Below are 55,939 nucleotides of genomic sequence, written 5' to 3'. Positions count from 1 at the left end.
AGGCTTCCGATCTGAGGCATGCGATGGCGCGCGTAAGACATCATCCCCGACCAGGCGAGTTCCACCTTCAGGTCGGTGAGTTGCGGAAAGGTCGAGGTCATCTCGGCACGCAGCTCGCGCGTCAGGGCTTTGGTGTCTGCTGCCCGCGTGGTGATGCGGCCACCCCACAAAATGCGCTTTCCTTCGTCGACAAGCCGGTAATAATCCCCGGCGCGCCGGTTGTCGCCGACCGCATGGCGGGTGCGGATCGCCTGCTCGATGAGCGCCGGATTGCTCTCGCTGAGCATCACATAGGTGGCAATTGGCAGATAGGCGCGCTGCATTCGGCTCGACAGCGAACCGGTGTAACCGCCGGTGGCGATGACGAGATCGCGGACACGGACTTCGCCGTGAGCCGTTTTTATCAGCGTCGATGCGCCTTTGCGCTCGTAGCTGACAGCGCAAGACTGTTCGAATATCTCTCCGCCCGCCTTCTCAACGGCGCCGGCCAGACCGTGCACATAGTTGAGTGGGTGGAAATGGAAGGCCTGATCGTCGCGCAGAGCCTGGAAGTAGCGCTGACTGCGCAGCACTTCACGCACCTGCGAAGTGTCCATGAAGGCCAGGGGATAGTCGAAGCGCTCGCTCATGATGTCGGCATCGCGGCGCAGGCTTTCGCCCGTGTCATAACGAACCACGCTCATGATGCCGTGCTGTGGGTCGGCGTGGCTTATACCGAGAAGAGCGATGTGCCGGCGCACGAGCTGCATGCCTTCGATGGAAAGACGGTGTAGGTCATCGGCATGCGCCTGACCAACCATACCGGCAATGGCGGAACGACCGTGGGCGTAGCCGGGACTCACGAAGCCACCATTGCGCCCGGAAGCCCCCCAGCCCAATCGGTTTTCTTCGAGGAGAATGACGCTTTTACCGGCTTCTGCCAGATGAAATGCAGTGCTGAGACCGGCCAACCCACCGCCGATGATGCAGCAATCGGCTTCGTGCAATCCTTCAAGGCGTGGTTTTTCGCCCGATGCGGTGAGCGTGCGTGAATAGAATGTGTCGATATAATCCATGCGAACCCATCGATTGCCCCGCGGCAGGCCGCGGGGCTGACAATGATGATTACTTGTCGCTGAAGTCTTTACCGTACCATTTCTCGGTCAAGGCGCTCAGCGTACCATCGGATTTCATCTCTTCAAGCACGCCAGACACTTTGGTGACCCATTCATCATCCCCCTTGTCGGCAATCACGACCAGAGGTTCGCGGAACGCATATTCGTTTTCGATAATGCGGACCTTGTAGCCGTTCTTGATGGCGTTTTCCGCGGTCTGGACCGGTGCGATCACCGCATCAAGGCGCACGCCCGCGCCGAGGCGCAGGTCATCGAAAGGCAGCATGGAGGAGGCGTAGGTGCGGATCTCACCCGGCTCCACCTTGTATTCGATTGGAGGCATGCCCGGGGCATCGATCTCAAGACGGCGATTGATGAAATCTTCCGATGTGGTTGCCGTTTCGACCCCGATCTTGCGGCCGTTCAGCTGTTCGACGGTCTGAATGTCGGAATCGGCATGCACCACATAAACATAGGGGCTATAGTAATAGATGCTGACGAAGTCGATCACCTTGGAGCGCGCTTTCGTCGGGGTCACCGATGCGACACCGATGTCGTAGCGTCCCTTCCAGTGACCGCCGGTCATGATTGCCCAGTCAGGGGTTTCATAGGAAATTTCCACCCCGAGGCGCTTGGCGATTTCGCCGGACACGTCGATGTCGAAGCCGGTGAGATTGCCGGAATCGTCAAGAAAGCTCTGCGGCGGCCAGCTCGCATTGGTGGCCACCACCATGCTTTTCTTTTCCATGACCCGGTCGAGCGTTTCGCCGGCCACTGCGGTGCCTGTCAGCCCGAACAGTGCGATTGCCGTCCAGGCACCCATCTTCAGTTTCTGTAAGGTCTTCATAACTTCCCCTCCCGGTTGTTGCCTATTCCTGTGGGCCCTCGCTGACCACGAGTAGAACCCGACTTGCTGAATTGAGCCCAAGATCCTGGCGGATCACGGGGCTGGCGAGCGCCCGCGTCAGACCGGCCAGTCCGGCGCCGCCTGAAGGTGTGGTGGCAATCGCGCCTGTCTGTGCCAGCAGGGCCGGCGCAGCCATCAATTGTTCTTCCGAAACGGTAATTGTTCGGGCTTTGCTTGCCTGAAGTATCCTGAGAGCAGGCGCACTCGCGCGGCCGCAGGAAAGCATGGATGCACAGGTGCGCAACTCGCCCGATATCGTCTCGGGATAACCAAGCTCCATCGCAACCTGAACGCAGGCTGCATTTGCCGGTTCGACGACCACGACGATGCCGGGGTCCTCCATGAAGGAATAAAGGCCACGTGCCATGGCGGCCGCCAGTCCACCGACGCCTGCCTGAATGAACAGATGCGTTGGTTTCTGAAAATTCTGTTGGGCATATTGCTCGCGGGCTTCGCCTGCGATCACGCCGTAGCCGGCCATCACATGGCCTGTCATCACGTCGTTTTCGTTGTCGCTCGTATCGGCGACGAGAACCGCTCCGTCGGATTTCGCTGCGTGAGCGGCCGCATTGACGGCATCATCGAAGGTCCCAGGCACGATGACGACCTGCGCACCGGTTTGCTCGATCCGGTTCACGCGGGCCCGGGCTACTTCCGAATGCAGAAAGACCTTTGCCGGTATGCCGGTGTGACGGGCTGCAGAAGCCACGGCCAGCCCATGATTGCCATCGCTGGCGCAGACCAGAAGTCGCACCGTCTCTCCCCCGGTCGCAATCGCCTCCAGCCCGGCGAAGGTGCCGCCCAGCGACTTGAAGCTGCCGAGAGGGCGCCTGCTTTCATCTTTCAGGTGAATTTCCGCAACACCGAGATGGGCGGCCAGTTTCGGAGCCGAAGACAGGGGCGAGACCTGATAGGCGCTGTCCAAACGCTTAAGGCGAGCCATGATGAGATGATGATCTGGCGCGATGTTCATGAAGTCCTCCAACTCCCAACAGCTTACAGGCGCGATCCTATGCAATTCGCCGTTTTTCGCTGTAGGATGGTGTTTTCAGGCAGAGTTAAGGCAGTTCATGACAGAATCCGTCATCATTGATCAATTTGATCGAAAGCTTCTGGCTCTTGTTCAAAAGAACAATCTGCAACCGGCACGCGAGCTGGCCGAGGCTGTCGGTCTTTCCGAAAGCGCTGTTCTTCGGCGCCTGCGGCGCATGCGGAGTGAAGGGGTGATCGTAGCCGATGTCGCCGTGGTAGACCCTGCGATTGCGGGGGAAGCGGTCACCATTCACGCGCTTGTATCGCTCGAACGCGAGCGGTCTTTCGATCTCAATGCTTTCGTCCGTAAGATCAGGCAGCGGCCAGAGGTGAAGAAGATCTGGTATGTTACCGGGGAGGTGGATTTCGTGCTGCTTCTGCGCCTTCCGGGAATGGATCAGTATGCGGACTTCGTGCAGGAGGTCTTTCACGCAGATGAGAATGTGAAGTCGTTCAGGACCATTGTCGCCATCCGCGAAATCGAGACCGGCGGAGGCGTTTAGGCAGGGGTTCGAGCAAACATCTGTTTCACGCAGATGTCTGTTTTCAGAATGCTGTCATTCGCATCGGGTAGACACATGTTGGAAACCGGAAGCGACATGTCACACATCATCTTTCTGCACGGTGCTTCGAGCAGCGGTAAGTCGACGCTTGCACGGGCGCTTCAGGCCCAGATCGAACTGCCATTCTGGCATATTTCGATTGACCATTTGCGCGATGCCGGTGTCTTGCCATCGGAGCGTTTCCGGCGCGGCGATTTCGACTGGCCGGCACTCAGGCCAGCCTTCTTTGAGGGATTTCACAGGTCGCTGGCTGCCTATGCCGGCGCGGGAAACAACCTGATCCTCGAGCACATCCTTGACGATGAGAAATGGCTGCCCGGGTTGCAGTCTTTGTTCTCGCCGTTCGATGTGTACTTCATAGGTGTTCACTGCCCCTTGCCTGTGCTGATCGAACGTGAGGCAGGGCGGGGAGACCGGCCTCAAGGCAGCGCACGGCGTGATTTTGAAACCATCCATGCAGGAAAGACTTACGATCTGGAAGTTCAGTCGCTGGACGGTGTTTCCCTCAACACCGAACGCATTCTGAACGGCTGGAGAACGGGACGGCGGGACTCGGACTTCTCAAGAAGTGCTGGCGCCGCCTGAGAGCGCTCAGTCCTCGAACAGATGCTCCATCTCGAAGGGATCGGGAGCGGGTTTTTCAGGCACGGTGCCTTCCGCCATCCGCTTTTTATAGTGGGTGAACGAACATTCGATGGAACAGAGAATGCCGCGATCCATCCAGTAGGCCGGACCGTTCTCGATCAGGCCTTCATGACAGGCAAAGCCCGGCGTTCCGAACATCTTTCCACATTCGATGCAGCGGTTCTTTTCCGGTCTTGCAAGCATTGAAAACCCTTCCTTTGAACGGTTTCTATCCTTCGGGTGGCCGGGTCGCAAGGTTTTCAATATTGACGTTTACGTAAAAAGAAACTAGCAATCTTGCGCCAAGGTATGATGGCGGGGGTGTGGTCGAGCGGCTAGATTTTGGTCCCGGGCGCACGCTGGACAGTTTGGCGCGCGCCGCATTTCCAGGAGCAGGCGGGACATCAGGAGGATTGCAGCATGTATCGAGCCCCGGTCGACGAAATCGCCTTCACCCTGAAACATGTCACCGGGTTTGCCGCTGATCTGGATGCCGGCCGGTTTGGCGACCTTTCCGAAGATCTGGTCGATGCGATTGTAGGCGAGGCCGGGCGCTTTGCGGCAGAAGAAATCGCGCCGCTTGCGAAAGTGGGCGACGAAAAGGGTGCGGTTCTGAAAGACGGTACAGTCACCACGCCGCCGGGCTGGGCCGATCTCTACCGGCGCTGGTGCAAGGGCGGATGGAACGGCCTTTCAGCCCCTGAGGCATTCGGCGGGCAGGGGCTGCCAACGCTGCTCTCTGTTGCGGCCATCGAGATGTGGAATTCTGGCTCCATGGCTTTTGCAATCGGTCCGACACTGACGGTTGGCGCCATCGAGGCGCTGGAAAAGCACGCGACGCCGGAACTGCAGAAGACCTATCTCGAAAAGCTCGTCTCGGGCGAATGGATGGGCACGATGAACCTGACGGAGCCGCAGGCCGGGTCCGATCTCAATGCGCTCAAGGCGCGCGCGGAACCGGTGGGCGACGGCACCTATCGCATCTTCGGACAAAAGATCTTCATCACCTATGGCGAGCACGATTTCACCGACAACATCGTGCATCTGGTGCTGGCAAGGCTGCCGGATGCGCCGGCGGGAACGAAGGGCATTTCGCTGTTTCTCGTGCCAAAGTTTTTCGTCAATGACGACGGATCGTTGGGTGCGCGCAACGATGTCTTCTGCGCTTCCATGGAGCACAAGCTCGGCATTCACGCCTCTCCCACCTGCACCATGATCTATGGCGATGGCAAATTCGGCGAGACGCCGGGCGCTGTCGGCTGGCTGATCGGCGAGGAAAACCGGGGGCTCGCCTGCATGTTCACCATGATGAACAATGCCCGGCTGGCGGTCGGCATGCAGGGCGTTGGGATTGCCGAGGCGGCAACGCAGAAGGCACTTGCCTATGCGCAGGAACGCCGGCAGGGCCGCGCCGCCGGTGCGCCCAAGGATGGCGGAATGAGCCCGATTGTCGAGCATCCCGACATCAAGCGCACGCTTTTGACCATGAAGGCTCAGACCCAGATGGCGCGCGCGATCACCTATGCCTGCGCCTATGCGATCGACCGGGCTCGGCTTGGCGAGGGCAGCGAGGCGAAAGCCTGGCAGGCGCGCGCGGATATTCTGACCCCCATGGCGAAGGCCTTTTCCACCGATGTCGGCGTGGAGGTCGCCTCGCTTGGCCTGCAGGTTCACGGCGGCATGGGCTATGTGGAAGAGACGGGGGCTGCTGCACTCTACCGGGATGCACGGATCGCGCCGATCTATGAGGGCACCAACGGCATTCAGGCGATCGATCTGGTCATGCGCAAGCTGCCGCTTCAGGGGGGTGAGGCGGTGGCGGGTCTGATCGGCGAGTTACGCGCTGACCAGAAGGCGGTTGCCGAAGCATCCGGTCTGGGTGCGACCGGTGAGAAGCTTGCAAACGCGCTCGATGATCTCGAGGCGACGACCGCATTCATGACCAACACTTTGGCCGAGGGGCGTGTGAACGAGGCGCTGGCGGGTGCTACGCCCTATCTGCGGCTCTTTTCGCTTGTCATCGGTGTCGCGTTCAATGCGCGTGCTGTCGCCGGCAACGAAAACCCCGGCCATGCAGCGCTGGTGCGTTTCATGGCGGAGAATCTGCTTGGTGAGACGGGTGCACTAAGACAGAGGGTGACGGAGGGGGCGGCGAGCCTCGATGCGGCGGCCGACGCCCTTCTTTCGGCCTGAGGAGACAGTCATGAGCGAGCATGTTCTCATTGAGCGGCGCGGTGCCGTACAGGTGATCCGGCTGAACCGCCCGGAAAAGAAGAATGCCATCACGCGCGCCATGTATGCGGCGATGGCCGGGGCGCTGCAGGCCGGAGATGCGGATGAAGCGGTGCGCTGCCATGTGCTTCTGGGCCAGCCAGGCGCGTTTTCGGCGGGCAATGATCTTGCCGATTTCATGGCCGTGGCCGCCGGCGGCGAAGGCGGCGAGGAGGTCTATGATTTTCTTCGGGCGCTGGCCGGGGCAGAAAAGCCGCTCGTCTCGGGCGTGGACGGCATAGCGGTGGGGATCGGCACGACGATCCACATGCATTGCGACCTGACTTTCGCCACCTCGAAAACGGTGTTTTCAACGCCGTTTGTGGATCTGGGCCTGGTGCCGGAGGCCGGGTCGAGCCTGCTTGGACCGGCGATCATGGGCCATCAGCGCGCCTTTGCCATGCTGGCGCTGGCCGAGGGGCTGCCGGCGGAGGACGCGCGCGCGGCGGGGTTGATCCACCGCGTGGTGGGTGAGGGCGAGCTGGAGAGTGCGGTCTTCAAGGCGGCGGAAGCGCTCGCCGCAAAACCGCCCGAGGCTTTGCGCATTGCCCGCAATCTGTTGCGCGGGCCGCGCGACAATGTTGTCGCGCGCATTCGCGAAGAGGGCGAGCATTTTCGCGCCCGTCTGAAATCGGATGAAGCGCGAGCCGCCTTCATGGCTTTCATGAGCCGCAAATAGGGTGGGCCTGGCCTGGCCTGGTTCGAAGTTACGGATAGAGCCGTTCGGTCTGCCAGTCGCCCTTTTCGTCGCGGGTGAAAACCACGCGGTCGTGCAGGCGGAAGGGGCGGTCGTGCCAGAATTCGATGGATTGCGGAACGATGCGGAAGCCCGACCAATGCGAAGGGCGTGGAATGGTGCCGACGGCGAATTTCGCCGTGTATTCAGCGACGGCCTTTTCCAGCGCGAAGCGGCTTTCAAGCGGGCGCGACTGCTTTGAGGCCCAGGCACCGATGCGGCTGCCGCGCGGGCGCGAGGCGTAATATTCGTCGGCCTCTTCATCGCTTACAACTTCGACCGGGCCACGAATGCGCACCTGTCGGCGCAGGCTCTTCCAGTGAAAACACATGGCGGCTTTCTTCGCGCTCAGGACTTCCTGCCCCTTGGCGCTTTCGAAGTTTGTGTAAAACACAAAGCCGCGCTCATCGAAGCCCTTCAGAAGAACCATGCGCACATTGGGCATTCCATCGGGATCGACGGTGGCGAGAGCCAGCGCATTGGGATCGTTGGGCTCGGACCTGGTGGCGTCTTCCAGCCATTCGGCAAAGAGCCGGAAGGGCTCGTCGCGCTCCGTGAAGTCACCGGATTTTAACGTCTCGTCAATCATACTGGCTGCCTGTTCGCTTAATCTACGGGGAGAATGCCGATTGTCGGGGGCAACGCAAGCGCCAGTTCGGGGTGTGGCCTTGGGTCTGCGTCTTTTTCGGCGCCTCTCCGTCCCGGTTGTCCTTATCACTCTGGCCGGCTGTAGCGTATCAGCACTCGATCTTGAACAGCCGGATATCGATCCTTCCATCGTAACCGGTTCGATTAACCCTGCCGCGGAGACGTCTCAGTCCCCAATGCTGCCCGCCGGAACGGAAGCGATGCTTCATGCAATGGTGGCGGAGATGGGAGAGGGGCTGGATGGAGCGTTGCCGCTCTCATGGACGGATGAGGACAATGGTGTTCGCGGTGTTATCTCTCATATTTATGATGACGGAACGTGCCGGAGTTTTGTGACCACACGCGAAAGTTTTGATGGAATCAGCCTCTATCGCGGCACGGCTTGCCCAAGCCCCGAATTCGGATGGCAGATTCAGGCTTTCGAGGCGGTTTGACGGGCCAAACTTGAGCAGGGTCTGGAATTTCTTCCTAGCCGATCGCATATAGAAGGCGACATCCCCAATTCACGAGCGTTTTGCCCTATAATGGGTGACGACCAAAGACAGAGTTGCACATGCGCAATCCATATGACGTTTTGGGCGTGGCCAGGAACGCCTCGTCCAAGGATATAAAATCGGCTTACCGGAAGCTGGCGAAGCAGTATCACCCGGATCAGAAACCGGACGACCCGAAGGCCAAGGAGCGCTTCGCGGAGATCGGTCAGGCCTATGAAGTTCTGGGTGACGAGAAGCAGCGTCGCGCATTCGACCGTGGCGAGATCGATGCCGAAGGCAAACCCCGCTTTGCGGGTTTCGAAGGTGCCGGAGCCGGTGGCGATCCGTTTGCGGGTTTTCGCCGTTCCGCGCGGGGTGGGCCGGGTGCGCAGCATTTTGAGTTCAGAAGCGGCGGTGCCGATGGCGCAGGCTTCGGCGGCGCGGATATTTTCAGCCAGATTTTTGGTGATGCGTTCTCACAGGCCGGCAGCGGACGCGGGCGCCGTGGGGGAGCTGGCGGTCGCCCCAGTGGCATGGGCGATCTGAACGCGACGCTCGATGTGGACATCGAGGATGTGGCGAAGGCGGAGAAGGTGACGGCGATCTTCCCTGGCGGTCGGCGCATTGCGGTGAAACTTCCGCGTTATGTGGAGGATGGTCAGACCATCCGTCTCAAGGGACAGGGTGAGGAAACGCCGTTCGGCGAACGGGGCGATGCACTGGTCAAACTGCGGTTCCGGCCCCATCCGCGCTATCGGGTTGAAGGGCGTGATCTCCATGTGGATCTGCCGGTAAGCCTGCGCGATGCGGTTCTGGGAGCCAAGGTTCCGGTTGAAACACCGACCGGCAAACTGGCCCTGACGATCCCGGCCTGGACCAGTTCGGGCAAGACAATGCGTCTGAAGGGACGCGGCCTGCCGCGCAAGACCGAGGGCAATGGCGATCTTTATGCCCACATCCAGATCGTGCTGCCGGAAGGTGGGGACCCTGCTCTGGAGGCTTTGTTCCGCCAATCCGCTTGATGCCTTGGCCGCGCTGTGCGATAGGGCTGCCGGCTTATCGCATTGCGCCGTCGGAGAATCGCGGACAAGTGCGGGTGATGAACACAGGATGATGAAGCGCCGCGCCTTCAGGTGAAAGCAAGACGCTTCGGCAATTGAATTCGGAGAACCATTCCATGACAAATGGCAATGGCCTGATGGCCGGAAAGCGCGGGCTCATTCTGGGGGTCGCCAACAATCGCTCGATCGCGTGGGGCATCGCGAAAGCATGTGCCAATGCCGGTGCTGAACTGGCGCTGACCTATCAGGGAGATGCGCTGAAGAAGCGGGTTGAGCCGCTTGCCGCAGAACTGGGCGCGATTGTCGCCGGTCATTGCGACGTGACGGATATGGACAGCGTCGATGCAGTGTTCGCAAAGCTTGAGAAGGATTGGGGCAGGCTCGATTTTCTCGTCCACGCAGTCGCCTTCTCCGACAAGGACGAACTGACTGGCCGCTATGTCGACACGAGCCGCGAAAACTTCCTGCGCAGCATGGATATCTCGGTTTACTCACTGACGGCGCTTGCCAAGCGCGCCGAGCCGCTGATGAGCGACGGTGGGTCGATCCTCACACTGACCTATTACGGCGCCGAGAAGGTGATGCCGCACTACAATGTCATGGGTGTCGCCAAGGCCGCGCTTGAGGCAAGCGTGCGCTACCTGGCAGTCGACATGGGAGGCAACAACATCCGCGTCAACGCCATTTCGGCAGGTCCCATCAAGACGCTGGCCGCCTCGGGCATTGGCGATTTCCGCTATATCCTGCGCTGGAATGAGTACAACTCGCCGTTGAAACGTGTTGTTACCACCGACGAAGTGGGCGATTCGGCACTTTACATGCTCTCGCATCTCTCGCGTGGCGTGACCGGCGAAATACTGCATGTGGATTCAGGCTATCATGTTGTCGGCATGAAGGCGGTCGACGCTCCGGATATCTCCGTGGTGACGGAGTAGGTACGAAGGCGCGTCGTGCTTCCATTATTGTATGTCATTCGCCATGGTCAGACCGCGTGGAACGCCGAAGAGCGTCTCCAGGGGCAGGCCGATACAGATATCAATGCGGTGGGCCAGGTTCAGGCTGACCGCAACGGCATCCGTCTTGCCGATCTGCTCAATCACGATGCGGGTGGCTTTGATTTTGTTGCCAGTCCATTGCGGCGCACGCGCGAAACCATGGAGCGTGTGCGTGCCGGGCTTGGTTTGCCGCGCGAGGGCTATCGCACGGATGCGCGCCTGATGGAGCTGAACTTCGGCGACTGGCAGGGTTTTACCTATGCCGAGCTTGAAGCGGCCAACCCGGGATGCACGGCCGGTCGTTCAGAAGACAAATGGGGTTTCGTGCCGCCTGGCGACGCGGCCGAAAGCTATGAGAAACTTGCAGAGCGCATCAAACCCTGGCTTGATGAAGTTCGGGAACCGACGATCTGTGTGACCCATGGCGGGGTCATTCGCTCGCTTCTTTATCTGACCGGAAACGCATCAAGCGATGAGGCGGCAGCCCTTGCCATCCCTCAGGACAAAATTCTTAGGTTCCAGAGCGGTTCGGCAGACTGGTTCTGAGCTTAATCGGGCAGAAGCATGTCGGTGATCTGTCTCACCCCGTTTTCCACCTCACGATAGGCAAGGATGACAGTCATCCCGGTTTCGATGGCTGAAACGTCCATCTCGCCGGGGAGTCTGTATGTCTCTCCGTTCTCAAGCGTAATGGTCAGCTTCTCGGGGTCGACATTCGTGATTCTTCCCTCGGTATCCAGGGCAAAGGCCGCGGATACAAGCATCAGTAAGCCCCCAACAGCAGCGAAAATGCGCATTCAGTACCTCTTGGGTTTCAATGTGGGCATCAATTGTCCATGACGCAGACACTGAATTTTTCTAACCATATAAATGTGTCAAAACTGGTGCGATTGGCAATCCGGTTTGACGGTGTCCGCAAACGCCAATAGAAGCGGTGCGAGCGGCTGGCGGCTTGAGCCCGATGGCCGCCATGTCTGGATCTCTGGAAGCCCACATTCATGTCTCACAACACTTTCGGCCACCTGTTTCGTGTCACCACCTGGGGCGAAAGCCACGGACCGGCTATCGGCTGTGTGGTTGATGGGTGCCCGCCCGGTATTCGTTTCACTCAGGCCGACATCCAGGCCGAACTGGACAGAAGGCGGCCCGGCCAGTCGCGCTTCGTTACCCAGCGGCGCGAGCCGGACGCGGTGAAGATTCTTTCGGGCGTGCTGCCGGAGGAAGATGGCGCAACGCTGATCACCACCGGAACTCCGGTCTCCATGCTGATTGAGAATGTCGACCAACGCTCAAAGGATTATGGCGAGATCGCGAAGCGTTTCCGGCCTGGCCACGCAGACTACACCTACGAGACCAAATATGGCCTGCGCGACTATCGCGGGGGCGGGCGATCATCCGCGCGCGAAACGGCAACCCGGGTCGCTGCCGGCGCGCTGGCGCGCAAGGTGGTGCCGGGGATGACGGTGCGTGCTGCTCTGGTCGCCATGGGCGAGAAGGAAATCGACAGGGCGAACTGGAACTGGGATTTCATCGGCGATGCGGAGAACCCGTTCTTCACGCCGGATCCTGGTTCTATTGCAATCTTCACAGAATATCTCGATGGCATCCGCAAGGCGGGCTCTTCGGTGGGGGCGGTCATCGAGGTCGTGGCCGAGGGTGTTCCGGCGGGGCTCGGTGCGCCGGTCTATGCCAAGCTCGACCAGGATATCTGCGCCAATCTGATGTCGATCAACGCCGTGAAGGGCGTGGAGATCGGCAATGGTTTTGAGGCGGCCCGCATTACCGGCGAGGAGAACGCTGACGAGATGCGCATGGGAAATGACGGCACGCCGCGTTTCCTGAGCAACAATGCAGGCGGCATCCTGGGGGGCATCTCCACCGGTGAGCCCATCGTGGCGCGCTTTGCCGTCAAGCCGACCTCGTCGATCCTGACGCCGCGCCAGAGCATCGACAGGGATGGCAATGAAGTCGATGTTATGACCAAGGGCAGGCATGATCCGTGTGTGGGCATTCGCGCCGTGCCGATTGCCGAAGCGATGGTTGCCTGCGCCATTGCCGATCATTATCTGCGCCATCGTGGCCAGACCGGCCGCATCTGACGGAGTTTGCTGATGCCCTATGATCAGAAGAAGGTGGTCGAAGCCCTTCGTGCCTTTGAAAAGGGCGAGATGGTTGTCGTCATGGACGACGATGGTCGTGAGAACGAGGGCGACATCATCGTTGCGGCAGCGCATTGCACACCCGAGAAGATGGCCTTCATCGTGCGCCATACATCCGGCATTGTCTGCGCGCCGATGCCCCACGGCGAAGCAAAGCGGCTGAACCTTGCACCGATGGTTGCCGAGAATGACGCCCCGCATTCAACCGCTTTCACGGTGAGTGTCGATTTCAAGCATGGCACCACGACGGGGATTTCTGCTGAAGATCGAACGCTGACCGTGCGCAATCTGGCAAACCCCAATGTGGGCCCTGCCGATTTCGTGCGCCCCGGACACATCTTCCCGCTGGTCGCACGTGAGGGTGGTGTGTTGATGCGCTCGGGCCATACGGAGGCTGCTGTCGATCTGTGCAAGCTCGCCGGACTGCCGCCCATCGGGGTCATCTGCGAGCTGGTGAATGATGACGGCACGGTGATGCGCGGACCGCAGGTTTCGGCATTTGCCGAGCAGCACGGGCTCCTGCAGGTTTCGGTTGCGGATCTCATCGCCTATCGCCAGCGACAGGAAACGCTGGTGGAGCGCGTGGCGAGCTTCGACATCGACACACCGAGCGGCCCGGCAAAGGCGCATGCCTACACGCTTCCCTGGGAAGCGATGCAGCACGTCGCAATTGTTTTTGGCGACATCCGGGACGGGGTGGATATTCCCGTCAGGCTCCACACCGAGGATGTGGTGACGGATGTTTTTGGCAGGGAAGAGCGGCTGCACGAAGCCATGGAACGCATGGCGCGGCTCGGCCGCGGCGTTCTTGTCTATCTGCGTGAGGGCTCGGTGGGTGTCGCCCATGAAAACCGTCGCCGTCCAGCGGGAAGCGACCGTGAGGACCATGACGAAGCGTTGCGGCGTGAGAGTGAATGGCGCGAAATCGGTCTTGGCGCACAAATTCTCAGGGATCTCGGCATCTCTTCCATCAAACTGATGGCCTCGCGTGAGCGTCACTATGTGGGGCTTGAGGGCTTCGGCATCGAAATCGCCTCGACCGATATCGTTTGAACCCTGTGAGACAGGCCCGACTTGTCCGAGCCTGTCTCAGTATAAATTCAGGGTAAAGTCTGGATAAAGTCTGGCGGCACTATTCCGCCGGCTGGAATGTCGCACCGGCTGCCGCGCGGCGTTCGCCCGCAAGGCTTTTTTGACCGACCAGCACCGTCAACAGGGCGGAAAAGCCCGCTGCGACCGAAACCCAGAAACCGTTCTGCGGCCCGAATGCATCGATCACCCAGCCGGCGACGAACGAACCCAGCGCCATGCCGATCCCGATGCCGGTCATAACCCAGGTGATACCCTCTGTCAGCATGGCCGGGGACACACGGCGCTCGATCACGCCGAATGCGGTGATGAATGTTGGCGAGACGGCAAGGCCGCTGACAAAGACGGCCAGCGCGAGCAAGGCAACGGTGTTGGCGAAGAGAAGCGGAACCGTGGTGAACGCGATCACGGCCACTGCGATGGCGAGCTGACGTTGCAGGGGCATTTTGAGGTTGAGTGCGCCGATGACGATACCAATCAGGAATGAGCCCACGGCGTAGACACCGATGACAAGACTGGCGGCACCCGGCTGGCCAAGAGCTTTGGTGATGGCCACGGAACTGACTTCGGCGGTGGCGAAGATGGCACCGACGAAGATCAGGGCAAGTGTGACGATCTGCACCGAACGCAGGCGGATCGCGGAGTGCGACGGCCCATCTTCGGCAGGACGTATGCCGGGTTCGGTCGAGCGCTGCAACACGAAAGCTGCAGTTCCGAAAGCCAGAAAGAGCGTACTGGCCAACATGCCGGCTTCCGGAAAGAGCGAGACGCTCAATCCCACCGAAAGCGAAGCGCCGGCGATATAGACCAGCTCGTCGGCGACAGATTCGAAAGCGAAGGCCGTGTTGAGTTCGGGCCTGTCGTGAAAGATCTCGGTCCATCTCGATCGCACCATTGCCGGGATGCTGGGCATGGTGGCTGCGGCGAGGGCGGCAACAAACAGGGTCCACAACGGCCAGTCACGGTTTGCTGCCGTAATGAGCAGGAAAAAAGCGATCACGGAGATGGCAGTGAAAGGCGTCAGTATGGCACTTTGGCCACGCCGGTCCACGAGGCGCGAAATTTGCGGGGCAACGAATGCGTTGGTTAGGGCAAAAGTGGCCGAGACAGCGCCGGCGAGCCAATACTCACCGTGGGTCTGTGATAGCATGGCGACAATGCCGATGGGGGCCATGGCAATAGGCAATCGGGCGAAGAAACCGGCTGCGGCGAAGCCTTTGGAGCCCGGTGCCTTGAAAATCTGGCGATAGGGGTTGGCCATTGGAATGATCCTTGATGCAGAAGCAGGGGTGTTTTACATACGCAGCGTATGTGGATCAGATAATGACATACGTCTCGTATGTCAATTGATATACGTCGCGTATGTGAATGGAGAGTTGAATGGTGCATAAGCCGCGCAGTGAAATGATTGCCGAAACCAGAGCAAAACTGGTGGCCGCAGCGCGGGATGCCTTCGGCAGGGTTGGCTATGCGAATGCTTCAATGGATGACTTTACCGCAGGCGCAGGCCTGACGCGCGGCGCGCTCTATCACCATTTCGGCGGCAAGGAGGGACTGTTCGAAGCGGTCATCATGCAGATCGACGGGGAGATGACCGAAAGGCTCAAAGGCGTTTCACGGAGCGCCAGCGATCCCTGGCAGGGCTTCGTGAACGAATGCGTTGCTTACATCGAGATGGCTCTCGAGCCGGAGATCCAGCGCATCATGCTGCTCGACGGCCCCTCGGTCCTTGGCGATCCGTTCAACTGGCCCAATCAGCCATCCTGTATACGCTCACTGACGGCCAGCCTTCAAAGACTGGTGGCGGAAGGGCGTGCGGATGTCGCCGACCCCGAAGCGATGGCTCGTCTTGTAAGCGGGGCCAGTCTGCACGCCTCGTTATGGATTGCCAATTCGGATGACCCCGAGGCGACGTCGAAACGAGCTGTATCTGCATTCAAGCGGCTGCTTGATGGCCTTCGCAACGCGGCGCCTACTCCAGGTTGACAATCCTGCGTCATCGGTCATGATTTCGCCAATTGGCGGGGGCGGTTTGGGGCTGTTTCATGTGGGATTTCGATATTGGCAGGACGCTGGCGATCATGGGCCGGACATGGCCCTTCATCGTACTGCGCATGCTGGTCTATTTCGGAATCACCGTCGCCTATATCTTTGCCACCGGAACAGGGGCGGGCGTCGGTTATGGTGTAGGCCATGTTTCTACCGACCCCGGTGGCCCCGGCACATTTGCGCTTTGGGGCGGAATTGTCGGTTTCGGACTGGTTTCCGCAATCGTCTACTGGATTCGCGAGTACATCCTCTACATCGTCAAGGCGGGCCACATCGCGGTGATGGTGCATCTGATCGACGGGCGCGATGTGCCTGACGGCAAAAGCCAGATCGCCTATGCACGGCAGGAGGTGACGGCACGTTTTGCCGAGGCGAATGTTCTTTTCGTTCTCGACCAGCTCGTAAAAGGCGTGATTCGCGTTCTGACCGGACTTCTGGGCGGCATAGCCGGCTTTCTTCCTATTCCGGGCCTCGATACGCTGGTGCGTTTCGTCAACACGGTGATCCGCATTGCGCTTACTTATGTGGACGAGATCATTCTCGGCTATAACATCCGCATCGGTTCAAGCACGCCGTTCGAGACTGCTCGGCAGGGCGTGGTGCTCTATGCCCAGAATGGCAAGATCATGCTCAAGAATGCCATCTGGCTGGCGCTCTTTATGTGGCTTCTGACCTTTGTCGTGTTCCTTGTCATGCTGGCCCCGGCCGGGGCGATCCTCTATGCCATGCCGGGGCAACTGGCGGGCTGGGCCTTTGTGCTGGCCATAGTGTTTGCCTGGGCCGTGAAAGCTGCGCTCATCGAACCTTTTGCCATTGCCGCGCTCATGTCGGTCTATTTCAGGGCCATCGAAGGACAGACCCCCAACCGCGAATGGGACGAGCGGTTGAGCAGCGCATCCAGGCAGTTCCGCGAACTGAAGGAACGGGCATTGGAGACGGTGGGTGTTCGCTCCGGTGCAGCCCCTGCAAAACCCGGCGGGTGAAAGCCTGTTGACATGCGGGCAAAGCCCGGAAACCCGTCATGGCCAAGCCATGGTTTGGCCACTACACTTGCCGGATGAAAACCCGCTTTTACACACACCCGATCTGTCGTGAGCACCTCACGCCGCCCGGCCATCCCGAGCGGCCGGATCGCCTGCGGGCGATTGTCGACCGGCTGGACGACGAGCCATTCGCCTATCTCGAGCGGCTGGAAGCGCCGCTGGCCGATGAGGAGACGGTGTTGCAGGCACATCCGGCCGAGCATCTCGAAAGGGTAAAAGCCAGCATTCCGGAAGAGGGACTGGCCGTGATTGACGATGACACGACCGTGAGCCCGAAGAGCCTTGAGGCCGCCCTGACGGCCATTGGCGGCGCTCTGGCCGGTGTGAATGATGTGTTTTCCGGTGAGGTCGGCAATGTCTTTGTGGCGGGGCGTCCGCCTGGACATCATGCCGAGAAAAACCGTGCCATGGGGTTTTGTCTATTCAACAATGCCGCCATCGCGGCTCGCCACGCGCAGAAGAAACACGGTGCAGAACGCGTCGCCATCGTTGACTGGGACGTGCATCACGGCAATGGCACGCAGGACATTTTCTGGGATGATCCGAGCGTACTCTATTGCTCCACGCATCAGATGCCGCTTTATCCGGGCACGGGCGCAGCCCATGAGACGGGTGCCGGCAACATCGTCAACGCGCCCCTGCCTGCCGGATCGGGTTCTGCGGCGTTTCGCGACGCGTTCGACAAAAAGGTATTACCTGCGATCGACCGGTTTTCGCCGGACCTGATCATCATTTCTGCCGGTTTCGACGCACACCGGCGCGATCCGTTGGCGGAACTGAATCTGGAAGCCGGGGATTTTGACTGGGCGACCGGCATGCTGATGGAACGGGCCGACCGTTTGTCACAGGGGCGCCTTGTCAGCCTGCTTGAAGGTGGGTACGACCTGCAGGGACTTTCCGTGTCGGTCGCTGCGCATGTCGGCCGTTTGTTGAAGGGGTGAGAGATGGCCGAAGAAGCCAACAACGACATCAAGAGCATGAGCTTCGAGCAGGCACTTGAGGCGCTGGAGAAGATCGTTGAGGATCTCGAGCGCGGCGATGTGCCCCTCGATCAGTCGATCAAAATCTACGAGCGGGGCGAGGCGCTGAAAAAGCACTGTGACCAGCTCCTGAAGGCCGCAGAAGACAAGGTGGAAAAGATCCGCCTGTCACGTGAGGGACAAGCCGTCGGCAGCGAGCCGCTCGACGAGACTTGAGACCAAAACAATCCCGAGACAGGCAACCTCTGTACATTTGTTTGTACGGAGGTTGTTTTGTATTCTCTGACCGAAAATCAGGTTCCGGTGAAACTGTACTGTTTCATCGCATTGCGTTTACTTTGCGTGGCCGAAGCCCTATGTCGAAGTGAAGCAAACAGCCGAGGTGATGCGCGTGAAATCGCCGCCCGACACTCCCCTTCTTGATACGGTCGGCACACCCGCCGATCTGAAGTGTCTTTCGCAGGATGATCTCCCCCAGCTTGCAGACGAATTGCGCGCGGAACTGATCGATGCGGTTTCGAAGACCGGTGGGCATCTTGGTGCCGGGCTCGGCGTGGTCGAACTGACCGTGGCGCTGCACTACGTGTTTGACACGCCCGGCGACCGGCTGATCTGGGATGTGGGCCACCAGGCCTATCCGCACAAGATATTGACCGGGCGGCGCGAGCGCATCCGCACGCTGCGCCAGGAGGGCGGGCTCTATGGTTTCACCAAGCGCTCGGAGAGCGAATACGATCCCTTTGGCACAGCCCACTCGTCCACCTCCATTTCGGCTGGCCTCGGCATGGCTGTTGCGCACAGGCTGAAAGACGAGAAACGTAATGTCATCGCGGTGATCGGCGATGGTGCCATGTCTGCAGGCATGGCCTACGAGGCGTTGAACAATGCGGGGGCGCTGGGTGAGCGGTTGATCGTCATTCTGAACGATAATGACATGTCGATTGCCCCGCCGCAGGGCGCGATGAGCGCCTATCTGGCCCGCCTCGCCTCGGGGCGCACCTATCAGGGCGTGCGCGATCTCGGCAAGAAGCTGACATCCTATCTGGGAGAAGGGGTCGACCGCGCCATCACGCGCGCGGTGGAACATGCGCGCGGCTATGTTACCGGTGGGACGCTGTTCGAGGAGCTGGGCTTCTTTCACATCGGCCCGATCGACGGGCACAATCTGAAACATCTCGTACCGGTTTTGAAAAACGTGCGCGACAACGGCACCGGACCGGTGCTCATCCATGTGGTGACGAAAAAGGGCAAGGGCTATCCGCCAGCCGAGGCGGCGGCGGACAAGTATCACGGTGTCAACAAGTTTGACGTCATCACCGGCGCGCAGGCCAAGGCACCTGCCAATGCGCCGAGTTACACCAAGGTTTTCGCCCAGTCGCTCATCCAGGAAGCGCGCGAGGACGAGCGGGTCGTCGCCGTGACGGCTGCCATGCCCTCGGGCACCGGGCTCGACCTGTTCGAGAAGGAATTTCCGGAGCGGACTTTCGATGTGGGTATTGCCGAGCAGCACGCGGTCACATTCGCTGCCGGTCTCGCAACCGAGGGGTTGCGCCCGTTTGCGGCGATCTATTCGACCTTTCTGCAGCGCGGCTATGACCAGGTGGTGCATGACGTGGCACTGCAGAACCTGCCGGTGCGTTTTGCCATCGACCGGGCGGGGTTTGTGGGCGCGGATGGCCCAACCCATTGCGGCGCGTTCGACATCACCTATCTGGCCAGCCTGCCGAATTTCGTCGTGATGGCGGCTGCCGACGAGGCGGAGCTGCGGCACATGGTGCGCACCGCCGTCGAGCACGATCAGGGCCCCATAGCCTTCCGCTATCCGCGTGGCAATGGCGTTGGTGTCGAGATGCCGGAACGCGGCGAAGTGCTGGAACTCGGCAGGGGACGGGTGATGCGCGAAGGCTCCAAAGTGGCGCTTCTCTCGTTTGGTAGCAGGCTGGAAGACTGTTTGAAAGCGGCCGACGAACTGGATGCGGCTGGGCTCTCGACCACGGTTGCCGATGCGCGGTTTGCAAAGCCGCTTGATCGGGAATTGATCAGGCGGCTGGCGCTGGAACACGAGGTGCTGATCACCATTGAAGAAGGTGCGATTGGCGGCTTCGGCTCGCATGTGCTCAATTTCCTGGCGCATGAGGGCCTGCTTGAAAGCGGCGTGAAGGTGCGGCCCATGGCCATGCCCGACCGTTTCGTCAACCACGCAAAGCCCGAGCGCATGGTGGAGGATGCCGGGCTCGATGCGGGCGCGATTGTGCGCACGGTGTTTGCGGCCTTGGGCCAGCGTGCGGAAAGCGCAGCGCGTGCCTGACCGCGTTCAACCGCTTCCGCAGAAAGCCCATCAAGAGAAAACCCATCAAGAGATGGCCGGATGAGGCTCGACCAGTTTCTCGTGGACAGGGGCTTGTTTGCGAGCCGTGCGCGGGCGCGTGATGCGATCCTGCGCGGCACGGTGAAGGTGGACGGAACACCGGCGAAAAAGCCCGGGCAGACTGTTACGCCCGCCGCCGAGGTGAAGGTGGACGATCCGGCAAGTGCTTATGTCTCTCGCGCCGCTGTGAAGCTCTTGCATGGTCTCGACGCTTTCGGGTTTGACCCGGCAGGTTGCCATGCACTCGACATTGGAGCTTCCACGGGCGGGTTCACGCAGGTGCTTCTGGAGCGCGGCGCGGCCCATGTGACGGCCATTGATGTGGGCACTGGGCAGATGGACCCGCGAATTGCAAGCGATGCACGCGTGACCTCGCTCGAAGGGGTGAACGCCCGGCACCTGACGATGGAAGATCTGACAGGGCGCGTGCCGGCTTTCCTGGTGTCGGACGTAAGCTTCATTTCACTGAAACTCGCTTTGCCTCCGGCGCTCGCGCTGGCGGCGCGAGGGACATGTGGTATCTTTCTTGTGAAGCCTCAGTTCGAGGCGGGACGAGAGGCCATTGGCAAGGGCGGTTTGCTGCGCGATCCGGCAAAGGCCGAAGAAATCGCCGCAGAGCTGGAAAAATGGCTGGGGACGAATGCCGGCTGGCGGGCCGTGGGGCTTGCGCCGTCACCCATCGAAGGCGGAGACGGAAACCGCGAATTTCTACTGGCCGGACGCAAGGACCAATGAGCGAAACGCTTACGATCGATCATCTGGGAGCACAGGGCGATGGCGTCGCGCTTACGCCCACGGGACCTGCCTATGTGCCGTTTGCGCTTCCGGGCGAAGTGGTGGAAGCGGAACTGCGCAAGGGGCGTGCTGCGAAGAGGACATTGCGCGAGGCCTCGCCCGACCGCATCGAGCCTGCCTGCCGGCATTTCGGTGATTGTGGGGGCTGCGCGGTACAGCACCTTGAGAGCGAAGCCTATCTCGCCTGGAAACGTGAGAAGGTCGTGACCGCACTGGAGACGCGCGGTATCAAAACCGAAGTGGAAGAGACGCTCGCCTGCCCGCCGCATTCGCGCCGCCGCGTGACGTTTACCGCAAGGCGGCTGGGATCCGAGGTTCTTCTGGGTTTCAATGCGGCGCAATCCCATCGCATCGTCGTGATTGAGGAATGCCCGGTGGCAACACCCGAAATTGTTGCCGCGCTTGAGGATCTGCGGGTCCTGGCCAAGGCCATCGCGGCGACGCCGAAGCCCTTTCACCTGACGGTGACGGAAACCCGCACCGGGCTCGACATTGCAGCGGTGGGCGCGGGACGGCTCGGTGAAAAACAGCGCCGGGCGGTGATCGACCTGGCGCTGGAAAAGGGATTTGCCCGGCTTTCTGCCGATGGCGAGATCATTGTGGAGGGCCGGAAGCCCAGCGTGATGTTTGCAGACGTGCCGGTGGCCATTCCGCCGGCAGGGTTTCTACAGGCCACGGTTGCCGCGGAAGAGGCGATGGCCGGATTGGTGACGGGGCATCTGGAGAGTTGCAAACACGTTGCCGACCTCTTCGCCGGCAGCGGCACGTTTGCGCTGCGGCTGGCACACAAGGCGCGGGTCTATGCGGCTGAAGGCGATGCGATTGCGCTTGCCACGCTCGATATCGCCGCGCGGCAATGGTCATCTTTGAAGCCGGTGACGGCGGAAAAACGCGATCTCTTCCATCGCCCGCTGCTGATGAAGGAACTGGCGCAATTTGATGGGCTGGTATTCGATCCGCCCCGCGCGGGGGCCGAGTTCCAGTGCCGGCAGATTGCACGCTCCGATGTCAAGCGGGTCGCGGCGGTTTCCTGTAATCCTGGCACGCTGGCGCGGGATCTGGCGATCCTTGTGGAAGGAGGTTATCGGGTCACGCGGGTTGTACCAATCGACCAGTTCCTCTGGTCGCCGCATGTGGAAGCGGTGGCGCTTTTGGAGAAGAAGCAGAAGCGGCGCTGATCAGCTTTTCAAAAGCATGTCGACATAGGATGGCACCACGCGGCTGGCCGGTCCGTGGATGGCCTCGTCGAAATCATCGAAGGTGTCGGACGGTTCCAGATTGAGCTCGATCGTGCGCGCGCCGTGGCGTCCTGCCTCCTGCACGAATTGTGCTGCCGGATAGACATTGCCTGACGTGCCGATGGAGATGAAGAGATCCGCAGCGCGGAGCGCGCCGTAGATGCGCTCCATCTGGTAGGGCATTTCGCCGAACCACACGACGTCGGGGCGCAAATGTCCGCCCGTGGCGCAGGCGGGGCAGGGCGTTTCGAGGGACATATCGCCGTCCCACGGGCTGCGATCGCCGCAATGGGTGCAGAGCGCGCTTCGGTGTTCGCCATGCATGTGGATGAGGTTTTTCGAGCCGGCGCGCTCGTGAAGATCGTCGATGTTCTGGGTGACGAGCAGAACGTCACCTGAAAATTCCCGCTCCAGTCGGGCGAGTGCGCGGTGGGCATCGTTGGGCTCCAGCTCGGCGATCCTGCGCCGGCGCATATTGTAGAAGTCATGTACCAGCGCGGGGTTGGCGGCAAAGCCCTCGGGCGTTGCCACGTCGCGGTAGTCGATCTTCGACCATAGCCCGTTCTTGTCGCGGAACGTATCCACGCCCGATTCGGCAGAGACACCCGCACCGGTGAGTATGACGATGCGCCGGTAATCCATCAGGTCTGCGTGCCGCCGACAGTCATCTGGTCCATGCGCAGGTGCGGCTGGCCGACGCCGACCGGTACGCCCTGTCCGGCCTTGCCGCACATGCCGATGCCATTGTCGAGGGTCATGTCATTGCCGACCATGGAGACGCGGTGCATGGCGTCGGGTCCGTTGCCGATCAGCATGGCGCCCTTGATCGGCTGGGTGACCTTGCCGTCCTCGATCATGTAGGCCTCGGTGCAGCCGAACACGAACTTGCCGGAGGTGATGTCCACCTGGCCGCCGCCGAAGGACACGGCATAGATGCCTTTCTTCACCGAGGCGATGATTTCCTCGGGCGCCCTGTCGCCGCCGGTCATGTAGGTGTTGGTCATGCGAGGCATGGGCTCATGGGCATAGGATTCGCGGCGTCCGTTGCCGGTAGGGGCCATGCCCATCAGACGGGCGTTCTGGCGGTCCTGCATGTAGCCGACCAGCCTGCCGTCCTCGATCAGGACGTTGCGGCCCGACGGCGTGCCTTCATCGTCTATGGTGAGCGAACCGCGCCGCTCCGGGATAGTGCCGTCATCGACAACGGTTACGCCCTTTGCGGCAACCTGCTCACCCAACAGGCCAGCGAAGGCCGAGGTTTTTTTGCGGTTGAAGTCGCCTTCGAGCCCGTGGCCCACGGCCTCATGCAGCATGACGCCCGGCCAGCCATTGGCGAGCACGATGTCGAAGGTGCCGGCAGGCGCAGGCACGGCGTCCAGATTGACGAGCGCCTGGCGCAGTGCCTCGCTTGCGGCGAACTGCCAGGAATCCTCGGCCAGAAACTCGCCAAAACTCTTGCGCCCACCCATGCCATGGGTGCCGGTCTCCTGCCGGTCACCATCACCGACCATAACGGAAACGTTGACGCGGACCAGCGGGCGGATGTCGCGGGCGATCTGGCCGTCGGCACGCACAATCTCGACATGCTGCCATGAGGCGGCGAGCGAGGCTGTGACCTGCCGCACGCGCGGGTCTTTCGCGCGAAGCCAGCCGTCGATTTCCTGCAGGAGCTTTGCCTTTTCCTCGAAGTCTGGCGAGGCAATCGGGTTCTCGTCCCCATAAAGACGCTGATTCGTGCCGACGGGAGCTGTGGCGAGCTTTCCCGAATATCCGTCCTTCACTGTAGAGACGGCATCGGCGGCTCGGCGCAGTGAGGCTTCGGTCAACTCGCTGGAATGGGCATAGCCCGAGGCTTCACCGGCAACGGCGCGCAGGCCAAAACCCTGATCGGTGTTGAAGCTCGCGGTCTTCAGGCGTCCATCGTCGAAAACAAGCGCTTCTCCTTCCCGGTATTCGAGGAAGAGTTCCCCGTCATCCGCGCCGCTGATCGTGTCGGCAACGAGGGATTTCAGACGATCGGGAGAACAATCGAAGGCGTCGAGAAGCGATTTGGCGGTCATGAACAATATCCTGTCGAAACTCCCTTTCATTTAAGGGAGCACGGGCACGCAATCCAGTGCGGCTTGGACAGGAACTTCCGCGATTAGCGGGGCAGGGCGTCGAAACCTTCAGCAAAACCGTTGAGATCCACGGGGATGCCAATGCCTTCTTCCGGAGTCTGGAAGACGATGAAGGTGGCGGACTGGCCGGTCTTGAAGGTTTCCACAAGCTGATCCTCGAGGATCACCTCAGCGTAGCAGCCATCCTGAAAACAGCGCACGAAATAGGCGCGGCCGATATCCTTGCCATCCACATTGAGCCCAAGGCCATTCGGCAGGAGCACACCGAGCGGAGCCAGAACACGCAGGATCTCCGCTTTTCCGTCGGCGGTGCGAAGCACGACGACTGAAAGCCCCATCTCCGGCCGGTCTTCAGCAACGACGTTTTGCATCATCGCGCACTGTTCGCTGGAGGCGCCAGCAGGCGTGTCACACAGGATCGACCACGCCCCATGAGTCGAGCGAACCGTACCGCTCTGCTGCGCGTGCGCGCCCAGGACGGGGAAAACGGTCATCGCGAGCGCTACAGCGGCGCATTTGAGGAAGGACGTGCTCATGGTTCCTGGCTCCCGTACGAATCAGGGCAATTTATCCTGCGATTGCAGTTGGCGAAAAGGGAGGGCTTCGGCAAAAGATTGGGAAAACCCGATTACGCGAAAACAATAATGACATTTGCGGGCAATTCCGACCGAAATGGGACGCCCCGGCGTTTTGTGCTATTGCACTTTCAATATGGACGGCAGTATGAGCCTGCCGAAGGGGCGCAAAAATGCCGCACGTCGCATCCAACGCCTTCCTTGCGGTTCAAATGAGAGTATGGTTTGAACGCGCCTATAAAAAGCCAGAATTCCCTTTGCGGCAAAACCGGACGTTCCGGCTTGCCGTGTCGCCACGGGAGATGACGAGGGTTATGAAGAATATCGCTGTTGGCCTTGCCACTCTGCCGTTTCTCGCCACGGGCGCCGTTGCTGCGCAACCTGAGCCCTGGCAGATGCGCTTTCAACCGGCTGCAACCGGCATCATGCACGAGATCACCTGGTTCGAGGAATACACTTTGTGGTTCATCGTGCCGATCACCATTCTGGTGATGGCCCTGCTGGCCTGGTGCATTGTGCGTTTCCGCGCAAAGGCAAATCCCACGCCGTCGCGCACCAGCCACAACACGCTGATCGAAGTCATCTGGACCGTTGGTCCCGTGATCGTGCTGCTGTTCCTGGCGGTGCCGTCGTTCCAGCTTCTTACGGCGCAGTACACGCCCGAGGAGGAACCGGCCCTTACCATCAAGGCCACGGGCGTGCAGTGGTACTGGGATTACGAATACCAGCTTGAAGAGCCCGTTTCCTTCAGCTCTCTCATGCTCAAGGAAGACGAGCGTGCCGACGCTGGCAAGGAAGACAAGTCTGTCTATCCGCGTCTTCTGGCCGTGGATAATGAAATCGTCGTTCCCGTCGACACCACTGTGCGCGTCCTCGTGACGGCGAGCGACGTGATCCATGCCTTTGCCATGCCGGCCTTCGGCGTCAAGGTTGACGCCGTTCCCGGCCGCATCAACGAGACCTGGTTCAAGGCCGAGAAGGAAGGCCTCTACTACGGTCAGTGCTCGGAACTGTGCGGCAAGGATCACGCCTATATGCCGATTGCCATCCGCGTTGTGGCTCAAGACCAATATGACACCTGGATCGCAGCCGCGGGTGAAGACCTCGCCGGCGCCAACAAGGCTTTGATGGCCGCGATCGAGGGCAAGACGAAAGTTGCGTCTGCTGGCGAATGAGCCGGCAGACGACCAGAGAGGAAATGGAGCGGTAGGAAATGGCAGGCGCTACAACCCATGACGCCCATGGCGAACACAAGCCAACCGGATGGACCCGGTGGGTTTATTCCACCAACCACAAGGACATCGGCACGCTCTACCTGATCTTCGCCATCTGCGCGGGTATCATCGGCGGCTTCCTGTCCGTCATGATGCGCTGGGAGCTTGCTGAACCCGGCATCCAGATTTTCCATGGCCTTGCCGCCATGGTCTACGGTTTCGAGGGCGATGCAGCCATCGACGCCGGCAAGCACATGTTCAACGTGTTCACAACGGCGCACGGCCTCATCATGATCTTCTTCATGGTCATGCCCGCGCTGATCGGCGGCTTCGCTAACTGGATGGTGCCGATCATGATCGGCGCGCCGGATATGGCGTTCCCGCGCATGAACAACATTTCGTTCTGGCTGCTCCCGCCGGCGTTCATCCTGCTGCTCATGTCGCTTTTCGTTCAGGGCCCGGCCGGTGCCTACGGAACGGGTGGCGGCTGGACGATCTATCCGCCGCTTTCGACCTCCGGTCAGCCCGGCCCCGCTATGGATCTCGCCATTCTGTCGATCCACATTGCCGGTGCGTCGTCGATCCTCGGTGCGATCAACTTCATCACCACGATCTTCAACATGCGTGCTCCGGGCATGACGCTGCACAAGATGCCGCTCTTTGCCTGGTCGGTGCTGATTACCGCGTTCCTGCTGCTCCTGTCGCTTCCGGTTCTGGCCGGCGGCATCACCATGCTTCTGACGGACCGCAACTTCGGCACGACCTTCTTTGCGCCTGAAGGCGGCGGCGACCCGATCCTGTTCCAGCATCTGTTCTGGTTCTTCGGTCATCCGGAAGTGTACATTCTGATCCTGCCAGGCTTCGGCATTGTCAGCCACATCGTCTCGACCTTCTCGAGAAAGCCGATCTTCGGTTATCTCGGCATGGCCTACGCCATGGTCGCCATTGGCGCCGTCGGCTTCATCGTGTGGGCGCACCACATGTACACGACCGGCCTGTCGCTCGACACGCAGCGTTACTTCGTGTTCGCAACGATGGTGATCGCGGTTCCGACGGGCGTGAAGATCTTCTCGTGGATCGCTACCATGTGGGGCGGTTCCATCGAGTTCCGCACGCCGATGATCTGGGCCATCGCCTTCATCTTCCTGTTCACCGTTGGCGGTGTGACGGGCGTGCAGCTCGCCAATGCCGGTCTCGACCGCGCCATGCACGACACCTACTACGTGGTTGCACACTTCCATTACGTGCTTTCCATGGGTGCCGTGTTCGCGATCTTCGCTGCCTGGTACTACTGGTTCCCGAAGATGACCGGCTACATGTACAACTCGTTCATCGCCCGGGTGCATTTCTGGATTACCTTCATTGGCGTGAACGTCATCTTCTTCCCGCAGCACTTCCTGGGTCTGGCCGGCATGCCGCGCCGCTATATCGACTATCCGGATGCGTTTGCTGGCTGGAACATGGTGTCGTCCTACGGCTCCTATCTCGCGGCCATCGGTGTGCTGGTGTTCCTGTTCGGTGTCTTCGAGGCATTCGCCAAGAAGCGTCCGGCTGGCGCCAACCCATGGGGCGAGGGTGCGACGACCCTCGAGTGGCAGCTTTCTTCGCCGCCGCCTTTCCACCAGTGGGAACAGCTGCCGAAGATCCGCTGATCGCAGGCAAATTCAAAGCATGAAGGTTGCGCGGCCCGTCTTCGAATGTGCCGCGCAACCGATTAACAGAACGAAGGCACAACATGGCACTGGTTGATCAGGAGCATATGGACGATACGGGGCTGCGCCTTTCCGAGGCAGCGCCCGGCGATTTCATTGCGCTGTTGAAGCCACGCGTCATGTCGCTTGTCGTCTTTACGGCTTTTGTGGGCATGGTGATGGCTCCCGGTGTGCCGAATCCGTTGCTCGCCATGATCTCCATCGCGGCCATCGCCGTTGGTGCGGGAGCCTCGGGCGCGCTCAACATGTGGTATGACGCCGATATCGATGCGGTGATGGGGCGCACGGCCCGCCGGCCAGTTCCGGCCGGTCGCGTCACGCCGGGCGAGGCGCTTGGCTTCGGTCTGGTGCTCTCGGCGTTTTCCGTGGCCACACTCGGCCTGATGGCCAACTGGACGGCCGCAGCGCTGCTGGCCTTCACGATTTTCTTCTACGCCGTGATCTACACGATGTGGCTCAAGCGCTCGACGCCGCAGAACATCGTCATTGGCGGTGCCGCGGGCGCGCTCCCGCCGGTCGTTGGCTGGGCCGCGGTCACCGGCACGGTGAGCATGGAAAGCCTGGTGCTCTTCCTGATAATCTTCCTGTGGACGCCGCCGCACTTCTGGGCGCTGGCGCTTTTCAAATCGGGCGACTACGAGCGCGCGGGCATTCCGATGCTGCCCAATGTCGCCGGACATGCCGCGACCAGGAAGCAGATTTTCATCTATGCGCTGCTTCTCGCCGCAAGCGGTATCCTGCCGGTGGTGGCAGGTTTCGCGAGCTTTGCGTATGGCGCGGTTGCCGCCATTCTGGGGGGCGGCTTCGTCTGGTATTCCTGGCAGGTGCTGCGCATGCCGGAAAGCGATACGAGCATGAAACCCGCCAAGGCGCTTTTCGGCTATTCGTTGCTCTATCTTTTCGTCCTGTTCACGGCGCTTCTCGCCGACCGGCTGCTCATAAGCCTTGGCCTGGTTTCCTGAGGTGAGATAATGGACAAGGATCTTCTCAAGCCCACCGAAGCGCAGCTCAGGGCCCGCCGCAAGCGCAACATCGCCCTTGCCATCGCGCTCGCTGTCTTCGTTGTGCTCGTCTATGTCGGCAGCCTGGCCAAGCTCGGGCCGGGCCTGTTCGAGCGCGCGATGTGAGGTTTGACATGAGTGGCAAGCCGGAAAACCGGAAAGAGACAGCAGGGCATCGAAATCGCAATGCAGCGATCCTTTGCGTTGCCGTGGTGGGCGGCATGGTGGGTATGGCCTACGCAGCCGTACCGCTTTACCAGCTTTTCTGCCAGGTGACGGGTTATGGGGGAACCACTCAGCGTGTCGAGCAGTATTCCGATACGATTCTGGACCAGACCATCACCGTCCGCTTCGACGCGAACACGAACGGCGTTCCGTGGGAGTTTCAGCCGAAGCAGCGCGAGGTGACCCTGCGCCTCGGCGAAACGAAGCAGATCTCCTACGTGTCGCGCAACCTGTCCAGCGAGCCCACTTCGGGTACGGCGACGTTCAACGTTTCGCCGGCGCGGGCCGGAGCCTATTTCAACAAGGTTGAGTGCTTCTGCTTCACGGAACAGGAGTTGCAACCGGGACAATCCTATGACATGCCGGTCGTCTTCTTTGTCGACCCGGAGATCGTCAACGTGCCTGAGTTGAAGAACCTGAAAACGATTACGCTTTCCTACACATTCTTCCCGCTTGAGAAGAAGGCGCCGGTGGCTGCCGCGCCCAAGACCAACACCAATCAGAACGAGAATCTCGGGGGCTGACATGGCCGACGCGCACGCAAAACATCACGACTATCACATCATCGACCCGAGCCCATGGCCGTTCCTCGGCTCGCTCGGCGCCCTGATCATGTCCATTGGCGGCATCGCCTGGATGAAGGCGCTCAACGGCTCCGATTTCACCATTTTCGGTGTTGATCTCGCCGCGACCAACTTCTGGCTTTTCCTGATCGGTCTCTTTCTGGTGCTTTTCACCATGTATTCCTGGTGGGCCGATACGATCCGCGAAGGACATGAGGGACATCATACCCGCGTCGTTTCGCTTCATCTGCGTTACGGCATGATCATGTTCATCGCCTCGGAGCTGATGTTCTTCGTGGCGTGGTTCTGGGCGTTCTTTGATGCCAGCCTGTTCCCGGGCGAGGCCGTACAGGCTACGCGCGCCGAGTTCACCGGGGGCATGTGGCCGCCGGCGGGCGTCGAGGTTCTCGACCCCTTCCACCTGCCGCTCTACAACACGATCATTCTTCTGCTCTCCGGTACGACGGTAACCTGGGCGCACCATGCCTTGCTCGAAGACGACCGCAAGGGCCTCGTGTGGGGACTGGCTCTGACCGTGGCGCTGGGCGTGCTGTTCTCCTTTGTTCAGGCCTATGAGTACATGCACGCACCGTTTGCCTTCTCTGATTCGATCTATGGGGCAACATTCTACATGGCGACTGGCTTCCACGGCTTCCACGTGTTTGTCGGCACCATATTTCTGCTGGTCTGCCTGCTGCGCGCCATGGCCGGTGATTTCACGCCGAAGCATCATTTCGGCTTCGAGGCGGCTGCCTGGTACTGGCATTTCGTTGACGTGGTGTGGCTCTTCCTCTTCACCTTCGTCTACGTCTGGGCCTCTGCGGGCGCGACCATCGCGCATGGCTAAGAAGGCAGTGTGAGAATGCGAAAGGCGGCTGGGGAAACCTGGCCGCTTTCTTTTTTGGAGCACATTCTCGTCCTATCCCGGGGTGCGTCATGAGGCGGCGTCGACCGGGCGGGCCCGCCATGTTAGAGCGCAGGGACATTCAGTGAAACGGGCGGCGCACATCCCCGGGGCTTGCGCCGGGTTGAAACGACATGATCGAGCGACAGGAAAACTCATGCAGTGACAAACCGGTCGTCGATCGGGCGATCTGGCCACCGGTTGATCCGGTCAGCGCCGGGCTTGGCGGTCGTTGCCCGCGCTGCGGGGAAGGGCGGCTCTTTTCCGGTTTTCTGACCGTGGGACGAGAATGCCACAATTGCCGGCTGGACTATAGCTTTGCCGATGCCGGCGACGGACCTGCGGTCTTCGTCATTCTGATCATCGGCTTTCTGGTTGTGGGACTGGCTCTGTGGGTGGAAGTGTCGCTCGGCCCTGCGCTCTGGGTGCATTTCATACTCTGGATACCGCTTGCGCTGGTTCTTTGTCTTACGGCGCTACGCCTGATGAAGGGCCTGCTGATCTCACTGCAATATCGTAACAAGGCGGAGCAAGGAGAGCTCGAACGATAATGACCGTGCCTGAAGTCAAATCCTCCCGGTCGGGCTTTACCTGGCTTCTGCTGCTTCTGAGCCTTATCGTACTCGTCTGCCTTCTGGCGCTCGGGACATGGCAGGTGCAGCGACTTCAATGGAAGGAGGCGCTGCTTGCGCAGATCGAGGCGCGGATCAATGCAAAGCCGGCGGATCTCGCCAGCATCGAGCGCATCTACGCTGAAACCGGTGATGTCGAGTACCGGCCGATGCGCGTTGAGGGCGCCTTCCGGCACACGGGCGAGCGCCACTATTTCGCAACCTGGAAGGGGCAGTCGGGCTATTTTGTTCACACACCGCTCAGACTTGACGACGGCCGCTTCATTTTCGTCAATCGCGGTTTCGTGCCCTTCGATCGCAAAGAGTCGGAGATGCGCACCCAAGGACAGATTGTCGGCGGCGTGCGCATCAGCGGGCTCGCCCGCAACGGGATTGGCGAGAAGCCGTCTTTCATCGTTCCAGACAATGATATCAGCAAGAACATATTCTATTGGAAGGATCTCGATGCGATGGCGCGCACTGCCGGATTGCCGGATGCCGCACGGGTTCTCCCGTTCTACGTTGACGCTGATGACACGCCCAATCCCGGCGGACTGCCCGTGGGCGGCGTGACGCGTATCGATCTGCCGAACAGCCACTTGCAGTATGCGATTACCTGGTATGGGCTTGCCCTGGCGCTATGCGGGGTGCTCTTCGTCTGGTGGCGAAGAAACCGGCGGAGCGTGTGATCGCGTTCTTTGGCTCCGGGGCCTTGACATTGAGGGCCCCACACCCCCAATTCCGGCATCAGCAAGGGGACAAGAGATGACGGCTGCCGACATGACAAGACAGAAGCTGACGGTACGGCTTTGCGGGCCTCGCGGTTTCTGTGCAGGCGTTGACCGCGCCATTCAGATCGTCGTGCTGGCGCTGAAGAAATACGGCGCGCCGGTCTATGTGCGCCACGAGATTGTTCACAACCGTTATGTGGTGGAGGGGCTCCAGGAACGCGGGGCCGTCTTCATCGAGGAACTGAGCGAAATTCCCGAAGATCATCGTGATTGCCCGGTCGTTTTTTCCGCACATGGCGTGCCGAAATCGGTCCCGGCGGATGCCCAGAACCGCAACCTCTTCTATCTGGATGCAACCTGCCCGCTGGTCTCCAAGGTTCATAAACAGGCAATGCGTCATCACCGGCTGGGCCGTCATGTTCTGCTCATCGGCCATGCGGGTCATCCCGAGGTGATCGGCACGATGGGGCAACTGCCCGAGGGCACGGTGACCCTGGTGGAGACGGTGGAAGGCGCCAACACGCTTTTACGGCCCGATGGCGCGGAACTGGGCTTTGTGAGCCAGACAACTCTGTCTGTGGAGGACACGGCAGACATTCTCAAGGCTCTGGAAGACCGTTTCCCGGATCTGCATGCGCCAGCGGCCGAATCCATCTGTTACGCGACCACCAACCGGCAGGAGGCTGTGAAAAAGGCGGCACCGGGTTCGGACCTGTTCCTCGTTGTCGGTGCACCCAACTCGTCAAACTCACGTCGTCTTGTGGAGGTTGCGGAGAGGGCAGGGGCCAAACGATCCCTGCTCGTGCAGCGGGCGTCTGAAATTCCGTGGGACGAAGTCGATGGCATTCGTGTTCTCGGCCTCTCCGCCGGCGCCTCCGCGCCCGAAATCATCGTCAACGAGATCATCGATGCATTCCGCGAGCGGTTCGACGTCACGGTCGAGCTTGCAATCACCGCCGAAGAAACCGAGAATTTTCCCGTCATGCGTGCAATCCGCGACGTGGAACTGACCAGCGCCGACATGGCCTTTGTGAATGGCAACGCATAAGCATGGCAGTCTATACGGATATCTCCGAGGTCGAGCTGGGTGCGTTCCTCAAGCAATACGATGTTGGGGACCTGCTGTCCTACAAGGGCATCGCCGAAGGTACGGAAAACTCCAACTACCTGCTTCACACCTCCAGAGCAGCCTACATCCTGACCCTCTATGAACAGCGTGTGGAACGCTCCGACCTGCCATTCTTTCTGGGTCTGATGGAGCACCTTGCGCAACATGGCGTGAACTGTCCGCTTCCGGTGCGTCGGCGCGATGGGGCCGTGGTAAGCGAAATTGCCGGTCGGCCGGCTGCACTCATCACCTTTCTGGAAGGCATGTGGCTGAGAAAGCCTGCTCCACGCCATTGCCACGAGGTGGGCAAGGCCATGGCGAGCATGCATCTTGCGGCGCGCGGCTTCGAACTGACGCGCGCGAATGCGCTCACCATCGGCGACTGGCGGCCGCTATGGGAAATGGCGAAGTCTCGGGCAAACGAGGTGGAGGCGGGGCTGGAGGCCGAGGTGGAGGCCGACCTGGACGCGCTGAACGAAGGCTGGCCTTCGGATCTGCCTACCGGCGTTATCCATGCCGACCTCTTCCCTGACAATGTCTTCTTCCTCGGTGACAAGGTATCGGGGATCATCGATTTCTATTTCGCCTGCAACGATCTCCTGGCCTATGACATCGCCACCGGACTCAACGCCTGGTGCTTCGAAAAAGACGGTTCCTACAACCTGACCAAGGGCACGGCGCTGCTGGAAGGCTATCAGTCGGTGCGCCCTCTGGATGCGAACGAGATCGAGGCGCTGCCGCTACTGGCTCGAGGTTCCGCGCTGCGCTTCATGCTGACCCGGCTCTATGACTGGCTGACCATTGCCGATGGAGCGCTGGTGAACAAACGCGATCCCATGGAGTATATACGCCGCCTGCGCTTTCACCGGCAGATCGGATCGGCATCTGAATACGGGATCGGCATAAAGTGACAAGCGTGGAAATTTTCACCGACGGAGCCTGTTCGGGTAATCCAGGGCCCGGTGGCTGGGGCGCGCTGCTGCGGCATAACGGCGTGGAGAAAGAACTCTCTGGCGGCGAGGCCGAAACCACCAACAACCGGATGGAATTGAAGGCCGCCATTGAAGCCCTCAACGCGCTGAAACGGCCTTGCGACGTGGATCTTTACACCGACAGCGTTTATGTGCGCGACGGCATTTCCGGCTGGATCGAGGGCTGGAAACGCAATGGCTGGAAAACGGCCGCCAAGAAGCCGGTGAAAAATGCCGAGCTCTGGCAGGCGCTGGACGAAGCAAGCAAGCGACACAAGATCAAATGGCACTGGGTCAAGGGCCATGCTGGCCATCCCGAAAACGAGCGGGCCGATGCGTTGGCGCGCGCGGGTATGGAGCCTTTCAAGAAAAAGCGGCGGTAACGCGCGTTAACGGGACTGGTGGAGCAGCGGCCAGGCGAGGCCCCTCCGTCGCACCTTTAGGGCGGAACACTATTTTTCGCTCCTGCCCGAGCTTTGCCCGGGGTATCCTCGGAGCATGGCTCCGAGGATGAAGACGCATTGGATTGCGATTCTTCAGAGAAGGGCGGTGTCTCAGCCCTGAAGTTGCTCAAGAATGCGGGCGGCACCGCTCGTTTCAGCCTGGCCCGGATTCTCCTCGATGTTGATCGCGCTGACGACACCGTCGTCCACGATCATCGAATAGCGCTTCGACCTGTTTCCGAGCCCGGCGACGGACAGATCCGCATCGAGCCCGAGTGCGCGAGTGAAGTCACCATTACCATCGGCGATAAAGGTGATCTTGTCTTCCGCGCCAGTGAAGCCGGCCCAGGCCTTCATCACGAAAGCGTCGTTCACGGAGACGACGGCGATGTCGTCGGCACCGCGGGCACGGATCGCATCACCATTCTCTACGAAACCCGGCAGATGGCTGTTGCTGCAGGTCGGGGTGAAGGCTCCCGGTACCCCGAACAGAACCACTTTGCGACCGGCAAAGAATTCGGGCGCTGCAACCTCGTTTGCACCTTCGGTGCTGACTTTCTTGAAGCGTGTATCGGGGATGCGGTCACCAACGGAAATTTTCATCAGAGGCTCCTGAAAAACGATCTAGTATCAATACGATTCAAGGGATTTGGATACCCCCCGAGACGGCCTCTCCACCGGCCGTCAGCGTATATATAAGCGGAGTGCTTTGAAGTTTCTCGATATCACCGTTCATTATTTCAACAATAAAGCTGGCCGTGTCACCCTCGCGGTTTTCCAGCCGTGGTGTACCGAGCAGGTGCGCGCGCTCGTGATCGAGAAAGAGGGTCGGATCCCGCATTGAAGCGGGGACATGGCCTCTAAGCAGAATGGCGCCGCCCGTGCTTTCAGCGGAAACTATCCCGAACGCCGCCGCTGCGGGCGACGGAAGCGATGCGAAGGCGCGGCGGACTGTAAGTGCATCGCTGACATTGTCGGCATCTGCCGCGGGATCGAAAGTGAAAGATGCCTGAAAAGGAATACAAATTGTCTCGCATATCCCCAGAAAGACATCCACATCGATCAGCGTGACAGCGTTTGCCTGATCGAGTGTGAAGGTGACAGGCAGAGCCACGGACTGCGTATAACCTGCCCATTGCGTTTCGCCATCGTGAATACGTTCCGGCGCCGGGTATTGCAGCTCGGCGGCGCTGATATGCGCACTGCGTGAGATGTCGATCTGCGGTGGAATGCCGGCAGAACCGGGATTGCGCCAATAGGTCTTCCAACCAGGCTTGAGATCGATCTCGAGGGCACCCCGCAGGCGACCGTCGTCATCTGGAAGTCCGACGGTGACGAGGCGAACCGATCCGCCTTCGCTCTCCTGCCATTGGCTGGAGGCAGCATGTACCTGCGCGCTCATCAGGAGCATAAGGATCAGGGAGGCAGTTCGAATCATGGTGAGAGATTGCAGTCGGGTCGCCCCACCTGCAAGGCACACTTCCGCACGGCAGCATCATAAATGCGTGAGCGGCATCCCGCAGCGTCGTGATATCCGTCTTTCAAGCCATGGGAAAACCGGCTAGGCTGAAACATGGAAAGCCGAGAAAATACCACAGACCAAGGGCACAGTGAGGAAATGTCGGGACTTCCATATCTGGAAAACCATTTCCTGATCGCCATGCCTGGCATGCGCGATGAGCGCTTTGCGCGGGCGGTGATATATCTGTGCGCCCATAGCGATGAAGGCGCGATGGGGCTGATCATCAACCAGCCGCAACAGCTCGCCTTTCCGGATATCCTCGTCCAGCTCGGAATTCTGGAGGAGTCGGAGGCCATCCGCCTGCCGCATGAAGCGCGAAACATGCCGGTCCGCAACGGAGGACCTGTCGACCGGAGCAGGGGCTTCGTGCTCCACACGGACGATTATGTCGTGGAATCCTCCATGCCCGTTTCCGACAGTATCTGTCTCACGGCCACGGTCGACATGCTCAGGGCCATATCGCTCGGCCAGGGCCCGCGACATGCCCTGATGGCGCTTGGCTATGCCGGATGGGGAGCCGGGCAGCTTGAGATGGAAATAGGCGAGAATGGCTGGCTGACCTGTCCGGCGACACCGGAACTTCTGTTCGAAGGCGATATCGACCAGAAATATGATGGCGTCCTGGCCTCCATCGGTATCGATGTGGCAAATCTCAGTCAGATTGCCGGCCACGCGTGACGGCCCTGCCGGATCACGCGCGCGGGCGAAAAAGCGCGGGCGAAAAAAGAGTGTTTTGCCGCGTTCTAATGCCGGGTTTCGCTGTTTAACCGCGATCCTCGGAGGCCTTCCGTCCGGCTTTCGAGAGTGAGCCCTTCTGAAGCCCGTTCGATTTTGCGTCAGGACTTGGCTGCGGTCGTGTGTTCGAACAGCAGCCTGCCGATGGATTCTGCGTCTTGCGGTTCGCCGAACACAAAGCTCTGCGCGTAATCGCATCCCATCTCGGCCAGCTGCTGCGCATCCTGCTGGTCGACGACACCTTCCGCCACCACAGAGAGTTCGAGCTCCTTGGCCATCTTGACCATGGAACGCACCAGAACGATGCCGCGCGCGCTGTGATCTTCGAGGAAGCGCCGGTCGATCTTGATCGTGTCAAACGGAAAACTCGAGAGGTAGGAAAGCGACGAATAGCCAGTCCCGAAATCGTCCAGCGAGAGACCGATGCCGATGTGCCTCAGCTTCTGCAGCACGTGGGCGGATTGTTCGGGGTTGTCCATAACCACCGATTCGGTGAGTTCGAGCCGGAAGCTCTCAGGTGACACGCCTGACCGGGCGATGACGGAGCGTACGTCTCCGACGAGATCGCGGCGTATGAGCTGGCGACTTGACAGATTGACCGACATGAAGAGCGGTGTATCCGCAAACTGCTTCTGCCAGCGATAGAGGTCCTCGGCCGCCTGCTGCATGGCGAAGAGGCCGAGCTGGACGATAAGGCCTGAACTCTCGGCAATTGGGATGAAGTCTGCTGGCGGAATTGCACCGCGCCTCGGGTGATCCCAGCGCAGAAGGGCTTCGAAACCGGCGATGGACTGGTCTTCAAGGCGAACGATCGGCTGATAGACCATCTTGAGCTCTGAGCGCTCGATTGCACGGCGCAGATCCGACTCCATGCGCAGGCGGTTGTTGTCGATGGAGCGGAATGCAGGCCGGAATGGCTCGATCCGGTCACCGCCGAAGCGCTTTGCCTGATACATGGCAAGCTCGGCGTCCTTGAGCATTTCCTCCGCCGATTCCTGGGTGGTGGTCCAGGAGATGAGACCGATGGAGGAGGTCAATACAATCTCGCGACGCGCGAATGTCACGGGAGTGCGGATTGCCTGCTTGACCGAATCCGCCACGGCGGCGATGCGCGCCGGCTCCTGCTCGGAGAGCAGGATCATGGCGAACTGATCGCCGGACAGGCGGCAAAGCGAATCGCGCGGTTTCAGAAGCCGGTGAAGCCTGCGGGCAATGGTGAGGAGGATCGTGTCGCCCACCGAGATGCCGAGTTCCTCATTGACCTGCTTGAAGCGGTCGATGTCGATCACGAAAACAGTTGGCCGAACCTGCTGTTCCGTGCGGGCAATGGAGATGATTGCATCGAGCCTGTTGAGGAACAGTTCGCGGCTCGGCAACCCGGTGAGATTGTCGTGGACAGCGTCATGCAGGAGGCGCTCCTCGGCCTTTTTCTGCTCGGTGACGTCGACCATCGTGCCGACGCAACGGATGACCTGCCCGTCGGAGCCGATAACGGGGCGCGCGCGCAGATCGAACCAGTGATAATGGCCGTCGGCCCCGCGCAGCCGGAAGCTCTGGGAAATTCGTCCTCGCCTTTGCTCGAGCACCACGTCCAGGGTCGTGCGAAACGTGTCGCGGTCTTCGGTATGAAGCGTGGAGAGCCAGTCTCGAGCGGGCCCGTGCAGACTTCCCGAAGGAAGCCCGAGCTGGCGGCTCACATCCGGTCGCGTGATGATGCGATCTCGCGAAACATCCCAGTCCCAGACCACATCGCCGGAACCGGAGATTGCAAGCGCCTGACGTTCCATATCGCTGAACAGGCCCTGGAAGAGAGCGCCGCCCGCGAAGGCATGCTGCATGACGGTGAATCCGATCAGCAGAATAATCAGGATGAGCCCGCCGCCAATGGCCGGCTGGACGATGTCATTGTCGAGAATTCCGGTGATCGCCATCCACGATCCGACCATCCAGGCGATGATCATGACCCAGCTGGGCACCAGCATGATGGCACGATCATAGCCCTGAAGACTGAGGTAGATAATGATGCCGAGCCCGACAACGGCCGTGGCGGCAAAGGAAATGCGCGCGATACCGGCGGCCACGGCGGGATCGATAATAGCGAAGCCGGCGATGATGCCAAGACCCATGATCCACGCGAGCACGCCATAGCTGAAATGGTCGTGCCAGCGATTGAGATTGAGATAGGCAAACAGGAAGACGACGAGTGTGGCGGCCAGACCGACCTCGGTGCCCGCGCGCCAGATTTGCTCATTGCCCGGCGTGATCTCGATCACCTTGCTCAAAAAACCGAAATCGATGGAGATATAGGCAAGCACCGCCCAGGCAAGCGCTGCGGTGGCCGGGAACATGGATGTTCCCTTGACCACGAAAAGGATGGTCAGGAAGAGGGCGAGCAGCCCGGCAATGCCGATCACGATGCCGCGGAAAAGCGTGTAGGCGTTCACAGTGTCCTTGTAGGCGCCGGGATCCCACAGATAGACCTGCGGCAGGCTGGGCGATGAAAGCTCGGCAACAAAAGTCACAACGGAACCGGGATTGAGGGTGACGTGAAACTCGTCGGCATCCGGGCTTTCCTGTCGATCGAGCGTGAAACCCGAACTCGGCGTGATGGCTGCGATGCGTTGGGAGCCAAGGTCGGGCCAGATGAGCCCCGAACCCACCAGCCGGAAATGAGGTGCGACGATCAGCCGGTCAAGCTGCTGATCCGTGGTGTTGGCGAGTGCGAAGACCGCCCAGTCCCCCGTGGAGCGCTCATCCTGTGCCTCAACCTCGATACGCCGGACGATGCCATCGACATCCGGCGCGGTCGACACCTGGAACGCATCTCCCTGGCCACGATAGATTTCCACCGCCCCCGACAGATCGAGCGCCACATCGTCGCGGGCGATCTTGATCGGCTCGATGGCATCTGCCGGCCCGACTGCTGAGACAAGGGTTATGACAGCAGCGAACAGGGCCACCATGAGTGCTGAGATGAGGGAACGCGACAATGCGGGGAACAAGGAAATCAGCCTCGTGATTCTAGTACAGGCACGTGATGCTCCTCGGCGATCAGCGCATAAAGATAATGATCACGCCAAGAACCATTGATCCTGAGATAGGACCTGAGCAGGCCTTCGCGCTGAAATCCGGCTTTTTCAAGTAAACCGACAGAACGTTTATTGTCTGGAATACAGGCGGCTTCCAAACGGTGCAACCGTAAGCCACCGAAAGCATAGGGAATGAGCAGCTGCAGGGCAGCCAGCATCATCCCGCGGCCGGCATACCGCTCCCCCATCCAATAGCCAATGCTGGCGGTCTGAGCGACGCCGCGCCTGATGTTTGAGAGAGTGATACCGCCCGCCAACGCTTCCGTTGGTGCGTCAAAGACGAAAAAGCTGATGCCGGTTCCGTTTTCATACTCGGCACGATAACGCTTCAGGCGAAGCCGGAACGCACGTCTGGACAATTCGTCAGGAGCCCAGCTCGGCTCCCAGGGCACGAGAAACCCGCGGCTCTCATCGCGCAGGGCCGCCCATTCCGCATGGTCGTTCATGACCGGTGTTCTGAGGAACACGGTTTCGCCCTTGAGCGCCGGAGGCGGGCGGCGGAAGAAGGGCACGTCCAGCATATGTCCGCGACGGTCCTACACGGCGAGCTTGCGTGGCATTGGCCCCTGATCGGCCAGTGCATCCTGGATCGACTCGAAAGGTGCAAGGCTACCGACCGGACCAATTGCCGCAAGGGTCGGCTTGGAGGTGAAAAGGCGCTGCGAAAGATCGGTCAGCCGATCAACAGTGAGGTTCGAAAGACGATCCATCAACTCGTCAACATCGATGGGGCGGCCATAAAGCAAGAGCTGGCGAGCGATCTGCGAGGCGCGGCTTGCGGGGTTTTCGCGAGCCATCATGAGACCGGCACGATATTGCGCCCGCGCCCGGTCCAGCTCGTCCTGTCCGATGGACTGGCCAGCTTTCTGCAACTCTCCGAGGAGCAGGGGCACCAGTTGTTCAATGTCGTTCTTTCCGGTCGCCGCATGAACCCCGAAAATACCGGTATCCGAAAAACCCCAATGGAAGGCATAGACCGAATAGCAAAGACCGTGCTTCTCACGAACCTCCTGGAACAGTCTCGAGGACATGCCCCCGCCGAGGATGGTGGAAAGCACCTGGGAAGCGTAGAAGTCGCGCACATGGTAGGCGCGCCCTTCGAAGCCGAGAATAATCTGGGCATCCATCAGGTCGCGATGTTCGCGGAAATCACCACCAACATAATGCGCAAAGGGCGGTGTTTTGCCTTCGGCCTTGCTGCGGAAACTGCCGAGACGGTTCTCCACCTCACGCACGAAGTCGTCGTGCTTTAGCCCACCGGCAGCGACAATGACCATACGGTCGGCCGAATACTGACGTTCCAGAAAACCGCGCAGTTGCTCGGAGGTGAAAGACTGGACCGTTTCCGGCGTACCCAGCACGGAGCGGCCAAGTGACTGATGGCGAAACGCGGTTTCGGTAAAACGGTCGAAGACGATGTCGTCGGGAATGTCGTGCGCGGCACCGATCTCCTGAAGGATCACATGCTGCTCGCGTTCAAGCTCGTGCGGGTCAAACTTTGAATCGGTCAGAATGTCGGACAGAAGCTCGACCGCCAGCGGCATGTCCGCGTTGAGAACACGTGCATAAAAGGCTGTTGTCTCGACACTCGTCGCGGCATTGATTTCACCGCCGACATCTTCGATATCAGTCGCGATCTGGCGTGCGGTGCGCTTGCTCGTCCCCTTGAAAGCCATGTGTTCCAGGAGATGCGCAATACCGTGCTCATTCTCGTGTTCGTTGCGCGAGCCGGACTTGACCCAGATGCCCAGCGCAACGGTTTCCAGATGAGGCAGGGTTTCGGTTGCGACCGTCAGGCCGTTCGACAGACGGCTTACCTCAACACCCATATGCTTTTCACTCCTTGAACAAACTCAACGCGCCGCTCTCGTATGGCGGCTAATGTGATCCTGCAGCATTCTTAAATCTGAGGGAAGGACTGTAAAGGACTCTTTCCGATTCATCAGATCACCCAGCCATTCAGGCAGAGCCGGTTCGATACCGCTGGCATCCTTGACCGCCGCCGGAAACTTCGCCGGATGGGCGGTCGACAGCACCACCATGGGCGATGCGGATGCCGGCATATCACGCGCGACCTTCACGCCGGTGGCCGTGTGCGGGTCGAGCAGATAGCCGCTCTCACGCCGAACCAGGCCGATCATTGCGGCGGTCTCCACCATGTCCGAACGGCCCGCAGAAAAGCCTTCCCGAATGACCTCCAGTGTCTTTGGCTCCACCGTGAAGTTGCCCGACTGCTTTAGCATCTGCATATAGCGCCGGATTTCATCCGAATTCCTGTTCGAAGCGAAATAGAGCAGGCGTTCGAAATTGGAAGACACCTGGATGTCCATGGAAGGAGAGGTGGTCGCAACGACCTCACGGGTCGCATATTCACCGCTCGCCAGCGTGCGGGCGAGAATGTCGTTGTCATTGGTGGCGATCACAAGCCGGTCGACGGGCAGGCCCATTTCTCTGGCTGCGTAGCCAGCGAAAATATCACCAAAGTTGCCGGTGGGTACGGTAAAGGATGCGGGCCTGTCGGGGGCGCCGAGCGAAAGGCCAGCGGTGAAGTAGTAGACGATCTGAGCCATGACGCGGGCCCAGTTGATCGAATTCACACCGGACAGGGCGACACTGTCACGGAAACCGTGATCGTTGAACATGTCCTTGAGGAGACCCTGGCAATCGTCAAAATTGCCTTTGACGGCGAGCGCATGCACGTTGGCCGCGCCCGAGGTGGTCATCTGGCGTTGCTGAACCGGGGAGACGCGCCCTTCGGGGAACAGGATGAAGACATCGGCGCGCTCAGTCCCGGCAAAGGCTTCGATCGCCGCACCACCGGTGTCGCCGGACGTTGCGCCCACAATCGTCACGCGCTCGCCGCGCTCGGCAAGAACGTGGTCCATCAGCCGCGCCAAAAGCTGCATGGCGACGTCCTTGAAGGCGAGGGTGGGACCGTGGAAGAGCTCCAGAATGAACTCGTTGGGGCCCGTCTGAACAAGGGGGCAAACGGCGGGGTGACGGAAGGTGGCGTAGCTTTCCTCAATGATGCGGCGCAACGTCGCACCGTCGATTTCCTCCCCCACAAAAGGGGACAGGACGCGCAGGGCGATCTCGCTGTAACTCAGACCGCGCATGGCACGGATGTCGTCAACCGAGAAACGCGGCCATTCACGCGGAACGTATAGACCGCCATCGCGGGCAAGCCCCGCCAGCATCGCATCGGAAAACCCAAGCGCCGGCGCGTCGCCACGCGTGCTGATATAATCTGTCGCCATTCGTCGTGTTGCCTCATGAAGTGCGAGGAGGGAGCACCGGTGCGCGCACGAGCCCGTCGCATTCCGGCTGCGCGTCTGGTATAGAGCATGATCTGGACGGGTGGGAACCGGTTTTCCACTCAAACCGCATGGAAATTGATTGTCGACGACGGGTTTTCTGGAAATTGCCGGAAAAATCTGTCATCTCTCCGCAGCCTTTCCGCATGGGCTTCACCGAATGCTTGAAGGGCGCGCAGATCCACGGGGCATGTCACTTGGTCAATTATCGTCTTTTCATAAGTTCCATCCTGCTTTCCGCCACCGCAATTGTTTCGGGCTGTCAGTCCGATAACGCCACAAGCGGTCTCGACGTTCAGAATGGGAATGTTCAACAACAGGACGAGAACGTGATCCGCGAGAGCGAACTGCGCGCTTATTGCCCGCCGGTCTCGCTGCGTGAGGGGACAGCATATTTTACCACCTATGAGAAAGGTGGGCAGGATCAGCCTGAAAGCGTTGTCTACCAGGCATCGATCAGCGATGCGACGCGCAAATGTACCTATGGCACGGGTTCATTCACGATGACTGTGGCTGTGGCCGGGCGAGTGGTGCCGGGACCGAAGGGCAGCACTGGTACGATCACGATGCCGATCCGTATCGTTGCCGTTCGCGGCGGTGAGGTGGTCTATTCCAAACTGTTCCAGCACCAGGTGGCGATCAGTGACACCGCTGGCGCGACCCTGTTCATCTTCAACGATCCTAATGTGATGATTTCGGGCGCGCCCGATCGCAGCATTCAGTTGATGGTGGGATTTGACGAGGGACCGAACGGCGGCCGCTAAGCTGCTTCAGCGTTTCGGTGAAACGGTGAACTGCGCCAGTCTGAACCATTTTGTGAGATACGCCATCAGGCATCCTCGCTCCATTCAGACAAGGCTGCAATAACAACATTGAGGTCCTGGTGGCGGTGAATGACCGTCTCGGCACCGGCCTCCATCAGGAGGTCGGCGTGCCCGGGTTGAATGTGCGACCCGCCGGTGAATCCGATGACACGCATGCCCGCCGCTTTCGCGCCGGCGGCTCCATGCACGGAATCCTCGATGACAAAACAGCGCCCCGGATCGGCTCCCAACTTTTCGGCGGCATACAGAAAAACGTCGGGGGCAGGCTTGGGGCGGCCCGTGGGCGTTTCCAGAGCAGAATAGATGCGGTCTTTGAAGAAAGGCAGGAGCCGTGTGCGCGACAACATCGCCTCGACCCGCTCATGGCTTGAATTCGAACAGACGCATTTTGGCACACTGACGGCGGCGACTGCGTCATGTACGCCTTCAAGAGGTTTCACTTCCTTGCGTACCTTCTTGTCGACTTCGCTTTCGGCGCGATCGATCAGCGTGGCCTGTAGCGGTGCGTCGGCGTTTTCCTCAATGGACAAAAGGATGTCCTTGAAGGTGAGGCCGGCATAGCGGCTGGCCAACTCCTCCGGAGTGATCGCAAAACCCGCCTCAGTCAGTACCTTGGCCTCGACGCGCGAAGCAATGATTTCCGAATCGACAAGAACGCCATCGCAATCGAAGATGACGAGTTCGGGAGCTGGCATGGCAAGACCTGTTCTGATGTGGAGCCTGATGGGTGCGAGGTGGGGGCATAGCCGTTATGCCGCCCGGAGACAACTCCATAGAAACCATGCCTCAAGCCACTATTCTATGATGACCTCCGTGCGTTCGCCTGCAGTTACGGTTGCTTTCCGGCTCTCTTCCGCCCTGTCGCCTTCATAGCGAACGCGCACCTCATATTCGCCCGGATGCAAGGTCTCCTGCGCTTCCTCGTCATAAGCGCCACTCAGATTCTTCTGATTGCCCTGTATGTCCTTCTTTCCTTCCAGGAAATCGATCCTGTAGGCACCGGGAGCGGAGACGGCGAGAACGCCGGCGTTAATGTTGACGGTCGCCTCTGTGCGCTCGCCCGCCTTGACGCTGATGGGCGTCATGGCCTCGGCTTTTCCGAGCCTCGCGTGAAGCATGTAATCGCCCGGCGGAACGTCCATACCCTGCTTGCCTGGTCCATACTGGCCGCTGAGCGTCTTGCGGTTTCCGTTGATGTCGGCCTTGGCCTCCAGAACCTCGAAGCGGATGGCGCTGCCTTCCACATCCGGTCCGCTTTCCGTGTAAACGGCAGAGGGGACAACAAGCCCGGAGCCGATGACCAGATCAAGCGTGAGGGTCTCGCCAGCCGCAAGTTCGTGGCTCTCTTCGATCGTGGCCTTGCCGATACGCCCGGTGACCTTGATGGGGCCTGCCTTGGCCCAGACCCGGGTCTCGCCATAGCCGCCATCATTCGTGCCGTCGAAATGCACGTCGACACGCGCACTCTGGTCGGCGTCGGTATCTTCGGGGGTGCGTTTCGGGGTGACTTCGACCAGGCCTGCATCGAGCACGGCGAGCACGTCGGTCGTGGTGTCGGCAGTCAGTTCAACATCGCTCTCGACGATGATACGGCCAAGCCGCGCTTTTGCGCGGTAGGCCCCGGGCGGAACGCTGGCTGCGAACACGCCGCGATAGCCGCCTGCGGTGCTGCGATTTGCGGGTGCGCCATTCTCGCCAAGCGGAATGAAATCCCAGCGCACCTCGGTGCTGTCGGTCATGTCCGGCCCATCCCTGGAAAGGCGTGCGATACCACGCACGTTGAACTCGACGGCAGCCGGTTCCGGCTTCGGCTCGGGCTCTGGTTCGGGAGCCTTTGCAACCGTGGTCTGCAGTGCTTCGGCAAGCTGCCCTGCGTCGTCTGCCTTGAGATAGAGACCGCCCGTGTTTTCTGCCAGGCAGGCAACTTCCTGCCCTTCTTCCTCGGAAAGACCGAAGCCGACCACATGGGCCGTGAAATCGACACCGGATGCCTCAAGCTCGCGGCCGAGCGCGCAAGGGTCTGCGTTGCAGGTCTCCAGACCGTCCGTGACGAGTATCACGGTTGCCGGGTTTTCTTCTATGCGCAGTTCCCCGGCTGCCTTCCGAACGGCATCGGTGAGGGGCGTCTTGCCCTTCGGATTGAGGCTGTCGGCGAAATCCGCGACAGCGCCTGCCGTTCCCCTTGCAGGCGGTATGGCGATCTCGATGTCGGAACAGGAACCTTTTTCCCGGTGCCCATAGGCCACGAGGCCAAGCTCGGTGTCCTGCGGAAGTGTTGCCATGACCTTGCGCAGCGTGTCGCGCGCGATCTCGATCTTTGTTGTCCCGTCTATCTGGCCCCACATGGAGCCGGAGCCATCCAGAACGATGATCGTCTTGCCGGCGGCCATCGCGGGGAGGGCAAGAAGAAGGGCTGCGAATACGCTTAACAAGCGGATACGGATCATGCCGGGTCTCCATGGGTGAAACTTGACGCAAGGGAAGATTGCACAGCTTCGCATGGGCAGCAAATCGCCCGCGCCCCTTACGGAATATTTACCATCTTCCGTAACCATAACGGCAGGTAAACAGTCCGAGTTAGAGGTCAGTCCATGTCCGCCGTGCGTCGTATCGATGAGCTTGCACCCGAACCGAAAAAGGCCGAATGGCTCGATACGATCATCAAGGGGGACTGCGTCACCGCACTTGACCGTCTGCCGGAAAAATCGATCGATGTGATCTTCGCCGATCCACCTTACAATCTACAGCTTGGCGGGGATCTTCACCGTCCGGACCAATCGCGTGTCGATGCGGTTGACGATGACTGGGACCAGTTCGACAGTTTTGCCGCCTATGACGCCTTCACACGGGCATGGATGCTGGCCGCGCGCCGCGTTCTGAAGCCCAATGGCACGATCTGGGTGATCGGTTCCTATCACAACATATTCCGGGTCGGCACGGTGATGCAGGATCTGGGCTATTGGCTGCTCAACGACATTGTCTGGCGCAAGACGAACCCGATGCCGAATTTCCGTGGCCGCCGGTTCCAGAACGCGCATGAGACGATGATCTGGGCCTCGCGCGACAAGTCCTCCAAGGGCTATACCTTCAACTATGAAGCGCTGAAGGCATCCAATGACGATGTGCAGATGCGGTCCGACTGGCTTTTCCCGATCTGCACGGGCAAGGAACGCCTGAAGAACGAGGATGGCGGCAAGCTGCATCCCACGCAGAAGCCGGAAGCGCTGCTTGCACGAGTGATGATGGCCTCGACCAAGCCGGGCGACGTGGTGCTCGACCCGTTCTTCGGTTCAGGCACGACCGGAGCGGTGGCCAAGCGGCTTGGTCGACACTTCGTTGGCATCGAGCGGCAGGACGATTACATCGAGGCGGCAAGCGCCCGCATTGCCGCCGTTGAACCGCTGGACAATATGGATCTTGCCCAGATGCAGGGAAAGCGCGCCGCACCGCGCGTCGCTTTCGGGAGCCTTCTGGAAGCAGGCCTCGTGCAGCCGGGCACACAGTTGCACGATTCCAAGCGTCGATGGACGGCCAATGTACGGGCTGACGGCACGATTGCCATTGGAGACGAGGCCGGCTCGATCCACCGGATCGGTGCCCGCGTTCAGGGGCTCGAAGCCTGCAACGGCTGGACTTTCTGGCATTTTGAGGAAAAGGGCAGCCTGAAGCCGATCGACAGCCTGCGCCAGATCATGCGCGAGAACATGCAGGGCGTTGCTGCCTGAGCCTGACGGAAAAGCGGCTCCGGCGACATGCCCCGGAGCCGTGAAACGCGGGTTCAATCAATGCCATGAAACGCTTTCATGAATCATTGCATGATTCGAAAGTGCATGGGTTTCTCAGACGGTGAAGCCGAACCTGGCGAGATCCTGGCGCAGCTTCTCCGCGCCACTGAAATGCACGGCCTGCCAGCCCGCATCTCTTGCCCCTTCCACGTTCTTCTCGCTGTCGTCGATGAACAGTGTCGCTGCAGGTTCAAGACCGAAACTTTCGACATGGGTGTCGTAGATCGCCCGATCGGGCTTGATGAGCCCGATTTCACCTGAAACGGTGACACCGCGCGGCCTGTTGAGGAAGGCAAAACGCCTGCGCGCCTCGACGAATGTATCGTCGGCGAAATTGGTCAGCATTGTCACGTCATGACCGGCATCGATCAAAGCTTCGAGGATGGCGACCGAATCGTCATAGGCGTGGGGCACCATCTCGTGCCAGTGACGACGGAAGCCTCGGATGTTCTCTTCCTCGGCGGGATGCTCGGCAATCAGCAGCGCTTCGGCGTCTTCCCATTTGCGCCCCCGATCCTGCTCTACATTCCACTCGCCGGTGCAGACATTTTCCAGGAACCAGCGGCGCCGGCCATCATCCGGGATCAGGTGACGGTAGGGAATTTCCGGATCGTAGTGGATCAGCACGCGACCGATGTCGAATACGACGTGTCGAATTTGGCTCATGCGGTTCTATCCTTTGCGGCGTTTCTTCGTGGCTCCGGGTATCGCAGCTTCGATGACCTTTTTCATGACAGTGGGCAGAGCCTCCCCCGGAAGGGCGTCGGGGAGAGACCACCATCCATCACCCGGCGAAGCGTTGTCGGGGACATCGGCCTTAAAAACAAGAAGCTCCAGCGCGAAATGGGTGAACACGTGGCGGATCGATCCGGTTGCATGCCACGCGGCGGGGAAGGGAGCGGCGGATATGTCTGTGATGCCATCCTGCCGCGCCGTCCAGTCGCTGCCGGGGACCTCAGCCATCCCGCCCAAAAGGCCAGAAGAGGGACGCTTTCGCAGAAGCACGGAGCCATCGGGACGCATGGCGACGAAAGCTGCGCCGACGCGCATGGGTTTCTCGCTCTTCGGCGCCTTGACCGGAAAATGCTCGGCAATGCCTTCGCGCCGCGCCACGCAGCCCGCGACGATGGGGCAAACCACGCAAGCAGGCTTGCGCGGTGTGCAGATGGTTGCCCCGAGATCCATCATGGCCTGGGCGAAATCGCCCGGCCGATCATGTGGCATGGCTTTCGCAACCAAAGCGCGGATCTCGGGTTTCGCTTGCGGCAGCGGCGTCTCTATCGCGTGAAGGCGGGTGATGACGCGCTCGATATTGCCGTCGACCACCGCTGCAGGGCGGTTGAATGCAATGGCGGCAATGGCGGCGGCGGTGTAGTCGCCGATGCCGGGAAGAGCCTTGAGTTCGGCCTCCGTATCGGGAAAGCGGCCGGCATGTTCGGTCGCGACGGTCTCGGCGCATTTCTTTAGATTGCGGGCGCGCGAATAATAGCCCAGCCCCGCCCACGCCTTCATCACATCGTCGGCACTGGCAGCGGCGAGGGCCTCGATTGTCGGCCAGGCATCGGTAAAGACTTCAAAATAGCGCTTGACCGCGCCGACGGTGGTCTGTTGAAGCATGACCTCCGAGAGCCAGACGCGGTAGGGATCGGGCAGAACGCCGATTTTGGTTTCGTCCGGGGGGGTGCGCCAGGGCAGGCTCCTGTGATGGCGGTCATACCACGCAAGCAGCGGAGATGAAAAATCGGTCGAAGAAGCCTGTGCGTCGGTGACCGACGCTTCCCTGCGTGCCATACTGGAGCGGAACTCAATATGTGTTGCGGATCAATTCGAGACTTCATGTCATGACAGGGAAGAGGCAATCGGGCAATCCCGTCGCTGTCAGCGATCTTGCCACCGCTATTCTCGATCCGGTGATGCGCAAGCGTGCGGGCCTTTCCGTTGAGCTTGTCCAGTGCTGGGGCGAAATCGTTGGCGAGCGGCTGGCGCTCAGCACGCGGCCTGAAAAGCTCGCCTGGCCGCGCCGCCGGCACGAGGATGATCCGTTTGAACCGGCCACGCTGGTGATTGCCTGCGAAGGGGCGGCTGCCCTGCGCCTGCAGCACGAGACGGGTGAAGTGATCGCCAGGGTGAATGCTTTTCTTGGCTTTGCGGCGGTGGGGCGCATCAAGATCGTGCAAAAGCCCGTGGCCCAGCCGCAGACGCGCCGCGCTCCGGCCATGCGACCGCTCACCGGATCGGAGACCGCGCGGATCGACGCGCTGGTCGCCGGGGTCGAGGACGAGGGCTTGCGTCTATCGCTGCAAAAGCTCGGCGCAAGCATTCTTGGCCGCCGCAAATGAACGACGATCACCAAAACGTGATGGGGCGCCTGCTTCAGAAAATCGCGCCCCTGACCCAAATTCGCCCGAAACGCCCGCTTTGTGGCGTGAACGCAGGTAACACTCCAAGACGAACAGGTGAGATTTCATGTCCGAACTGATCCAGCGCCGCAGACTCCTTCTTTCCATGGCCGCCTTGCCGGCGCTCGGGCTGGGACTGGCCGCATGTACCGAAGGCAATGCCGAAGCGGATGCGGCAGCACCGGCCACGGATCCTGTCACCACGGCTGCGGTTGAGGCTCCACCGTCAAGCGGAACGGTGGACATGGAGAAACTGCTTGAAGAGGGTGCTCTGGAGGACAAGGTTCTTGGCGATGAAAACGCGCCGGTGACCATTGTCGAATACGCTTCGATGACCTGCAGTCATTGCGCCACCTTTCACACCAGGACCTATCCGGAACTGAAGAAAAAATACATCGAGACGGGCAAGGTGCGCTTCATCCTGCGCGAATTTCCTTTCGACCCGCGAGCGGAAGCTGGCTTTATGCTGGCGCGCTGCTCGGATGACAAGTATTTTGCCATGGTCGACGTTCTGTTCAAGCAGCAGGGCAATTGGGCACCTGTGCAGGATGCGCAATCTGCGTTGCTGAAGATTTCCAAGCTCGCCGGCTTCACACAGGAGAGCTTTGAGGCCTGCCTGACGGATCAGGAGCTTTTGAACAAGGTTCGCGCTGTGCGCGCTCGTGGTGCCAGCGATTTCGGCGTCGATGCAACGCCGACCTTCTTCATCAACGGAAAGAAATATTCCGGCTCAATGTCGATCGAGGAAATGTCGGCGGTCATTGACGGCATGCTCTGACACACGCCTGAAACGCCCGGGTTCATCGACACCACCGGCATTGTCGGTGGTGTTGTGCGTTTTGCGGCTCGTGCAGGGCCCTGGGAGACATGCGCAGGTCACCGAAAACGATCCGGCGCGAAGGCTCTATCCTGTTGAAAACCGCCCTGTATGTGGGTTTCTGGCCAGAGAATATTGAAGCTTGCTTGACGGGCCGTAAGCTTCCGGATGAAGTCAGGGAAATGCGCAATGGGGGTTGGAGCGTCCGCACAGCGAGGCTGTTCCAACATTCTTCATCAACGGGATGAAGCACTCGGGAGCCATATCGATTGACTAAATGTCGGCGATCATCGACGGCATGCTTTGGCGGGCAACGCGTTTGCCCGCGGCTCTTCTATGCGCCGGTTAAGGTGCGGCCAGCATGAAATTCACCAAGCTGCGCCTTTTGGGATTCAAGTCCTTCGTCGAACCGAGCGAGTTCGTGATCGAGAACGGGTTGACGGGCGTTGTCGGTCCGAATGGCTGTGGTAAATCCAATCTGGTGGAAGCCTTGCGCTGGGTGATGGGCGAAAGCTCGTACAAAAACATGCGCGCCTCCGGCATGGACGATGTCATTTTTTCCGGTTCTGGCACGCGTCCGGCGCGGAACACGGCCGAGGTGACGCTTTTTCTCGACAATGCCGATCGCACAGCACCTGCCGCATTCAACGATGCGGACGAATTGCAGGTCTCGCGCCGGATCGAACGTGAGGCGGGGTCGGTTTACCGGATCAACGGCAAGGAGGCACGCGCCCGCGACGTGCAGCTTCTCTTTGCCGACCAGTCAACCGGCGCACGCTCGCCCTCCATGGTGGGGCAGGGGCGGATCGGTGAACTGATCCAGGCAAAGCCCCAGGCGCGCCGCGCGCTTCTGGAGGAGGCAGCCGGCATATCCGGGCTCCATTCACGCCGTCACGAGGCCGAACTCAGGCTGCGCGCCGCCGAACAGAATCTCGAGCGGCTCGACGATGTGGTGAGCGAACTCGACAGCCAGATCGAGAGCCTCAAACGACAGGCGCGCCAGGCTTCGCGCTTCAAGAAGCTCTCCGCGGAAGTGCGCAGGGCCGAGGCAATCCTGTTGCATTTGCGCTGGTCATCCGCCAAGGCACAGGAAGCCGAAGCCCAAAGCGCGCTGTCGCAGGCGACGGCCCTGGTGGGTGAAAACGCCAGCGGCCAGATGGAAGCGGCCAAGGCCCAGGCAATCGGTGCGCACAAACTTCCTGCGCTGCGCGATGCCGAGGCAGCCGCCGCCGCCGCCCTGCAACGGCTGACCATTGCCCGCACGCAGGTCGAGGAAGAGGCCAAGCGCATTGAAGCCCGCATGCAGGAACTGAAGAAGCGCATCGACCAGTTGAATGCCGATGTTGCGCGTGAAGAGCAGATGGTGCGCGACAATGCCGACGCACTGGCGCGTCTGGCTGAAGAGGAAGACGCGCTGAAGGACGCCGAGGATGGTGCTGAAGGGCGCGAAGCCGAGTTGCAGAGTGTCTTTGAAACGGTTTCCTCGGATCTTTCGACTGCCGAAGAGCTGCTCTCGCGGCTGACAGCCGAGAAGGCAGAGGCTTCTGCCACGCGGCAACAGGCGGAGCGCGCAATCCGCGAGCAGGCAGATCGCCGTGACCGGCTTGCACGGCAGATCGCCAACATGGATGCCGAGCTCGCTGAGATCGCCAGCCGGATAGCCGGTCTGCCGGATCCTGCCGAAAAACGCATGCTTGTCGAGGAAGCGGCCGAGCGCCTTGAACTGGCGGAAGCGGCTGTCGGCGAAAGCGAAGAGCGTGTTGCCGCCGCCCGCGAAGCGGAGCAGGCCGCCCGCGCGCCCCTGCAGGAAGCACGGGCCGAGCTTGGCCGGGTGGAAACGGAAGCGCAGACCCTGCGCAAGATTTTGAATGCCGGTGGGTCGGACCTCTTCCCTGCGGTTCTGGAGCAACTGCGCGTCGAACGCGGGTTCGAGACGGCGCTGGGTGCTGCATTGGGTGAAGACCTCGATGTGCCACTCGACAGTGCCGCGCCCGTCTATTGGGGACCTTCGGAGATTGCATCGGACGATCCGGCTCTTCCCGATGGCGTGATGGCGCTGGCCTCTGTGGTGAAAGCGCCCGCACAGCTTGCGCGTCGCCTTGCACAGATCGGTGTCGTGGATGCCGAGGACGGACCGCGGCTGCAAAAAAAGCTGAAGCCCGGGCAGCGGTTGGTCGCGCGGGACGGAGCTTTGTGGCGTTGGGACGGATATCGCGCCAGCGCCGACGCTCCGACAGCAGCAGCGCAGAGACTGGCACAGAAGAATCGCCTCGCCGAGCTTGATGGAGAGGTGATCGAGGCGACGGCGCGGCTTCGCGCTGCCGAAACCGCGCTGACTGACGCCGAGCAGGGCGTGAAGAGCGCGGTGGAAGGCGAGCGCCGCGCGCGCGAAGAAGCGCGCGAAGCGCAGGCCGCGCTCAGCCGTGCGCGTGAAGCGTTGGCAAGTGCCGAAAAGGCGGCCGGTGAGCTTTCAAGCCGGCGCATGAGCCTCGAAGAGGCGCGTGGCCGGGTGGTCGAAGACCACGAAGAGGCCGTGGCCGCGACCATGACGGCGGAAGAAGCGCTTGAAGGCGCGCCGGATCTGACCGAATTGCAGGCACAGCTTGAGCGTCAGTCCGCCGAGGTTTCTGCCAAGCGTGCAGCGGTGGCCGAGGCGCGGGCGGCCTATGAAGGTTTGCGGCGCGAGGCTGACGGTCGCCGGCGCCGTCTGGAGGCAATCGCTGCGGAAAGACGGAGCTGGCAGTCGCGTGCGGATAATGCCGACCGCCACACTGCCGCGCTTCTCCAGCGGCGCGCCGATACGGAAGCCGAACTTGAGGTCCTTGCTGAAGCTCCCGAAGAGGTAGAAGCGCGCGGGCGTTCGCTGCTTTCCGAGATCGCAAAGGCGGAGGCCGTGCGCAGGGAAGCCGCAGACGCGCTGCAGGAAGCCGAAAACCACCAGACGGAGCTCGACAAGCGCGCGACCGAGAGCATTCAGGCGCTTTCTTCTGCACGCGAAGCCAGAGCCCGTGCCGAGGAGCGTGTGACGGCTGCCGAGGAGCGACGCAAGGAAGCCGAGGCCCGTATTCAGGAAGTGCTGAATGTCCCGCCCCACAAGGTCCTGGCGATGGCCGAGCTGGAGCCTGACGAGGCCATGCCGGAGATCGCGGAAGTGGAGCGCCGACTGGAACGGCTGAAGATGGAGCGGGAACGGCTCGGCGCGGTCAATTTGCGTGCCGAGGAAGAACAGACCGAACTGACGGAACGTCATGGCACGATTGTCGCCGAGCGGGAGGACGTGATCGAGGCCATTCGCAAACTGCGCCACGCGATCCAAAATCTGAACAGGGAAGGGCGCGAGCGTTTGCTGGCCGCCTTTGATGTGGTCAATGAACAGTTCCAGCGACTGTTCACGCATCTCTTCGGCGGCGGCACGGCAGAACTGCAGTTGATCGAATCAGATGATCCGCTCGAGGCGGGACTTGAAATCCTCGCCCGCCCCCCAGGCAAGCGTCCTCAGACGATGACGCTTCTGTCAGGCGGTGAACAGGCACTCACCGCGATGGCATTGATATTTGCCGTGTTTCTGACCAATCCTGCCCCAATCTGCGTGCTGGATGAGGTGGATGCGCCGCTCGACGATCATAACGTCGAGCGTTTCTGCAATCTCATGGATGAAATGGCGGCATCAACGGATACCCGCTTCGTGGTCATCACGCACAATCCCATCACCATGGCCCGCATGAACCGGCTTTTTGGGGTGACCATGGCCGAGCAGGGCATCAGCCAACTCGTCTCGGTCGATCTCGAGACCGCCGAGCGCCTGCGCGAGGCAGGCTAGCATCTCCTCCCGTCCGGCGGTTTCATGCAGGCAGTGCCTGCCATTCACCAGGGGCGCGGTACTCGACGAGCTCATGTCTCGCTCCAGACCGCCAATTCATTGCCTGCCGGGTCCATGAAATGAAAGCGGCGGCCACCGGGAAAGGAAAAGATCGGCTTCACGATCTTGCCGCCGGCGTCCTCGACCGTCTTCAGCGTGGCCTCAAGGTTCTCGGAAAACAGAACGGGGAGCGGTTTATCTGTGCCGTCCGGATTGCCGTCGAACCCTCCATCCAGGCCTTCGCTGAAAGCTGAATAGCCGGGACCATAGTCAGTGAACGACCACGAAAAGGCATTGGCGTAAAACGCCTTTACGCTATCGATACTGCCGCCGCCCGCGGGCATTTCGATGTAATCGAGCTTTCCGGTCTTGCGCATGGTTCTCTCCAGTGTTCTCATTTTGTTCTATTCGACATCTGAACGTTTGGCAAGGCCCGAATACCTGTTCTGGTGTGGAAGAAAGTTCATGGTGGTTGTGCGAAAAAGCATGCGGGAGGGCTGAGATCGCACTGGATCCATTCAATCTGCGGCGTTTCATCAAGGCGCAGGAGGGCGTGTTTGATACGAACTCCACGAATTGCGATCCGGCCGCAAGCGAACCCACTGGATATGGTCTGTGTTTCCGCAGTTGCACGGCCTTGGCCGTTCTCGGGACGCGACCTGCTACGGCATTTCCTTCTTGCAGGAAGCACACGCCTGTCTTGCGCATCCGGTTCTGGGGCCGCAACTGCAGGAAGCGACAAGGGCGCGATGCTGAAGGCATCTGGCCAGTCTCTGGCGGCCATCCCTGGGGCTCCGGGCGATCAGAAATTCTGTTCATGCATGACACTTCTCGCGCAGGCTTCGCGAGAGGAGGACGCCCTTTTTTCCAAGGGGCTTGCACGGTGGTGTGGTGGGGCGATGGATGAGGCCACGCTTCGCCTCACAGGGCTTTTGAAGCCGGAGCGGAAGGATGATGGCCCGTAGCGGCAGGGCGCGATCGGGGCTGCGCGACGCGCACCGCACCTGGCGGCTTCCCGATGATGCGCTTGAAAGCGCGACTGAATGCGGCCTGGGAACCGTATCCCAAGCGTTGCGCTGCCGTCTCTATGGGCATGCCTTCGCGGCTGATCCACTGCGCGGCAAGCCGCATTCTCAGTTCTGTGAGATACCGGACCGGTGTCATGCCCGTGACGGCCTGGAACCGGTCTGCGAAGACGGACCGGGAACTGCCCATCTGTGCGGCCAGTTCAGCCACCGTCCAGTCGCGGCCGGGATCGCGGTGAAGGGCTGCAATGACACGTCCCAGACGCG

58 protein-coding genes (2 of these 58 running past the window's edge) are annotated in these 55,939 nt (G+C 60.5%); 36 read left to right on the top strand and 22 right to left on the bottom strand.

Going from position 1 to position 55,939, the window contains the following annotated elements; translation table 11 throughout:
* The 3 genes in view from P2W41_RS13745 to P2W41_RS13735 are tightly spaced (at most 49 nt apart) and all read right to left on the bottom strand, a layout consistent with a single transcriptional unit that may run on beyond the window.
* A protein-coding gene (locus P2W41_RS13745; protein WP_404933437.1) for an NAD(P)/FAD-dependent oxidoreductase crosses the window boundary here: on the bottom strand, positions 1-1,055 show its 5' portion. It extends 253 nt beyond the left edge of the window; 1,055 of the gene's 1,308 nt are visible here — the first part of the coding sequence; the start codon lies at positions 1,053-1,055; the stop codon falls past the left edge of the window.
* 49 nt (positions 1,056-1,104) lie between these two features.
* Entirely contained in the window at positions 1,105-1,917 is an 813-nt protein-coding gene (locus P2W41_RS13740) for a transporter substrate-binding domain-containing protein (protein WP_404934982.1), read from the bottom strand.
* 46 nt (positions 1,918-1,963) lie between these two features.
* Positions 1,964-2,974, bottom strand: a complete 1,011-nt coding sequence (locus P2W41_RS13735; protein WP_404933436.1) for a pyridoxal-phosphate dependent enzyme — start codon at positions 2,972-2,974, stop codon at positions 1,964-1,966.
* A gap of 97 nt (positions 2,975-3,071) precedes the next feature.
* On the opposite strand from P2W41_RS13735, the gene P2W41_RS13730 reads away from it, so the two are divergent.
* Positions 3,072-3,536 carry an Lrp/AsnC family transcriptional regulator gene (locus P2W41_RS13730; protein WP_292899768.1) on the top strand — a complete coding sequence of 155 codons (465 nt, stop codon included), beginning with the start codon at positions 3,072-3,074 and terminating at the stop codon, positions 3,534-3,536.
* Positions 3,537-3,632: 96 nt separating this feature from the next.
* A complete protein-coding gene (locus P2W41_RS13725; RefSeq protein ID WP_404933435.1) occupies positions 3,633-4,181 on the top strand; it encodes a chloramphenicol phosphotransferase CPT family protein in 549 nt (182 codons plus the stop codon).
* A 6-nt stretch (positions 4,182-4,187) separates the two neighbouring features.
* On the opposite strand, the gene P2W41_RS13720 is transcribed toward P2W41_RS13725, so the two are convergent.
* A complete protein-coding gene (locus P2W41_RS13720; protein ID WP_404933434.1) occupies positions 4,188-4,379 on the bottom strand; it encodes a hypothetical protein in 192 nt (63 codons plus the stop codon).
* A 261-nt stretch (positions 4,380-4,640) separates the two neighbouring features.
* On the opposite strand from P2W41_RS13720, the gene P2W41_RS13715 reads away from it, so the two are divergent.
* Both P2W41_RS13715 and P2W41_RS13710 read left to right on the top strand, forming a co-directional pair.
* On the top strand, positions 4,641-6,413 hold the full coding sequence (locus P2W41_RS13715) for an acyl-CoA dehydrogenase (protein ID WP_404933433.1): 1,773 nt from the start codon (positions 4,641-4,643) through the stop codon (positions 6,411-6,413).
* A gap of 10 nt (positions 6,414-6,423) precedes the next feature.
* On the top strand, positions 6,424-7,170 hold the full coding sequence (locus P2W41_RS13710) for a crotonase/enoyl-CoA hydratase family protein (protein ID WP_404933432.1): 747 nt from the start codon (positions 6,424-6,426) through the stop codon (positions 7,168-7,170).
* Between the two features lie 28 nt (positions 7,171-7,198).
* On the opposite strand, the gene pdxH is transcribed toward P2W41_RS13710, so the two are convergent.
* The gene (gene pdxH, locus P2W41_RS13705) at positions 7,199-7,816 is read right to left on the bottom strand and encodes a pyridoxamine 5'-phosphate oxidase (RefSeq protein WP_404933431.1); all 618 of its coding nucleotides are present in this window, start codon (positions 7,814-7,816) and stop codon (positions 7,199-7,201) included.
* On the opposite strand from pdxH, the gene P2W41_RS13700 reads away from it, so the two are divergent.
* From P2W41_RS13700 to P2W41_RS13685, 4 genes are all read left to right on the top strand, one after another.
* Positions 7,731-8,309: an RT0821/Lpp0805 family surface protein gene (locus tag P2W41_RS13700; protein WP_404933430.1), complete on the top strand. Its 579-nt coding sequence runs from the start codon at positions 7,731-7,733 to the stop codon at positions 8,307-8,309. The two genes, pdxH and P2W41_RS13700, sit on opposite strands and share 86 nt — an antisense overlap.
* A gap of 119 nt (positions 8,310-8,428) precedes the next feature.
* Entirely contained in the window at positions 8,429-9,370 is a 942-nt protein-coding gene (locus P2W41_RS13695) for a DnaJ C-terminal domain-containing protein (protein ID WP_292899782.1), read from the top strand.
* 155 nt (positions 9,371-9,525) lie between these two features.
* Entirely contained in the window at positions 9,526-10,344 is an 819-nt protein-coding gene (gene fabI / locus P2W41_RS13690) for an enoyl-ACP reductase FabI (RefSeq protein WP_292899784.1), read from the top strand.
* A 15-nt stretch (positions 10,345-10,359) separates the two neighbouring features.
* Positions 10,360-10,950 (top strand): histidine phosphatase family protein, encoded by a 591-nt coding sequence (locus P2W41_RS13685; protein WP_292899786.1) that lies wholly within the window; start codon positions 10,360-10,362, stop codon positions 10,948-10,950.
* A gap of 2 nt (positions 10,951-10,952) precedes the next feature.
* Here P2W41_RS13685 and P2W41_RS13680 read toward each other — a convergent pair whose 3' ends face one another.
* Positions 10,953-11,168, bottom strand: a complete 216-nt coding sequence (locus P2W41_RS13680) for a DUF1344 domain-containing protein (protein ID WP_292899788.1) — start codon at positions 11,166-11,168, stop codon at positions 10,953-10,955.
* Positions 11,169-11,402: 234 nt separating this feature from the next.
* Between P2W41_RS13680 and aroC the strand changes: the two genes are divergently transcribed.
* Both aroC and ribB read left to right on the top strand, forming a co-directional pair.
* Entirely contained in the window at positions 11,403-12,503 is a 1,101-nt protein-coding gene (gene aroC / locus P2W41_RS13675) for a chorismate synthase (protein ID WP_292899790.1), read from the top strand.
* A 12-nt stretch (positions 12,504-12,515) separates the two neighbouring features.
* Positions 12,516-13,616 carry a 3,4-dihydroxy-2-butanone-4-phosphate synthase gene (gene ribB, locus P2W41_RS13670; protein ID WP_404933429.1) on the top strand — a complete coding sequence of 367 codons (1,101 nt, stop codon included), beginning with the start codon at positions 12,516-12,518 and terminating at the stop codon, positions 13,614-13,616.
* A 79-nt stretch (positions 13,617-13,695) separates the two neighbouring features.
* Here the strand turns inward: ribB and P2W41_RS13665 are convergent, their stop codons facing one another.
* Positions 13,696-14,913 carry an MFS transporter gene (locus P2W41_RS13665; protein ID WP_404933428.1) on the bottom strand — a complete coding sequence of 406 codons (1,218 nt, stop codon included), beginning with the start codon at positions 14,911-14,913 and terminating at the stop codon, positions 13,696-13,698.
* Positions 14,914-15,032: 119 nt separating this feature from the next.
* On the opposite strand from P2W41_RS13665, the gene P2W41_RS13660 reads away from it, so the two are divergent.
* The 7 genes from P2W41_RS13660 (at position 15,033) to P2W41_RS13630 (ending at position 22,065) form a co-directional block, all read left to right on the top strand.
* Entirely contained in the window at positions 15,033-15,638 is a 606-nt protein-coding gene (locus P2W41_RS13660) for a TetR/AcrR family transcriptional regulator (RefSeq protein WP_404933427.1), read from the top strand.
* A gap of 59 nt (positions 15,639-15,697) precedes the next feature.
* Positions 15,698-16,684: a hypothetical protein gene (locus tag P2W41_RS13655; RefSeq protein WP_404933426.1), complete on the top strand. Its 987-nt coding sequence runs from the start codon at positions 15,698-15,700 to the stop codon at positions 16,682-16,684.
* A 74-nt stretch (positions 16,685-16,758) separates the two neighbouring features.
* Entirely contained in the window at positions 16,759-17,685 is a 927-nt protein-coding gene (locus P2W41_RS13650) for a histone deacetylase family protein (RefSeq protein ID WP_404934981.1), read from the top strand.
* A gap of 3 nt (positions 17,686-17,688) precedes the next feature.
* Complete coding sequence (locus P2W41_RS13645) at positions 17,689-17,940, top strand: exodeoxyribonuclease VII small subunit (protein WP_292899800.1); 252 nt, start codon at positions 17,689-17,691, stop codon at positions 17,938-17,940.
* A gap of 175 nt (positions 17,941-18,115) precedes the next feature.
* A complete protein-coding gene (gene dxs / locus P2W41_RS13640; RefSeq protein ID WP_404934980.1) occupies positions 18,116-20,032 on the top strand; it encodes a 1-deoxy-D-xylulose-5-phosphate synthase in 1,917 nt (638 codons plus the stop codon).
* Positions 20,033-20,092: 60 nt separating this feature from the next.
* Positions 20,093-20,827, top strand: a complete 735-nt coding sequence (locus P2W41_RS13635; protein ID WP_292899804.1) for a TlyA family RNA methyltransferase — start codon at positions 20,093-20,095, stop codon at positions 20,825-20,827.
* Positions 20,824-22,065: a class I SAM-dependent RNA methyltransferase gene (locus P2W41_RS13630; RefSeq protein WP_404933425.1), complete on the top strand. Its 1,242-nt coding sequence runs from the start codon at positions 20,824-20,826 to the stop codon at positions 22,063-22,065. The genes P2W41_RS13635 and P2W41_RS13630 overlap by 4 nt, the downstream gene beginning before the upstream one ends.
* On the opposite strand, the gene P2W41_RS13625 is transcribed toward P2W41_RS13630, so the two are convergent.
* The 3 genes from P2W41_RS13625 to P2W41_RS13615 form a co-directional block, all read right to left on the bottom strand.
* Positions 22,066-22,767 (bottom strand): NAD-dependent deacylase, encoded by a 702-nt coding sequence (locus P2W41_RS13625; protein ID WP_404933424.1) that lies wholly within the window; start codon positions 22,765-22,767, stop codon positions 22,066-22,068.
* Complete coding sequence (tldD, locus tag P2W41_RS13620; protein ID WP_404933423.1) at positions 22,767-24,185, bottom strand: metalloprotease TldD; 1,419 nt, start codon at positions 24,183-24,185, stop codon at positions 22,767-22,769. Before tldD ends, P2W41_RS13625 begins: the two co-directional genes overlap by 1 nt.
* Before the next feature lie 83 nt (positions 24,186-24,268).
* Positions 24,269-24,739, bottom strand: a complete 471-nt coding sequence (locus tag P2W41_RS13615; protein ID WP_244423510.1) for an invasion associated locus B family protein — start codon at positions 24,737-24,739, stop codon at positions 24,269-24,271.
* A 395-nt stretch (positions 24,740-25,134) separates the two neighbouring features.
* Between P2W41_RS13615 and coxB the strand changes: the two genes are divergently transcribed.
* The 11 genes from coxB to rnhA all read left to right on the top strand — a co-directional run bounded on the left by coxB (position 25,135) and on the right by rnhA (position 34,243).
* Positions 25,135-25,995: a cytochrome c oxidase subunit II gene (gene coxB, locus P2W41_RS13610; protein WP_292899812.1), complete on the top strand. Its 861-nt coding sequence runs from the start codon at positions 25,135-25,137 to the stop codon at positions 25,993-25,995.
* A gap of 38 nt (positions 25,996-26,033) precedes the next feature.
* Positions 26,034-27,686 (top strand): cytochrome c oxidase subunit I, encoded by a 1,653-nt coding sequence (ctaD, locus tag P2W41_RS13605; protein WP_292899814.1) that lies wholly within the window; start codon positions 26,034-26,036, stop codon positions 27,684-27,686.
* Positions 27,687-27,769: 83 nt separating this feature from the next.
* Positions 27,770-28,708, top strand: coding sequence for a heme o synthase (locus tag P2W41_RS13600; RefSeq protein ID WP_404933422.1), 939 nt, complete (start codon positions 27,770-27,772; stop codon positions 28,706-28,708).
* A 9-nt stretch (positions 28,709-28,717) separates the two neighbouring features.
* Positions 28,718-28,873 carry a hypothetical protein gene (locus P2W41_RS13595; protein ID WP_404933420.1) on the top strand — a complete coding sequence of 52 codons (156 nt, stop codon included), beginning with the start codon at positions 28,718-28,720 and terminating at the stop codon, positions 28,871-28,873.
* Between the two features lie 8 nt (positions 28,874-28,881).
* On the top strand, positions 28,882-29,496 hold the full coding sequence (locus P2W41_RS13590) for a cytochrome c oxidase assembly protein (RefSeq protein ID WP_404933419.1): 615 nt from the start codon (positions 28,882-28,884) through the stop codon (positions 29,494-29,496).
* 1 nt (position 29,497) lies between these two features.
* Entirely contained in the window at positions 29,498-30,382 is an 885-nt protein-coding gene (locus tag P2W41_RS13585) for a cytochrome c oxidase subunit 3 (RefSeq protein ID WP_292899822.1), read from the top strand.
* A gap of 191 nt (positions 30,383-30,573) precedes the next feature.
* Positions 30,574-30,990 (top strand): DUF983 domain-containing protein, encoded by a 417-nt coding sequence (locus tag P2W41_RS13580; RefSeq protein ID WP_404933418.1) that lies wholly within the window; start codon positions 30,574-30,576, stop codon positions 30,988-30,990.
* Positions 30,990-31,739 carry an SURF1 family protein gene (locus P2W41_RS13575; RefSeq protein ID WP_292899826.1) on the top strand — a complete coding sequence of 250 codons (750 nt, stop codon included), beginning with the start codon at positions 30,990-30,992 and terminating at the stop codon, positions 31,737-31,739. The genes P2W41_RS13580 and P2W41_RS13575 overlap by 1 nt, the downstream gene beginning before the upstream one ends.
* A gap of 76 nt (positions 31,740-31,815) precedes the next feature.
* Complete coding sequence (gene ispH, locus P2W41_RS13570) at positions 31,816-32,829, top strand: 4-hydroxy-3-methylbut-2-enyl diphosphate reductase (protein ID WP_404933417.1); 1,014 nt, start codon at positions 31,816-31,818, stop codon at positions 32,827-32,829.
* Positions 32,830-32,831: 2 nt separating this feature from the next.
* Positions 32,832-33,800, top strand: a complete 969-nt coding sequence (locus tag P2W41_RS13565) for a homoserine kinase (protein WP_404933416.1) — start codon at positions 32,832-32,834, stop codon at positions 33,798-33,800.
* The gene (rnhA, locus tag P2W41_RS13560) at positions 33,797-34,243 is read left to right on the top strand and encodes a ribonuclease HI (RefSeq protein WP_292899832.1); all 447 of its coding nucleotides are present in this window, start codon (positions 33,797-33,799) and stop codon (positions 34,241-34,243) included. The genes P2W41_RS13565 and rnhA overlap by 4 nt, the downstream gene beginning before the upstream one ends.
* Positions 34,244-34,414: 171 nt before the next feature.
* On the opposite strand, the gene P2W41_RS13555 is transcribed toward rnhA, so the two are convergent.
* The gene (locus P2W41_RS13555) at positions 34,415-34,906 is read right to left on the bottom strand and encodes a peroxiredoxin (RefSeq protein ID WP_292899834.1); all 492 of its coding nucleotides are present in this window, start codon (positions 34,904-34,906) and stop codon (positions 34,415-34,417) included.
* 37 nt (positions 34,907-34,943) lie between these two features.
* A complete protein-coding gene (locus tag P2W41_RS13550) occupies positions 34,944-35,741 on the bottom strand; it encodes a protein-disulfide reductase DsbD domain-containing protein (protein WP_404933415.1) in 798 nt (265 codons plus the stop codon).
* 135 nt (positions 35,742-35,876) lie between these two features.
* Between P2W41_RS13550 and P2W41_RS13545 the strand changes: the two genes are divergently transcribed.
* Positions 35,877-36,503, top strand: coding sequence for a YqgE/AlgH family protein (locus P2W41_RS13545; protein WP_404933414.1), 627 nt, complete (start codon positions 35,877-35,879; stop codon positions 36,501-36,503).
* Positions 36,504-36,661: 158 nt separating this feature from the next.
* On the opposite strand, the gene P2W41_RS13540 is transcribed toward P2W41_RS13545, so the two are convergent.
* Genes P2W41_RS13540 through thrC form a run of 4 tightly spaced genes read right to left on the bottom strand, consistent with a single transcriptional unit; the run spans position 36,662 to position 42,906 of the window.
* The gene (locus tag P2W41_RS13540) at positions 36,662-39,523 is read right to left on the bottom strand and encodes an EAL domain-containing protein (RefSeq protein ID WP_404934979.1); all 2,862 of its coding nucleotides are present in this window, start codon (positions 39,521-39,523) and stop codon (positions 36,662-36,664) included.
* Between the two features lie 44 nt (positions 39,524-39,567).
* Entirely contained in the window at positions 39,568-40,170 is a 603-nt protein-coding gene (locus P2W41_RS13535; protein ID WP_292899840.1) for a GNAT family N-acetyltransferase, read from the bottom strand.
* Between the two features lie 15 nt (positions 40,171-40,185).
* Positions 40,186-41,478, bottom strand: coding sequence for a pitrilysin family protein (locus P2W41_RS13530; RefSeq protein ID WP_292899842.1), 1,293 nt, complete (start codon positions 41,476-41,478; stop codon positions 40,186-40,188).
* A gap of 24 nt (positions 41,479-41,502) precedes the next feature.
* A complete protein-coding gene (gene thrC, locus P2W41_RS13525) occupies positions 41,503-42,906 on the bottom strand; it encodes a threonine synthase (RefSeq protein WP_404933413.1) in 1,404 nt (467 codons plus the stop codon).
* A 254-nt stretch (positions 42,907-43,160) separates the two neighbouring features.
* On the opposite strand from thrC, the gene P2W41_RS13520 reads away from it, so the two are divergent.
* A complete protein-coding gene (locus P2W41_RS13520) occupies positions 43,161-43,727 on the top strand; it encodes a hypothetical protein (protein WP_292899846.1) in 567 nt (188 codons plus the stop codon).
* Between the two features lie 65 nt (positions 43,728-43,792).
* On the opposite strand, the gene P2W41_RS13515 is transcribed toward P2W41_RS13520, so the two are convergent.
* Positions 43,793-44,482 carry an HAD family hydrolase gene (locus P2W41_RS13515; RefSeq protein ID WP_404933412.1) on the bottom strand — a complete coding sequence of 230 codons (690 nt, stop codon included), beginning with the start codon at positions 44,480-44,482 and terminating at the stop codon, positions 43,793-43,795.
* Positions 44,483-44,581: 99 nt separating this feature from the next.
* Positions 44,582-46,234 (bottom strand): vWA domain-containing protein, encoded by a 1,653-nt coding sequence (locus P2W41_RS13510; protein ID WP_404933411.1) that lies wholly within the window; start codon positions 46,232-46,234, stop codon positions 44,582-44,584.
* A gap of 144 nt (positions 46,235-46,378) precedes the next feature.
* On the opposite strand from P2W41_RS13510, the gene P2W41_RS13505 reads away from it, so the two are divergent.
* A complete protein-coding gene (locus tag P2W41_RS13505) occupies positions 46,379-47,512 on the top strand; it encodes a site-specific DNA-methyltransferase (protein ID WP_404933410.1) in 1,134 nt (377 codons plus the stop codon).
* Positions 47,513-47,626: 114 nt separating this feature from the next.
* Here P2W41_RS13505 and P2W41_RS13500 read toward each other — a convergent pair whose 3' ends face one another.
* A complete protein-coding gene (locus P2W41_RS13500; RefSeq protein ID WP_404933409.1) occupies positions 47,627-48,238 on the bottom strand; it encodes an HAD family hydrolase in 612 nt (203 codons plus the stop codon).
* A gap of 6 nt (positions 48,239-48,244) precedes the next feature.
* Positions 48,245-49,363, bottom strand: a complete 1,119-nt coding sequence (mutY, locus tag P2W41_RS13495) for an A/G-specific adenine glycosylase (protein ID WP_404933408.1) — start codon at positions 49,361-49,363, stop codon at positions 48,245-48,247.
* Positions 49,364-49,413: 50 nt separating this feature from the next.
* Between mutY and P2W41_RS13490 the strand changes: the two genes are divergently transcribed.
* The 3 genes from P2W41_RS13490 (at position 49,414) to smc (ending at position 54,608) form a co-directional block, all read left to right on the top strand.
* Positions 49,414-49,911, top strand: coding sequence for a DUF721 domain-containing protein (locus P2W41_RS13490; RefSeq protein ID WP_292899858.1), 498 nt, complete (start codon positions 49,414-49,416; stop codon positions 49,909-49,911).
* A gap of 127 nt (positions 49,912-50,038) precedes the next feature.
* Entirely contained in the window at positions 50,039-50,749 is a 711-nt protein-coding gene (locus P2W41_RS13485) for a DsbA family protein (RefSeq protein ID WP_404933407.1), read from the top strand.
* 400 nt (positions 50,750-51,149) lie between these two features.
* Positions 51,150-54,608 (top strand): chromosome segregation protein SMC, encoded by a 3,459-nt coding sequence (smc, locus tag P2W41_RS13480; RefSeq protein ID WP_404933406.1) that lies wholly within the window; start codon positions 51,150-51,152, stop codon positions 54,606-54,608.
* Between the two features lie 71 nt (positions 54,609-54,679).
* Here the strand turns inward: smc and P2W41_RS13475 are convergent, their stop codons facing one another.
* Positions 54,680-55,024 carry a VOC family protein gene (locus P2W41_RS13475; RefSeq protein WP_292899864.1) on the bottom strand — a complete coding sequence of 115 codons (345 nt, stop codon included), beginning with the start codon at positions 55,022-55,024 and terminating at the stop codon, positions 54,680-54,682.
* Between the two features lie 238 nt (positions 55,025-55,262).
* On the opposite strand from P2W41_RS13475, the gene P2W41_RS13470 reads away from it, so the two are divergent.
* Together P2W41_RS13470 and P2W41_RS13465 are read left to right on the top strand one after the other, a co-directional pair.
* Positions 55,263-55,403: a DUF1810 family protein gene (locus P2W41_RS13470; RefSeq protein ID WP_366931303.1), complete on the top strand. Its 141-nt coding sequence runs from the start codon at positions 55,263-55,265 to the stop codon at positions 55,401-55,403.
* Positions 55,397-55,612 carry a DUF1810 family protein gene (locus P2W41_RS13465; protein WP_404933405.1) on the top strand — a complete coding sequence of 72 codons (216 nt, stop codon included), beginning with the start codon at positions 55,397-55,399 and terminating at the stop codon, positions 55,610-55,612. Before P2W41_RS13470 ends, P2W41_RS13465 begins: the two co-directional genes overlap by 7 nt.
* Here P2W41_RS13465 and P2W41_RS13460 read toward each other — a convergent pair.
* Positions 55,569-55,939, bottom strand: the end of a protein-coding gene (locus P2W41_RS13460) for an AraC family transcriptional regulator (protein ID WP_292899866.1). 661 nt of this gene lie beyond the right edge of the window; 371 of the gene's 1,032 nt are visible here — the last part of the coding sequence; its start codon lies off the right edge, out of view; it ends in the stop codon at positions 55,569-55,571. The two genes, P2W41_RS13465 and P2W41_RS13460, sit on opposite strands and share 44 nt — an antisense overlap.

The organism is Nitratireductor sp. L15S-10 (genome assembly GCF_045011005.1).
Lineage (GTDB): Bacteria > Pseudomonadota > Alphaproteobacteria > Rhizobiales > Rhizobiaceae > Nitratireductor.
The sequence above is the reverse complement of the archived record's forward strand: the minus strand, read 5'-3'. Positions and strand labels throughout refer to the sequence as shown.

Coding starts and splice junctions, on each gene's coding strand:
- ispH (WP_404933417.1), top strand. CDS start 31,816: ATGACGGCTGCCGACATGACAAGACAGAAGCTGACGGTACGGCTTTGC.
- P2W41_RS13695 (WP_292899782.1), top strand. CDS start 8,429: ATGCGCAATCCATATGACGTTTTGGGCGTGGCCAGGAACGCCTCGTCC.
- P2W41_RS13555 (WP_292899834.1), bottom strand. CDS start 34,906: ATGAAAATTTCCGTTGGTGACCGCATCCCCGATACACGCTTCAAGAAA.
- P2W41_RS13650 (WP_404934981.1), top strand. CDS start 16,759: ATGAAAACCCGCTTTTACACACACCCGATCTGTCGTGAGCACCTCACG.
- mutY (WP_404933408.1), bottom strand. CDS start 49,363: ATGGCACGCAGGGAAGCGTCGGTCACCGACGCACAGGCTTCTTCGACC.
- P2W41_RS13720 (WP_404933434.1), bottom strand. CDS start 4,379: ATGTTCGGAACGCCGGGCTTTGCCTGTCATGAAGGCCTGATCGAGAAC.
- P2W41_RS13500 (WP_404933409.1), bottom strand. CDS start 48,238: ATGAGCCAAATTCGACACGTCGTATTCGACATCGGTCGCGTGCTGATC.
- P2W41_RS13490 (WP_292899858.1), top strand. CDS start 49,414: ATGACAGGGAAGAGGCAATCGGGCAATCCCGTCGCTGTCAGCGATCTT.
- P2W41_RS13530 (WP_292899842.1), bottom strand. CDS start 41,478: ATGGGTGTTGAGGTAAGCCGTCTGTCGAACGGCCTGACGGTCGCAACC.
- aroC (WP_292899790.1), top strand. CDS start 11,403: ATGTCTCACAACACTTTCGGCCACCTGTTTCGTGTCACCACCTGGGGC.
- ctaD (WP_292899814.1), top strand. CDS start 26,034: ATGGCAGGCGCTACAACCCATGACGCCCATGGCGAACACAAGCCAACC.
- P2W41_RS13505 (WP_404933410.1), top strand. CDS start 46,379: ATGTCCGCCGTGCGTCGTATCGATGAGCTTGCACCCGAACCGAAAAAG.
- P2W41_RS13535 (WP_292899840.1), bottom strand. CDS start 40,170: ATGCTGGACGTGCCCTTCTTCCGCCGCCCGCCTCCGGCGCTCAAGGGC.
- P2W41_RS13600 (WP_404933422.1), top strand. CDS start 27,770: ATGGCACTGGTTGATCAGGAGCATATGGACGATACGGGGCTGCGCCTT.
- P2W41_RS13680 (WP_292899788.1), bottom strand. CDS start 11,168: ATGCTTGTATCCGCGGCCTTTGCCCTGGATACCGAGGGAAGAATCACG.
- P2W41_RS13615 (WP_244423510.1), bottom strand. CDS start 24,739: ATGACCGTTTTCCCCGTCCTGGGCGCGCACGCGCAGCAGAGCGGTACG.
- P2W41_RS13730 (WP_292899768.1), top strand. CDS start 3,072: ATGACAGAATCCGTCATCATTGATCAATTTGATCGAAAGCTTCTGGCT.
- P2W41_RS13635 (WP_292899804.1), top strand. CDS start 20,093: ATGAGGCTCGACCAGTTTCTCGTGGACAGGGGCTTGTTTGCGAGCCGT.
- ribB (WP_404933429.1), top strand. CDS start 12,516: ATGCCCTATGATCAGAAGAAGGTGGTCGAAGCCCTTCGTGCCTTTGAA.
- P2W41_RS13540 (WP_404934979.1), bottom strand. CDS start 39,523: ATGGTGGCCCTGTTCGCTGCTGTCATAACCCTTGTCTCAGCAGTCGGG.
- P2W41_RS13585 (WP_292899822.1), top strand. CDS start 29,498: ATGGCCGACGCGCACGCAAAACATCACGACTATCACATCATCGACCCG.
- P2W41_RS13630 (WP_404933425.1), top strand. CDS start 20,824: ATGAGCGAAACGCTTACGATCGATCATCTGGGAGCACAGGGCGATGGC.
- P2W41_RS13485 (WP_404933407.1), top strand. CDS start 50,039: ATGTCCGAACTGATCCAGCGCCGCAGACTCCTTCTTTCCATGGCCGCC.
- P2W41_RS13550 (WP_404933415.1), bottom strand. CDS start 35,741: ATGATTCGAACTGCCTCCCTGATCCTTATGCTCCTGATGAGCGCGCAG.
- P2W41_RS13595 (WP_404933420.1), top strand. CDS start 28,718: ATGGACAAGGATCTTCTCAAGCCCACCGAAGCGCAGCTCAGGGCCCGC.
- P2W41_RS13740 (WP_404934982.1), bottom strand. CDS start 1,917: ATGGGTGCCTGGACGGCAATCGCACTGTTCGGGCTGACAGGCACCGCA.
- tldD (WP_404933423.1), bottom strand. CDS start 24,185: ATGACCGCCAAATCGCTTCTCGACGCCTTCGATTGTTCTCCCGATCGT.
- coxB (WP_292899812.1), top strand. CDS start 25,135: ATGAAGAATATCGCTGTTGGCCTTGCCACTCTGCCGTTTCTCGCCACG.
- fabI (WP_292899784.1), top strand. CDS start 9,526: ATGACAAATGGCAATGGCCTGATGGCCGGAAAGCGCGGGCTCATTCTG.
- P2W41_RS13725 (WP_404933435.1), top strand. CDS start 3,633: ATGTCACACATCATCTTTCTGCACGGTGCTTCGAGCAGCGGTAAGTCG.
- P2W41_RS13645 (WP_292899800.1), top strand. CDS start 17,689: ATGGCCGAAGAAGCCAACAACGACATCAAGAGCATGAGCTTCGAGCAG.
- P2W41_RS13565 (WP_404933416.1), top strand. CDS start 32,832: ATGGCAGTCTATACGGATATCTCCGAGGTCGAGCTGGGTGCGTTCCTC.
- P2W41_RS13625 (WP_404933424.1), bottom strand. CDS start 22,767: ATGGATTACCGGCGCATCGTCATACTCACCGGTGCGGGTGTCTCTGCC.
- P2W41_RS13715 (WP_404933433.1), top strand. CDS start 4,641: ATGTATCGAGCCCCGGTCGACGAAATCGCCTTCACCCTGAAACATGTC.
- P2W41_RS13465 (WP_404933405.1), top strand. CDS start 55,397: ATGCTGAAGGCATCTGGCCAGTCTCTGGCGGCCATCCCTGGGGCTCCG.
- pdxH (WP_404933431.1), bottom strand. CDS start 7,816: ATGATTGACGAGACGTTAAAATCCGGTGACTTCACGGAGCGCGACGAG.
- P2W41_RS13660 (WP_404933427.1), top strand. CDS start 15,033: ATGGTGCATAAGCCGCGCAGTGAAATGATTGCCGAAACCAGAGCAAAA.
- P2W41_RS13510 (WP_404933411.1), bottom strand. CDS start 46,234: ATGATCCGTATCCGCTTGTTAAGCGTATTCGCAGCCCTTCTTCTTGCC.
- P2W41_RS13545 (WP_404933414.1), top strand. CDS start 35,877: ATGGAAAGCCGAGAAAATACCACAGACCAAGGGCACAGTGAGGAAATG.
- P2W41_RS13665 (WP_404933428.1), bottom strand. CDS start 14,913: ATGGCCAACCCCTATCGCCAGATTTTCAAGGCACCGGGCTCCAAAGGC.
- thrC (WP_404933413.1), bottom strand. CDS start 42,906: ATGGCGACAGATTATATCAGCACGCGTGGCGACGCGCCGGCGCTTGGG.
- P2W41_RS13515 (WP_404933412.1), bottom strand. CDS start 44,482: ATGCCAGCTCCCGAACTCGTCATCTTCGATTGCGATGGCGTTCTTGTC.
- P2W41_RS13655 (WP_404933426.1), top strand. CDS start 15,698: ATGTGGGATTTCGATATTGGCAGGACGCTGGCGATCATGGGCCGGACA.
- P2W41_RS13735 (WP_404933436.1), bottom strand. CDS start 2,974: ATGAACATCGCGCCAGATCATCATCTCATCATGGCTCGCCTTAAGCGT.
- P2W41_RS13710 (WP_404933432.1), top strand. CDS start 6,424: ATGAGCGAGCATGTTCTCATTGAGCGGCGCGGTGCCGTACAGGTGATC.
- smc (WP_404933406.1), top strand. CDS start 51,150: ATGAAATTCACCAAGCTGCGCCTTTTGGGATTCAAGTCCTTCGTCGAA.
- P2W41_RS13580 (WP_404933418.1), top strand. CDS start 30,574: ATGATCGAGCGACAGGAAAACTCATGCAGTGACAAACCGGTCGTCGAT.
- P2W41_RS13575 (WP_292899826.1), top strand. CDS start 30,990: ATGACCGTGCCTGAAGTCAAATCCTCCCGGTCGGGCTTTACCTGGCTT.
- P2W41_RS13475 (WP_292899864.1), bottom strand. CDS start 55,024: ATGCGCAAGACCGGAAAGCTCGATTACATCGAAATGCCCGCGGGCGGC.
- P2W41_RS13590 (WP_404933419.1), top strand. CDS start 28,882: ATGAGTGGCAAGCCGGAAAACCGGAAAGAGACAGCAGGGCATCGAAAT.